This is a genomic window from Fibrella arboris (assembly GCF_041321095.1).
Classification (GTDB): domain Bacteria; phylum Bacteroidota; class Bacteroidia; order Cytophagales; family Spirosomataceae; genus Fibrella; species Fibrella arboris.
The window spans coordinates 1-56,058 of record NZ_JBGGWE010000006.1 but is presented as its reverse complement, the minus strand read 5'-3'; the positions used below and the strand labels follow the sequence as shown (position 1 = coordinate 56,058).

Annotated in this window: 56 protein-coding genes and 1 tRNA gene (1 of these 57 only partly in view); 29 read left to right on the top strand and 28 right to left on the bottom strand. The window is 50.9% G+C overall.

Features of this window, described 5'->3' with window-relative positions; all coding sequences use genetic code 11:
- A protein-coding gene (locus ACAW75_RS12300) for a DUF2309 domain-containing protein (protein WP_370729027.1) crosses the window boundary here: on the bottom strand, positions 1 to 809 show its beginning. The gene continues 1,456 nt to the left of window position 1, outside the view; only the first 809 of its 2,265 coding nucleotides appear in the window; its start codon is at positions 807 to 809; its stop codon lies beyond the left edge, outside the window.
- Between the two features lie 16 nt (positions 810 to 825).
- Complete coding sequence (locus tag ACAW75_RS12295; protein ID WP_370729026.1) at positions 826 to 2,169, bottom strand: proton-conducting transporter transmembrane domain-containing protein; 1,344 nt, start codon at positions 2,167 to 2,169, stop codon at positions 826 to 828.
- Between the two features lie 103 nt (positions 2,170 to 2,272).
- Between ACAW75_RS12295 and ACAW75_RS12290 the strand changes: the two genes are divergently transcribed.
- Together ACAW75_RS12290 and ACAW75_RS12285 are read left to right on the top strand one after the other, a co-directional pair.
- Complete coding sequence (locus ACAW75_RS12290; protein ID WP_370729025.1) at positions 2,273 to 3,115, top strand: LysR substrate-binding domain-containing protein; 843 nt, start codon at positions 2,273 to 2,275, stop codon at positions 3,113 to 3,115.
- 207 nt (positions 3,116 to 3,322) lie between these two features.
- Positions 3,323 to 4,525: an MFS transporter gene (locus tag ACAW75_RS12285; protein WP_370729024.1), complete on the top strand. Its 1,203-nt coding sequence runs from the start codon at positions 3,323 to 3,325 to the stop codon at positions 4,523 to 4,525.
- Positions 4,526 to 4,628: 103 nt separating this feature from the next.
- Here the strand turns inward: ACAW75_RS12285 and ACAW75_RS12280 are convergent, their stop codons facing one another.
- The 3 genes from ACAW75_RS12280 to ACAW75_RS12270 form a co-directional block, all read right to left on the bottom strand.
- Entirely contained in the window at positions 4,629 to 5,507 is an 879-nt protein-coding gene (locus tag ACAW75_RS12280; RefSeq protein WP_370729023.1) for a bestrophin family protein, read from the bottom strand.
- A 69-nt stretch (positions 5,508 to 5,576) separates the two neighbouring features.
- Positions 5,577 to 6,116, bottom strand: a complete 540-nt coding sequence (locus ACAW75_RS12275) for a GNAT family N-acetyltransferase (RefSeq protein WP_370729022.1) — start codon at positions 6,114 to 6,116, stop codon at positions 5,577 to 5,579.
- Positions 6,117 to 6,187: 71 nt separating this feature from the next.
- A complete protein-coding gene (locus ACAW75_RS12270; RefSeq protein ID WP_370729021.1) occupies positions 6,188 to 6,673 on the bottom strand; it encodes a DUF8785 domain-containing protein in 486 nt (161 codons plus the stop codon).
- A gap of 114 nt (positions 6,674 to 6,787) precedes the next feature.
- Here ACAW75_RS12270 and ACAW75_RS12265 point away from each other — a divergent pair, with 114 nt between their 5' ends.
- From ACAW75_RS12265 to ACAW75_RS12240, 6 genes are all read left to right on the top strand, one after another.
- Positions 6,788 to 7,447, top strand: a complete 660-nt coding sequence (locus ACAW75_RS12265; protein WP_370729020.1) for a deoxyribose-phosphate aldolase — start codon at positions 6,788 to 6,790, stop codon at positions 7,445 to 7,447.
- A 139-nt stretch (positions 7,448 to 7,586) separates the two neighbouring features.
- The gene (locus tag ACAW75_RS12260; protein WP_370729019.1) at positions 7,587 to 8,162 is read left to right on the top strand and encodes an RNA polymerase sigma factor; all 576 of its coding nucleotides are present in this window, start codon (positions 7,587 to 7,589) and stop codon (positions 8,160 to 8,162) included.
- A complete protein-coding gene (locus ACAW75_RS12255) occupies positions 8,143 to 9,732 on the top strand; it encodes a porin family protein (RefSeq protein ID WP_370729018.1) in 1,590 nt (529 codons plus the stop codon). Before ACAW75_RS12260 ends, ACAW75_RS12255 begins: the two co-directional genes overlap by 20 nt.
- Before the next feature lie 45 nt (positions 9,733 to 9,777).
- Positions 9,778 to 10,326, top strand: coding sequence for a Rieske 2Fe-2S domain-containing protein (locus ACAW75_RS12250; RefSeq protein ID WP_370729017.1), 549 nt, complete (start codon positions 9,778 to 9,780; stop codon positions 10,324 to 10,326).
- A 74-nt stretch (positions 10,327 to 10,400) separates the two neighbouring features.
- On the top strand, positions 10,401 to 11,087 hold the full coding sequence (locus tag ACAW75_RS12245; protein ID WP_370729016.1) for a hypothetical protein: 687 nt from the start codon (positions 10,401 to 10,403) through the stop codon (positions 11,085 to 11,087).
- 83 nt (positions 11,088 to 11,170) lie between these two features.
- Positions 11,171 to 11,719, top strand: a complete 549-nt coding sequence (locus tag ACAW75_RS12240; protein ID WP_370729015.1) for a YceI family protein — start codon at positions 11,171 to 11,173, stop codon at positions 11,717 to 11,719.
- A gap of 6 nt (positions 11,720 to 11,725) precedes the next feature.
- On the opposite strand, the gene ACAW75_RS12235 is transcribed toward ACAW75_RS12240, so the two are convergent.
- The 7 genes from ACAW75_RS12235 to ACAW75_RS12205 form a co-directional block, all read right to left on the bottom strand.
- Positions 11,726 to 12,682, bottom strand: coding sequence for a D-2-hydroxyacid dehydrogenase (locus tag ACAW75_RS12235; protein ID WP_370729014.1), 957 nt, complete (start codon positions 12,680 to 12,682; stop codon positions 11,726 to 11,728).
- Between the two features lie 107 nt (positions 12,683 to 12,789).
- Positions 12,790 to 13,266, bottom strand: a complete 477-nt coding sequence (locus tag ACAW75_RS12230; protein ID WP_370729013.1) for an NADH-quinone oxidoreductase subunit B — start codon at positions 13,264 to 13,266, stop codon at positions 12,790 to 12,792.
- Between the two features lie 12 nt (positions 13,267 to 13,278).
- Positions 13,279 to 13,746: an NADH-quinone oxidoreductase subunit A gene (locus ACAW75_RS12225; RefSeq protein ID WP_370729012.1), complete on the bottom strand. Its 468-nt coding sequence runs from the start codon at positions 13,744 to 13,746 to the stop codon at positions 13,279 to 13,281.
- Positions 13,747 to 13,823: 77 nt separating this feature from the next.
- The gene (locus ACAW75_RS12220; protein WP_370729011.1) at positions 13,824 to 14,537 is read right to left on the bottom strand and encodes a porin family protein; all 714 of its coding nucleotides are present in this window, start codon (positions 14,535 to 14,537) and stop codon (positions 13,824 to 13,826) included.
- A gap of 291 nt (positions 14,538 to 14,828) precedes the next feature.
- Entirely contained in the window at positions 14,829 to 15,386 is a 558-nt protein-coding gene (locus ACAW75_RS12215) for a YqgE/AlgH family protein (RefSeq protein ID WP_370729010.1), read from the bottom strand.
- A 293-nt stretch (positions 15,387 to 15,679) separates the two neighbouring features.
- Positions 15,680 to 16,264, bottom strand: a complete 585-nt coding sequence (locus tag ACAW75_RS12210; protein WP_370729009.1) for a DUF4230 domain-containing protein — start codon at positions 16,262 to 16,264, stop codon at positions 15,680 to 15,682.
- Between the two features lie 90 nt (positions 16,265 to 16,354).
- Positions 16,355 to 17,062 carry a hypothetical protein gene (locus ACAW75_RS12205; RefSeq protein WP_370729008.1) on the bottom strand — a complete coding sequence of 236 codons (708 nt, stop codon included), beginning with the start codon at positions 17,060 to 17,062 and terminating at the stop codon, positions 16,355 to 16,357.
- A 199-nt stretch (positions 17,063 to 17,261) separates the two neighbouring features.
- Between ACAW75_RS12205 and ACAW75_RS12200 the strand changes: the two genes are divergently transcribed.
- From ACAW75_RS12200 to ACAW75_RS12180, 5 genes are all read left to right on the top strand, one after another.
- Positions 17,262 to 17,813: an RNA polymerase sigma factor gene (locus tag ACAW75_RS12200; RefSeq protein ID WP_370729007.1), complete on the top strand. Its 552-nt coding sequence runs from the start codon at positions 17,262 to 17,264 to the stop codon at positions 17,811 to 17,813.
- On the top strand, positions 17,800 to 19,659 hold the full coding sequence (locus ACAW75_RS12195; protein WP_370729006.1) for a hypothetical protein: 1,860 nt from the start codon (positions 17,800 to 17,802) through the stop codon (positions 19,657 to 19,659). The genes ACAW75_RS12200 and ACAW75_RS12195 overlap by 14 nt, the downstream gene beginning before the upstream one ends.
- Before the next feature lie 8 nt (positions 19,660 to 19,667).
- Complete coding sequence (locus ACAW75_RS12190; protein WP_370729005.1) at positions 19,668 to 20,156, top strand: META domain-containing protein; 489 nt, start codon at positions 19,668 to 19,670, stop codon at positions 20,154 to 20,156.
- A 144-nt stretch (positions 20,157 to 20,300) separates the two neighbouring features.
- Complete coding sequence (locus tag ACAW75_RS12185) at positions 20,301 to 21,605, top strand: LVIVD repeat-containing protein (protein ID WP_370729004.1); 1,305 nt, start codon at positions 20,301 to 20,303, stop codon at positions 21,603 to 21,605.
- Between the two features lie 37 nt (positions 21,606 to 21,642).
- Entirely contained in the window at positions 21,643 to 22,269 is a 627-nt protein-coding gene (locus ACAW75_RS12180; RefSeq protein WP_370729003.1) for a hypothetical protein, read from the top strand.
- Between the two features lie 128 nt (positions 22,270 to 22,397).
- On the opposite strand, the gene typA is transcribed toward ACAW75_RS12180, so the two are convergent.
- From typA to ACAW75_RS12155, 5 genes are all read right to left on the bottom strand, one after another.
- Positions 22,398 to 24,212, bottom strand: coding sequence for a translational GTPase TypA (typA, locus tag ACAW75_RS12175; RefSeq protein ID WP_370729002.1), 1,815 nt, complete (start codon positions 24,210 to 24,212; stop codon positions 22,398 to 22,400).
- Positions 24,213 to 24,527: 315 nt separating this feature from the next.
- The gene (locus tag ACAW75_RS12170) at positions 24,528 to 24,962 is read right to left on the bottom strand and encodes a hypothetical protein (RefSeq protein WP_370729001.1); all 435 of its coding nucleotides are present in this window, start codon (positions 24,960 to 24,962) and stop codon (positions 24,528 to 24,530) included.
- Positions 24,963 to 25,074: 112 nt separating this feature from the next.
- Positions 25,075 to 27,579: a TonB-dependent receptor gene (locus ACAW75_RS12165; RefSeq protein ID WP_370729000.1), complete on the bottom strand. Its 2,505-nt coding sequence runs from the start codon at positions 27,577 to 27,579 to the stop codon at positions 25,075 to 25,077.
- Between the two features lie 56 nt (positions 27,580 to 27,635).
- Complete coding sequence (locus ACAW75_RS12160; protein ID WP_370728999.1) at positions 27,636 to 28,325, bottom strand: hypothetical protein; 690 nt, start codon at positions 28,323 to 28,325, stop codon at positions 27,636 to 27,638.
- A 266-nt stretch (positions 28,326 to 28,591) separates the two neighbouring features.
- On the bottom strand, positions 28,592 to 29,227 hold the full coding sequence (locus ACAW75_RS12155; protein WP_370728998.1) for a phosphatase PAP2 family protein: 636 nt from the start codon (positions 29,225 to 29,227) through the stop codon (positions 28,592 to 28,594).
- Between the two features lie 179 nt (positions 29,228 to 29,406).
- Between ACAW75_RS12155 and ACAW75_RS12150 the strand changes: the two genes are divergently transcribed.
- Together ACAW75_RS12150 and ACAW75_RS12145 are read left to right on the top strand one after the other, a co-directional pair.
- Complete coding sequence (locus tag ACAW75_RS12150) at positions 29,407 to 30,129, top strand: MotA/TolQ/ExbB proton channel family protein (protein WP_370728997.1); 723 nt, start codon at positions 29,407 to 29,409, stop codon at positions 30,127 to 30,129.
- Between the two features lie 110 nt (positions 30,130 to 30,239).
- Positions 30,240 to 30,632 (top strand): ExbD/TolR family protein, encoded by a 393-nt coding sequence (locus ACAW75_RS12145; RefSeq protein WP_370728996.1) that lies wholly within the window; start codon positions 30,240 to 30,242, stop codon positions 30,630 to 30,632.
- A gap of 80 nt (positions 30,633 to 30,712) precedes the next feature.
- Here the strand turns inward: ACAW75_RS12145 and ACAW75_RS12140 are convergent, their stop codons facing one another.
- The 5 genes from ACAW75_RS12140 to ACAW75_RS12120 all read right to left on the bottom strand — a co-directional run bounded on the left by ACAW75_RS12140 (position 30,713) and on the right by ACAW75_RS12120 (position 34,764).
- Positions 30,713 to 31,483 (bottom strand): SDR family oxidoreductase, encoded by a 771-nt coding sequence (locus tag ACAW75_RS12140; protein WP_370728995.1) that lies wholly within the window; start codon positions 31,481 to 31,483, stop codon positions 30,713 to 30,715.
- Entirely contained in the window at positions 31,480 to 31,881 is a 402-nt protein-coding gene (locus ACAW75_RS12135; RefSeq protein WP_370728994.1) for a hypothetical protein, read from the bottom strand. The genes ACAW75_RS12140 and ACAW75_RS12135 overlap by 4 nt, the downstream gene beginning before the upstream one ends.
- 7 nt (positions 31,882 to 31,888) lie before the next feature.
- A complete protein-coding gene (locus ACAW75_RS12130) occupies positions 31,889 to 32,386 on the bottom strand; it encodes a hypothetical protein (RefSeq protein ID WP_370728993.1) in 498 nt (165 codons plus the stop codon).
- 83 nt (positions 32,387 to 32,469) lie between these two features.
- Positions 32,470 to 33,237, bottom strand: coding sequence for a (Fe-S)-binding protein (locus tag ACAW75_RS12125; RefSeq protein WP_370729291.1), 768 nt, complete (start codon positions 33,235 to 33,237; stop codon positions 32,470 to 32,472).
- A gap of 138 nt (positions 33,238 to 33,375) precedes the next feature.
- Entirely contained in the window at positions 33,376 to 34,764 is a 1,389-nt protein-coding gene (locus tag ACAW75_RS12120; RefSeq protein WP_370728992.1) for a 4Fe-4S dicluster domain-containing protein, read from the bottom strand.
- 139 nt (positions 34,765 to 34,903) lie between these two features.
- Between ACAW75_RS12120 and ACAW75_RS12115 the strand changes: the two genes are divergently transcribed.
- Positions 34,904 to 34,976 (top strand) — tRNA-Phe (locus ACAW75_RS12115).
- Positions 34,977 to 35,272: 296 nt separating this feature from the next.
- Here the strand turns inward: ACAW75_RS12115 and ACAW75_RS12110 are convergent.
- Together ACAW75_RS12110 and ACAW75_RS12105 are read right to left on the bottom strand one after the other, a co-directional pair.
- The gene (locus tag ACAW75_RS12110) at positions 35,273 to 36,691 is read right to left on the bottom strand and encodes a relaxase/mobilization nuclease domain-containing protein (RefSeq protein WP_370728991.1); all 1,419 of its coding nucleotides are present in this window, start codon (positions 36,689 to 36,691) and stop codon (positions 35,273 to 35,275) included.
- A complete protein-coding gene (locus ACAW75_RS12105) occupies positions 36,681 to 37,052 on the bottom strand; it encodes a plasmid mobilization protein (RefSeq protein WP_370728990.1) in 372 nt (123 codons plus the stop codon). The genes ACAW75_RS12110 and ACAW75_RS12105 overlap by 11 nt, the downstream gene beginning before the upstream one ends.
- A 325-nt stretch (positions 37,053 to 37,377) precedes the next feature.
- On the opposite strand from ACAW75_RS12105, the gene ACAW75_RS12100 reads away from it, so the two are divergent.
- The 11 genes from ACAW75_RS12100 to ACAW75_RS12050 all read left to right on the top strand — a co-directional run bounded on the left by ACAW75_RS12100 (position 37,378) and on the right by ACAW75_RS12050 (position 50,115).
- Entirely contained in the window at positions 37,378 to 39,183 is a 1,806-nt protein-coding gene (locus ACAW75_RS12100; RefSeq protein ID WP_370728989.1) for a type IV secretory system conjugative DNA transfer family protein, read from the top strand.
- A 40-nt stretch (positions 39,184 to 39,223) separates the two neighbouring features.
- Complete coding sequence (locus tag ACAW75_RS12095; protein ID WP_370728988.1) at positions 39,224 to 40,243, top strand: hypothetical protein; 1,020 nt, start codon at positions 39,224 to 39,226, stop codon at positions 40,241 to 40,243.
- Positions 40,236 to 41,042, top strand: coding sequence for an alpha/beta hydrolase (locus ACAW75_RS12090; RefSeq protein WP_370728987.1), 807 nt, complete (start codon positions 40,236 to 40,238; stop codon positions 41,040 to 41,042). Before ACAW75_RS12095 ends, ACAW75_RS12090 begins: the two co-directional genes overlap by 8 nt.
- Positions 41,043 to 41,045: 3 nt before the next feature.
- A complete protein-coding gene (locus ACAW75_RS12085; protein ID WP_370728986.1) occupies positions 41,046 to 41,675 on the top strand; it encodes a DapH/DapD/GlmU-related protein in 630 nt (209 codons plus the stop codon).
- Between the two features lie 2 nt (positions 41,676 to 41,677).
- Positions 41,678 to 42,808 carry a hypothetical protein gene (locus tag ACAW75_RS12080; protein ID WP_370728985.1) on the top strand — a complete coding sequence of 377 codons (1,131 nt, stop codon included), beginning with the start codon at positions 41,678 to 41,680 and terminating at the stop codon, positions 42,806 to 42,808.
- Positions 42,809 to 43,014: 206 nt separating this feature from the next.
- Positions 43,015 to 45,765, top strand: coding sequence for a MobF family relaxase (gene mobF / locus ACAW75_RS12075; RefSeq protein ID WP_370728984.1), 2,751 nt, complete (start codon positions 43,015 to 43,017; stop codon positions 45,763 to 45,765).
- Positions 45,743 to 46,147, top strand: a complete 405-nt coding sequence (locus tag ACAW75_RS12070) for a hypothetical protein (RefSeq protein ID WP_370728983.1) — start codon at positions 45,743 to 45,745, stop codon at positions 46,145 to 46,147. Before mobF ends, ACAW75_RS12070 begins: the two co-directional genes overlap by 23 nt.
- 200 nt (positions 46,148 to 46,347) lie before the next feature.
- On the top strand, positions 46,348 to 47,406 hold the full coding sequence (locus ACAW75_RS12065) for a helix-turn-helix domain-containing protein (RefSeq protein ID WP_370728982.1): 1,059 nt from the start codon (positions 46,348 to 46,350) through the stop codon (positions 47,404 to 47,406).
- A gap of 1 nt (position 47,407) precedes the next feature.
- Complete coding sequence (locus ACAW75_RS12060; RefSeq protein WP_370728981.1) at positions 47,408 to 47,872, top strand: hypothetical protein; 465 nt, start codon at positions 47,408 to 47,410, stop codon at positions 47,870 to 47,872.
- Between the two features lie 298 nt (positions 47,873 to 48,170).
- Entirely contained in the window at positions 48,171 to 48,533 is a 363-nt protein-coding gene (locus tag ACAW75_RS12055; RefSeq protein ID WP_370728980.1) for a YegP family protein, read from the top strand.
- 61 nt (positions 48,534 to 48,594) lie between these two features.
- Positions 48,595 to 50,115, top strand: a complete 1,521-nt coding sequence (locus tag ACAW75_RS12050) for a peroxidase family protein (RefSeq protein WP_370728979.1) — start codon at positions 48,595 to 48,597, stop codon at positions 50,113 to 50,115.
- Positions 50,116 to 50,182: 67 nt separating this feature from the next.
- On the opposite strand, the gene ACAW75_RS12045 is transcribed toward ACAW75_RS12050, so the two are convergent.
- The 4 genes from ACAW75_RS12045 to ACAW75_RS12030 all read right to left on the bottom strand — a co-directional run bounded on the left by ACAW75_RS12045 (position 50,183) and on the right by ACAW75_RS12030 (position 53,017).
- Positions 50,183 to 51,133 carry an ArdC family protein gene (locus ACAW75_RS12045; RefSeq protein WP_370728978.1) on the bottom strand — a complete coding sequence of 317 codons (951 nt, stop codon included), beginning with the start codon at positions 51,131 to 51,133 and terminating at the stop codon, positions 50,183 to 50,185.
- A gap of 226 nt (positions 51,134 to 51,359) precedes the next feature.
- Positions 51,360 to 51,833, bottom strand: a complete 474-nt coding sequence (locus tag ACAW75_RS12040) for a JAB domain-containing protein (protein ID WP_370728977.1) — start codon at positions 51,831 to 51,833, stop codon at positions 51,360 to 51,362.
- Between the two features lie 9 nt (positions 51,834 to 51,842).
- Complete coding sequence (locus ACAW75_RS12035) at positions 51,843 to 52,754, bottom strand: DUF8464 domain-containing protein (protein ID WP_370728976.1); 912 nt, start codon at positions 52,752 to 52,754, stop codon at positions 51,843 to 51,845.
- Between the two features lie 68 nt (positions 52,755 to 52,822).
- A complete protein-coding gene (locus tag ACAW75_RS12030; RefSeq protein WP_370728975.1) occupies positions 52,823 to 53,017 on the bottom strand; it encodes a helix-turn-helix domain-containing protein in 195 nt (64 codons plus the stop codon).
- Positions 53,018 to 53,452: 435 nt separating this feature from the next.
- Between ACAW75_RS12030 and ACAW75_RS12025 the strand changes: the two genes are divergently transcribed.
- The gene (locus tag ACAW75_RS12025) at positions 53,453 to 53,959 is read left to right on the top strand and encodes a DUF6252 domain-containing protein (RefSeq protein ID WP_370728974.1); all 507 of its coding nucleotides are present in this window, start codon (positions 53,453 to 53,455) and stop codon (positions 53,957 to 53,959) included.
- Positions 53,960 to 54,568: 609 nt separating this feature from the next.
- A complete protein-coding gene (locus tag ACAW75_RS12020; protein ID WP_370728973.1) occupies positions 54,569 to 55,741 on the top strand; it encodes a tyrosine-type recombinase/integrase in 1,173 nt (390 codons plus the stop codon).
- Positions 55,742 to 56,058 lie beyond the last annotated feature (317 nt).

Below are 56,058 nucleotides of genomic sequence, written 5' to 3'. Positions count from 1 at the left end.
GTCAGGGGCTGGGCGGCCAGTTGCTCAAGCAGCGGCAGGCGGTAGGTGTTTTCGGTCTGCTGGATGTTCGCCAGTACATCTGGTTTTGACCGAGCCTGTTCCAGTGCCGCCTGATGCCAGCTCAATAACGCTTTCGCGTCCGGCCAGTGCAACTGGGTGATAATGAGCCGCATGGCCAGGTACTCGAGCTGGGTCACCGGATGGGGGTGGCTGGCATCGAGCCCCGCCCAGTCGGTGCGGTACCGGATGTAGGCGGCCCAGCCTGGCAGCGTGGTGAGTAGCAGCGTCAGAAATTGCCCTTGTTTGGCGGGGGCAATGTCGGCATGCAGCAGGTACATCTGTATGGCCTGCACTGGATTTTCGGGCAGGGTAGTCAACGCTTCCTGCTTTTGCTTATCGTTCCCATGTAAGTCGGTATCATACCGGGCAAGCTGTCGCCAGGCAGCATATAACCCGTTCTGACGCAGGGGCATAGACAAGGTGGCCTGCCCATCGTCAAAATAGGCCTGCAACCATTTGATGGTTTGCCGATTGATGGCTTCCATCGGTTCGGGTAAAGAAGCCTGCTGGAAATAGGCCCTGCCCAGGGGCAGCGCCTCCTCAAAAGGTAAATCCTCGAACCCCTGGAGCGGATTGACCGCAATCAGGTTTTTCAGGGGCCAGAACGGCGCTATGGTTTTGAAACTTTGCGCCACCAGGTCGGCTACCCGGACAGTACCCAGGTTGGCGGCTGGCGATAGATGTTGATCGTTTGCTTCGATTGAAACGGCTGTATCCACGACGGCTGTATCCACGACGGTTATATTCATGATTGGAAAGGTGGGTTTAATGAAACTGATACTGGTTCCGGTGGGTAGTTACGGTGTCTGGATGTGGCTGGCTCGCATTGAGTGCCGTTACGTAGCTTTTCAGTAGCCAGTTGGGCCACGCGGCTGCCGGCTCGGCTAGTGGCAGGAACAGCCGGGATAGCCAGGCTAGTGTCAGGGCTAGCAGGCCTGCCAGGTGAACCCCATTCAGGGGCTGTGGTTGCAGTAAACCCATCGGGGCCATAAACCAGGTGATCAACTGGACACTGCCGCCATAGACCAGCCCAAAAAGTCCCGTACCAACCAGGGCCAGGGGTAGTCTTCGCAGCGGCTTCGACTGAAGGATCGGCAGGGCAAATTGACTGGCGGTCAGAAAAGCCACACCCATCAATACGAGTGTTGTGTCACTAGCCAGCCAGGTTTTCCCGCTGGAAACGGCGAAACAGAAACTGCCGGTTAACCCGCACACAAGGGCAGCGCCAAAGGCAGGCGGACTGGGTGGATAGCCCTGGTCTAGCCGTTTTTCCTGAGCCGCACTGCCGCTGGAGAGGAACAGATACGCCTTGAAGAGACCATGCCAGACCAGGTGGGCAACCGCAGCCGGGAATAGACCCAGTCCGCACTGCATAACCATAAAACCCATCTGCCCCATGGTTGAACAGGCCAGCATCCGTTTTACATCCGGTTGCATGAGCTTCCACAAGGTGCCCAGCAGGGCGGTGCCAAATCCAAGGACGACCAGCACCGTCAGCAGCACTGGACGTTGCAGATACAGGGGCGCAAAGCGAGCGAGTAAAAACCCACCGCCGTTGATTAGCCCGGCGTGCATGATGGCCGAAACCGGCGTGGGCGAATTGAGCGAGCTAAGCAGCCAGCGGTGGAAAGGCCAAATGGCCGACTGGGTCATGGCACCCAGCAGCAGGAGGCTCAAAGCCAGCCAGGTAGTGGAAGAACCCGTAGGCTGGTGAATCAGGGCCTGGATGCTGGTTTCTCCGGTTGTTTTATAAAATAGTATGAAAGCACTGGCTACCCCTACGGCTCCCCAGACGAAGTTTTTTGTGGCCAGCCATCCGGCGGCTTTGGCCGCTTGCCAGCTGGTTTTATGAATCATTAATCGGACTAGCAACCCGTTACTCAGGCACCAGCTCACCAGCAGCAGCAGCAGATGATCCGCACTGACCATAAGCATGACCGAGCCGATCAGTGCCGCCAGTCGACTGAAAAAGAGTCGGTACTGCGTATCGCCTTGCAGATACCGATACGCAAAGCTGGCAACGCATACCCCAATGAAGACAACCAGTGCCATCAGGGTTATAGCCAGCCGGTCAAGATGGAACAGATTATCGGGTAAAAATCGGGTCATTATACGTTTGTTTATAAGTTATACTTGTTTCAACGCTCAAATGTATTAGCTTTCCTGATATTAGAATAACTCGAAATTTTAATACTTCACATTAGAAAATCTTATGAATATCGATACCATTGCCTTGCAGTGTTTCATTGCCGTTGCCGAAACGGGAAGTTTCACCAAAGCGGCCGAACGGGTAAGCCGCACCCAATCAGCAATTAGTCAGCAGATAACCAAGCTGGAGCACTTATTAGGGAAGGTGTTGCTGATACGGGGTAAAGCCTTCACGCTGACACCCGAGGGCGAAATTTTTCTGGGGTATGCACGTCGGATTTTTGCGCTTCACCGGGAAGCGCTTGACCGGTTTAAAGAGCCGGAATTAGAGGGGGAAGTGCGCTTTGGCCTTCCCGAGAATTTCGCCAGTGTTTATTTATCTGACGTGTTGGCCGATTTCTCCCGAATTCATCCCAGAATTCTGCTTAACATCGAATGTGATTTGACACTCAATCTATTCGATCGTTTCAGGAAGAAAGAGTTTGATCTGGTACTGGTGAAGATGAACCAGCCAGAAGATTTCCCCAACGGTCTGGATGTGTGGTCGGAGCCGCTCAGATGGGTGGGCGATGCAAGCCTGATAGACCTGAAAAAGCCCGTCCCGCTGGTGCTGGCTCCCCAGCCCTGCGTTTATCGGGCTTCGGCCATTCAATCCTTACAGGAGGCTGGCCGTGCCTGGCGGCTGGTTTTTTCCAGCCCCAGTTATGCCGGGGCGGTTGCGGCCGTACGGGCGGGAATGGGCATATCAGTCATGCCCCAAACCATGATCCCCGATGATTTGCAGGCCCTGGATACGGTCTGGCTACCTCATCTGGCCGATACGCATGTATCCTTGATTAAACATACGGCAAACAACCCGGCCATTAATACGCTGGAAAAATTTGTCCTTCACAAATTGAAGCATTGAACGGTATGGATAGGTAGCCCTGTTTGGTGTCTTGTCCTTGATCTGCTCTTGACTGTTGGTCGAAAAACTGATGTCAAACGTAGACTATCCACAAACCACCAATCGTATCCATTGATCCGCGTACCCATCCAATCTGCATACTTATCCCTTTAAATCCCAAAATCCGCGTGCCATAGGCCCATTCGTGTGCTATTTAGTTGTAGCTACATGTTCAAAGACCGGCGGCTGGCCATTATCTTCCTGATTGTCTTGCTCGATGTGGTAGTTGGCTCAGCGACCGGACCCGTCCGACCCGAATTCGTCAAAGATCTCTCAAATCCAGAGTGGTGGCTGTCGGTTGGTACGGCGCTGTTTTTGGGCGTACAACTGATTTCGGCGCCGTTACTGGGGAAACTGTCCGATTCGCTGGGCCGCAAACCGCTGGTGATCGTATCGGCGGTAGGTACGTTGGCGGCCAATCTCCTGCTGATTCCCATCAAAGCCGGTTTTTTCTTCGCTAACCGCATCAGCGACGGCCTTACCAACGGGATGTACGCCCTGATGCGCTCGTCGGTAACCGACCTGTCGCCCGACGAAGAGCTGGCTAAAAACAGTGGCTACATCAGTACGCTGGTGTCGCTGGGGCACGTTTTTGGACCGATGGTGGCGGGGCTGGCGCTTTTCTTCGTCAACGATAAATCGAGTCAGGCGAAGCTGGTCGTGTGGGTGCTGATTGCCCTCAGCGTGGTGAACGTTGGCGTGGTACTGCTGATGAGCGAAACCACAAAGCAGCGCAGTAAGCTCGACTGGCAAGCCGTTTGGCAGGAGGTAGGAGCCAACCTGAACGTGGCAAAGCTCTGGAAACGCCTGTCTGACAAAGACAAAGAACACCCTGGGTTCCGGTTCCTGACCATCCTGATGCTGCTGGCAACGCTGCAACTGGGGTATCAAACGTACTTTATTACGTACCTGGCGCTGAGTCCGCTGAAGTTCGATGCGCAGAAGATCTCGTTCTTCTTCGTTTATTTCGGTGGCCTGAGCGCAGTGAGCAATCTGCTGTATTTCAAATATCTAGTCGATAAACTCAACAAGCGTACCGTGCTGATCGTCATTACGTTCGTAGGTGTAGGCATGCAGTTGATCTATGCCAATGTAGGTACGTCGACGGTGCTGTTGTACACTGCCGTGGCGGTCGATGCGCTGCTGGTGTCGCTCATCAACGGGCTACTGAGTGGTTTCCTGGCCAAGCTTACCTCCGATGAGGACCGGGGCGAATTGTTCGGTCTCAATCAGGCGCTGACCGGTATGGCCAGCCTGGCTACCACACTCGTCTACGGCGGATTGGCAACCATCCAGCTTAGCCTGCCTTTCTATTGGTTTGCCGTCAGCCTGCTGGCGCTGGGTATCCTGTGCTGGCGACTGCCGAAATGATGTTGAGTCATCTGTCTTCTGTTTACTGTTGCGCTGCTGTATCACCATGCTTGCTGAGTAGCAGTGCAACAGTAAACAGTAAACAGCAGACAGATGACGTAATTCATAACAATTCGCCTACCGCCTTCCGAATATTTTCTGCCATACGCTCGGTGGGCAGGTCGTTGGCGTCGGTGCCGAAGGGGTCTTCAATTTCTTCGGCAATCAGTTCAAGACTGGCCAGCACATAGAACACGATGACCACCACCGGAATAACCCAATAGTGGAGCGACAGCACGTACCCAAGCGGCAGGGTAAGGCAGTAGACCGCCACGAATTTTTTCAGGAATGACGAGTACGAGTACGGAATGGGCGTCGTATGAATGCGCTCGCAAATACCGCAGATTTCGGTGAACGAACTGAACTCACCGTTCAGGATCAGCAGATGCTCGGGCCGTAACGTACCCGCCTGATACAGTTCATCCATTTTGCTGAACAGATACATAGCTACCTGATTGGGTACGTGTTCAGCAGGCTTCAAACTGGCGGGGTCGAAGCCGGGGCAGGCCGTGAGGTCACTGGCCTGAAAATCACCACGCAGATGATTTTTCAGGGCGAAGGCGTAATTCGGGATCATAGCCCGGAAAAAAGCCCGACTATCCACATCGGTTGGCCCCAGCATGTGAACAAGTTTTAGCGCCAGGTTCCGCGAGTTGTTGGTCAGGCTCCCCCAGGCTTTGCGCCCTTCCCACCAGCGGTCGTAAGCGGTATTGGTGCGAAAAACCAGCAGGGTCGAAATCACAAACCCCAGCAACGAGTGCATGATGGCAATGTTTTTCAGGTCTGAATCGGGGCCGGGGTGAACGTATTCAATCACTACATAGGCTACTGCGCCACAATAGGCAGTCATAGCCAGCAGTACCGGGCCCAGTTTCCGGGCGGTATCGCCTTTATGCAGGGAGAAGATGTACCGAAGCCACTCTTTGGAATCATAATCAACCATAGGGCGAACGAGTGAATGGCGAAAGAGCGAAGAAATGGTGTTGACTTGACTGTTATTGAGCAACGGCGCTCACTCTTTCGCTCGTTCACTCCTTATCTCTTTTTCCATTTCAATAAAGGAAAGCGGCACTTTGGGCTGGCCAAAGCGGTCGGGGTCGTCTGGAAAAGGGTGAACGACTCCGGTTGGCTGAAAACCGCGCCGTTCGTACCAGGCAATCAGTTCGTGGCGTTGCGAAATTACGGTCATCGTTACGGCCCGGCATTGGCTGTCGCGCGCATATTGCTCGGCGGCTTCGAGCAGCTGCCGGCCTATACCGCCTGCCTGCACATCTGGCGCAACCGTGAGCATACCCAGATACAGGTCGCCGCTTTTCTGTTCCAGGTACACGCAACCCAGTAGCTGATTGTCTTTAACGTACCTGAGAATGGTAGCGTTGGGGTTGGCAAACTGCTCGGCTAAGGTTGCTTCGGTTGTGCGAATGCCGCCCAGCAGGTCGGCTTCGGTGGTCCAGCCCTGGCGTGAGCTGTCGCCCCGGTATGCACTGTTAACCAACTGATTCAGCGCCGGGATATCATCAGTTGTGGCGGGGCTGATAAACGGATTCGTCATGGAAGAAAACAGGTCAGGCCCGTACCGTTAGTCTGTCGGTGCGGGCCTGATGCTTACTGATTTACAAAGAATTATAACGTGTCGGTGGCGGCTGGGGCTACCGGTGGTGGCGGCGATGCCTGCTGCATTTGCTGTTGCGGCTGCCCCTGCGGTGCCTGGTACTGCTGGCCTGGAACGCCATACTGACCCGGTGCCGGACCAACCGTTTCGACGGCTGTAATGTAGTATTTCGTATCGCCATTCCAGGGTAACCGGAGGATCTTCTCCTCATAATGCAGCGTCACGCGCTGGCCCGATTTCACCGCGTCGGTAATTTGTTTGGCAATGGCATCGTCTTTCACCGAGAAATCGAAAAACTGGGGTGTCAGTGAGCCGGTTTCGCCCGAGAAACCGCCTACGTTCAATACGCCTTCATAGGTTTTGAAGAGATAACCCCGGCGGCTGAACTTCGAAATGGTGCCGGCCCGTTCGCCATCCGAAAAGCTCCAGCCTGTCAGGAGGTATAAAACGCCGAAAACCAGCAGGATAAAAACAAGCAGGTACGTGAAAAAGCGCATATGCGGTAGTGGTTAGATGTTGCCCACAAAACAACAACAATTTCAGACATAGTGGTACAACCCTAACAAGAACCCTAACTTAAGGGTTTGAAATCCACCTAAACTGGTTAGCCTGTGAATCACCTCTTCCCCTATATCGAGCGGACGCTGCTGCACCCAGACGTTACGATCACGGAGCAATACGACGCCCTCGATGAGGTCAATCAACTGGGTTTGGCCGGTTTAGTGGTTGCTCCGTTCTGGGTAAAAAAGCACCGTCGCGAACTGGGCGACAACCATCCGGCAACGCTCACGGCCGTTATTGGCTACCCATACGGCTACCAGCGCACCGAAATAAAACAGCAGGAGCTGGAACTGGCCATGGCCGACGGGGCCAACGCCGTGGAGGTCGTGCTGAATACGTCGGCCCTGTTTTCGCCGACATCGGTCTGGCTCAAGATCGAACTGGTTAAGCTGGTGGCAGCCGCCCATGCCCGTGAGTTGCCGTTGACGGTAGTGGTGGAATCGGCCCTGCTGGATGAGGATCAACTGCTGAAAATGATCAAAACAGCCACCGATGCCGGAGCCGATGGCTTGAAGAATGCAACCGGCGCACTGCCAGGTACGTTGTCGGTGCCGTTTTCGTTGACAAAAGCACTGGCGTTTCGGGCCAGCGTACCCGGCTCGGTTACGGTCAGTATCGTAGCTGACGGGGCTACCGAGTCGGAATTAGAGGCGCTCGTGGCCGCAGGGGTAGGCCGGTTATCTATGAAAAATTTATCATTTGATACATAAACTTTCAGTTGCCCACGCAACCCGGCAAGTGACCTGTTCCGTACTACATAACGAACCGGTTCAACTGTTCAACGCAGTAAGTAAGGAGTACCGTTGTGGCCGAAAGTAATTGCTTTCGCCAAACAGATAAACGACCCTCATGGCTCAAACGCCTCAGCTATTGCCCCTTTCCGACCTGCTGGCAGGTTGTCTGCGCCAGCACCGGCGCAGTCAGGAAGTGCTGTACCGGCAATTTTATGGGTACGCCATGGGGGTTTGTTTACGCTACACACAAACCCGTGAAGAAGCCGTCGAAGTGTTGAACGATGGGTTCCTGAAGGTTTTTACGAAGTTGAATCAATACGATCCGATGCAGCCATTCAAACCCTGGCTGCGGCGAATTCTGATCAACACGGCCACCGATTATTACCGGCAGGCCGTTCCGCACTATTATCAGAAAGACCTCCAGGCGGCCGAACAGGAAAAAAGCAAGGAGGCCGATGTGCTGAGCAACATGGACTATGAGTACCTGCTAACACTGGTGAAACAACTCACGCCCGCCTACCGGATTGTGTTCAATCTGTATGCTATTGATGGGTACAGTCATGATGAAATAGCGACGCAGCTGGGCATCTCGGTGGGTACGTCGAAATCAAATCTGGCAAGGGCGCGGGAAAATCTTCGGCAGATGTTGCAAAAAAAAACAAACGATGAGTATGGAAGAGTGGCCCGATGACCATCTGGACGAACTCTTCAGAAAATCGGCTGAAGAGTTCGACGCCCAATTCAATGCCGATGATTGGGCTGACATGAGCCGTCGTTTAGACGAGAATGATCGGCAGATGGTGTTTGATCGGATAAGTCGGTGGGGGGGAATTAGCGCCCTGGTGCTGCTGTTGCTGAGCGGACTTGGCTGGATGATGTACGATAAAAAACCGGCCGATGCGCATCGACAACCAGTAATTACGTTATTGACACCGGCCAGTAAACCGGCTGGTCGCTCTGCCGAAAGCGGCCAGCCTGGTAACTTCAATGCTGTACCTGAACGGCAGGTGACCAAGACGCCACAGCCGAATGACGTTGACAAGCGGCCTGCACATACAGAAGGTAAACAGGAGGACCTGGCAGCAAAAAAAAGTGTAAGTGCCCCCGCCGACCGGCAACCAGCAAACACTACTGATGACCGGACAACGACGACGGGAAAGCAGAAAGCTGCCCCGGCCATTGAGGCGTTTTCTATACGGGACGCGGGTCGGGCGATTCATGAAAAGCCGCTTACCGTCGCGGCAGAGCCGTTGGCTACCCGATCAGTGAAAAGGCGCGGCCCCCGGCAACCGGTAACCGGGTCCGGTACGCCCCCGGTCGGAACGCCTGTTGAGGGGCCCCGTGCTGCGGCCACTGATCAGTTGGATAAAACGGTTCAGGTACGAAAATGGAGCCCGGTTGCTTCGCCCAATCCAGATAGCGGTTCGCCCGATGCGGGCGAACGGATCGAAACGCAACCTGATCTGGTAACAAAATCACCTATTGCCGCGGAGCCCGCCAGTAGGCAGGCCCCGGACAATGGTCCCTGGTTGCCTGTGTTGACAAAGGCAACCAGCCAGAGCAGCCTGGTGCAACAGGTACGTTCGGCTACGGAACCAGCGCTGCCGGCGGCAACACCTGGTTCGCGGAGCGTTCTCAAGCTATCGCGGTTGAGTGTACTGCTGTTTGCTTCGCCCGATCTGTCGGGCGTTGGGCTGACTAACTTCGAACGGCCCGGCACAAACGCGGGGCTTGCCATTCAATATCAGCTTACCGACCGATTGAGCGTTAACACAGGGGCGATGTACAGCACCAAACGGTACCAGAGTTATTCAGACAATTATGTCTGGCCCAGCTACATGAATATGGAGGTCTGGCCTGACGATATCTCCGGGGTCTGCAAAATGATTGATATTCCCCTGAACATCCGGTACGACTGGCTGCTTCGGCGGCGTGGCGACGGGCGGGCACCGGCGCGTTGGTTCACCAATGCCGGCCTAACCAGTTATTTTATTCGTCACGAAGTATATAGTTACGAGTACGCCAACCCTGCTGACCCTAAAATCAAGTCGTGGGGATGGGATAACCAGAAAGCGGGCCGGCCGGGTGGTTCGTTCGGGTTTAGTAATCTCAATCTATCGATAGGCTATGAACGCCCGATCACCAATCGGTTATCGTGGCAGGTTGAGCCTTTCATGAAGATTCCGCTGAAGCAGGTGGGCTATTTCAAGGTCAGATTATTAAGCACTGGTGCGTTTGTAGGCCTTCGGTACCGTCTTTGAAATTGCTAATTCATTCTTATCTGTACGTCTTTTCAACCCAACAACATGGCTGATTCAGCAACAAACTCAATTAACGCCACGCCCCAGGCAAAGGCAGAAACAACCGTTTCTCGCGGCGAATTCATTCGTAGCCTGGGCATGAGCAGCGCGGCCCTGATGGCCTTTTACTGCATGGGTACGTTGTCGTCCTGCAAAGGCAGCAGCGACCCGTCGCCCGCTGTCATCACGCCGGGTACCGGCGGCTCAGGTGTCACGGGCAACGCCAGCACAAGCGGTGGAGCGATCAATTTTACCATTGATCTGTCGAACTCAAATTTCACCGGGCTAAAAACAGCCGGGGGCTATGTGAGTGTGGGCGACATCATTGTTTTCAACGCGTCCGGCTCTTACAAGGCCTTGAGCCGGATCTGTACACACCAGGGCGGAAACTTGATTTATTCGGCTTCGAGCAATGATCTGATATGCGATTTACACTCAAGCCACTTCACGATCGACGGCGCACCGAAAAGCCAACCTGTTGGCGGTGGCACCATCACCGCGGTGAAAGCCTACTCTACCTCCCTGTCGGGTAATTCGCTGACGGTAAAAGCGTAGCTTGCACATCGGCAGCTCCTGATCCGTCGGGAGCTGGCACCAACACCTTTCTGACTTCTGACGTACTGGCAGTTATGATTCGATTCCTATCCGTCGGCCTCATTTGTTGGCTGACCGTTACCGTCACGCAGGCACAGGATACCACGCGGGTTGCCCCCGTAGCTGCCGATACAACAAAGCCAGCCACTCAATCAGCTGAGGAGTTGCTCGGCAGCCTGACCGATTCCATTCCGGAGGCTCCCCTACTGCCCGATCATATGCTGATCACGCAGCGGCTTTTCTGGGGAAAGAAAGGGCTCATGCGCCTGACCAACGCGTCGCCACTGACAACAGAAGGGCGGAGCAATGAATTGAAGGTGCGGCGTACCATGCTGAAACTGCACCAGATCGGCGGTTTTGTTACGCTGGCGGGGTTTATCGCGCAGGGAATCATCGGCTCACAACTTTATAAAGCCGATGCCAGTGACTACCGCCGGTTGAAGGACCTGCACGAAGGGATGGCTACGGCGATCAATATTTCGTATGCCACAACGGCGTTGCTCTCACTGACGTCGCCACCACCCGCCGTAGGGGCACGGCGGGGCTTGAGCACGATCAAGCTGCATAAGTATCTGGCCATTGTGCATATGGCTGGTATGGTTGCCACGAATATCCTGGCCAGTCAGATTGGTAAGAACTCCGAACTAAAACCCTATCACCGGGCGGCCGCCTACACCACGTTTGGGGCGTTTGCTGCGGCCATCGTTGTGCTGAAATTCTGATTTAAGTAGCGCCGAAGCTCCAGCTTCGGTAGTATGAAGTAGGTATTTAACACCCGAAGCTGGAGCTTCGGCGCTACGCTCCTATGAACCGTCTGTCAATTCTCCTGCTGCTCGCCCTGTCGAGCTTCATCCCGCGTGCTCTGGCTCCGAAAAAATTGATGGTCGACAAGAGCAAATCGACGGTGACCTATTCGATGGTACACCCCATGCATAAATGGGAGGGAGTCAGCCACGATGTCAATGCGGCTATGGTATATGATGATGCGTCGAAGCAGATTCAGAACGTAGCCGTGGCTATCCGCGTCGCTTCGTTCGATAGCCAGAACCAGAACCGGGATTCGCACATGGTCGAGGTCCTCGACGGTATCAAATACCCGACTGTGACGTTTACCAGCCAGGATATTAAAACCAACGCCGATGGGACCCTTACGGTCAATGGCAAGCTGACTTTTCACAACGTGACCAAACCAGTTACCGTGCAGGTAACGCGTCGTGAGTCGGGCAACCAACTGCTGATGAACGGTAAGTTCGATCTGAAATTGACAGACTACGCCATTGAACGGCCATCACTATTGGGCATTGCCACTGACGATCAGTTCGGCCTGGCTTTTGTGCTGGTATTCAACCAATGAGCCGACCTAGGGTTGTTGCCCGTTCCACTCACGGATGTTGTCGGCCACTCGGTTCATCAGGATTTTACGCGCTTCCACGCTGCTCCAGGCAATGTGTGGGGCCAGGATAATGCGTTCCGGGTACGTCATTGTCAGGTAGGGATGGGTCGCGGGCATTGGTTCCTGCTCAAACACATCGACACCGGCGCCAGCCAGTTTCCGCTCGTCGAGGGCGCGTGCCAGATCGGCCTCGTTCACCATACCGCCCCGGCTAAGCAGAAGCAGAAAAGCAGTTGGTTTCATCTGGACTAATTCGCTGTACGTTAACAAATTAATGGTCTTGTCGGTCAGCGGCGCATGGACCGAAACGACATCCGATGTGCTTAGCAATTCGGCTAGTGATACCGCCCGATAAGGCACATCGTAGGTACGTCCCGAGGCCGAAAAATAAACAACGGTAGCACCAAAGGCCGTAGCGATCTGCGCCACCTGCCGACCAATAGCCCCCAACCCGATAATGCCGAACTGCATGCCGCTCAATTCACGGAACGGGCGGCCCAAGTGCGTAAAGATTGTTTCACGACTGTACTCCCCCGCTTTCACATAGCGATCGTAGTAGGCCGGCGAATTCATCAGCGACAGGAGCATGGTGAAGCTTACCTGTGCTACACTGTGTGTAGAATACCCGCTGACGTTCTTCACGGGAATACCCCGTTCGGCCGCCGCCTTCGTGTCAATGTTGTTGGTGCCCGTGGCGGCTACACAAATCAGGTTAAGGTCGGGGCAGGCAGCGAGCACTTCACGTGTGATCCGCACTTTGTTGGTAATGACCACATCGGCACCCTGTAGCCGCTCGGCTGTCTGGTCGGGCGCCGTATCCGGGTAGGTGATGAACGTACCTCCGGTAGCTGCGGCTAACTGATCAAACGGGGTCAGGTCAGGTTCGGTGCCAACGGTGCGGGCATCCAGAAAAACGATGGTCATGGGGGAGGGGAATGGCAAGTGTCAGGTTCCAGGTTTCAAGTGCTTTGCTCATCTGTCAGTTGGCTAATGAGCGAAGCACTTGAAACCTGACACTTGACATCTGAAACTCATTTGTTAAGTAGTGGATGTTCGGTTTTGATCTTTTCCTGGAGCTTCAGGAAACCGTCGATCAGGGCTTCGGGGCGGGGTGGGCAGCCAGGTACGTATACATCGACGGGAATGATCCGGTCTACGCCTTTTACCACGTGGTAGCCATGTTGCCAGTAGGGGCCACCGCAGTTGGCACACGAACCCATCGAGATCACGTAGCGGGGTTCGGCCATCTGTTCATACAGGCGGCGAATCCGGTCGGCCATCTTGTAGGTAACCGTTCCCGATACGATCATAATATCGGCCTGACGGGGCGAGGGGCGCGGAAAGATGCCGAACCGTTCCAGGTCATAGCTCGATGTCATGGCGCCCATCATCTCAATGGCACAACAGGCAAGTCCGAATGTTAGTGGCCAGAGCGACGAAGACCGCGACCAGTTGAGGAGTTCTTCGGTCGTGAGAAACATCACGCCGGGATCGGCAGCTTTATCCATATCTGAGAAACCTCAACGGCCATACCGTTCGTTCACCTGCTGATAGAGTTCGGGCGGAACCGATGAGTCGACGGTAGGGAGTTGTGGCCTTGGCTTCTCCCAGTCAAGGTACCCTTTGGCCCAGGCGTAGGCCAGACCCAGGGCCAGCACGAAAACGAAAACAAACGCTTCGGTCAACGCAAACCAGCCCCAAAGCCCGTCGGTTTCGGCAATGAGCGTCGCCTGCCCAAACACCGTTGCCCAGGGGAACAGGAAAACAAGCTCCACGTCGAACAGCACGAAAACCAGGGCGATGACGTAGAACCGGGGATTGAACTGGATGTTGGCGTTCCCTACCGCCTCTTCACCCGACTCATACGTGGTCAGCTTCTCTTCGCCAGGCCGGTCGGGACGCAGCAATTTTCCGACCAGTAAAATGCCGATAATGAACGCAAAAGCGGTCAAAATAAAGAGCAGCATGATACCGAAGTCGGATAGCATAGGTCAGGGAGTGTAGCTAAGGTCACCTCGCGTAGGTAGACTATGGGGCAGCACAACGCTTACTGCCCACTGCTCAGCTACTTTCTATAAAAGTTATAGATAAGTGATACCTGGAAAGCGCGGTTTTGCAGGGTGCTGTTTACCGTCTCCGGGATTTTGGTGGTGCCGTAAACGTACCTGAGATTCAGGCTAAGCTTGTCGACCATGTCCAGAAAGTCGTAATGTATACCGAAGGCGATCCCTAAATCGCGGTTCGATTGTGGCCCATTGGGTGTGCTGACAGCCCAGCTAAACTCGGGACCGGCCTGAAGCGTAAGGCCTTCCACGGGAATATAGCCGAGCATGATTGGCAGGCTCACATAGTTGAAATTGTTTTCGGTCGTGGTCCGGTTGGTTGAAGCGATCTGAAGCTGTTGGTAGGTGCCGCCCTTAATCTGATACAGTAACTCAGGCTGAATCACAAATTTGGTGAACCGGTAGCGGTACATAATACCCAGATGAAAATCCAGCTTCTGCTTCGGAATGGTGGGCGATACTCCCTGGATAGGTGCGCTGGTAAGCGATGGGCCAATTTTAAAACCAAAATGGCCGTAGTTCAATAACGCACTGGGGCCGTATCCACCGGGCGCATAGATTGGCCGTTTAGACGCAACGGAAGTGGTTGAAGTAGACACTGAATCGGGCGACGGGGTAACCGGGGCGGCCGACAACGAGTCGGAGACGGTCTGGGCCAGACTACCTAAAGGCAACAGGACAACCACGACGCAGGTAAAAAGCTGATGGAGACGCATTGTAACGAGAAAAATGATAGGACCTACGAGAAGCAGACCCTCCCAGAACGCCAGACGTTGGTATTTGGTACCACAAAGTTGGCGTAAAAAAGGTTAATAACCGTTGCCTGTGCCAGATTGACGTATGAGCTGGCAGGTTTAATGGTACGCAGATTGAAGGGATTCGACCGATTTGCACGGCTTTTGGATTGAAGCCCATTGGTTCGGCCGAAACAGAGCAAGTGTAGTTTAAGTTTAAATCTAGGAACCTGCGTAGATCTGTTTAATCGCTTTAATCAGCGTTCCTATAAACTAATTGAGGCGGGGATCGACTGGGTAATTCGACAGCACTTTATACTGCCCACCCATCCGCTTCAGAATATCGCGCCACAGTTTGTCGGCGGGCGTGTCGAACAGGAAATCCGCATCGGTTTGCGAGATGATCCAGGTTTTCTCGCCTAGTTCTTTGGTCAACTGGCCCGATTCCCAACCAGAGTAACCGATAAAGAAGCGTGCGTCGGCTTCGGTAAGGGTACCAATGTTCAGCGCCTGTTTCACCTGATCGAAATTGCCGCTCCAGTAAATGCCCTCGCCCAGCGGAATAGAGCCTTCGATAAGGTCGGGGCGGCGGTGAATATAATGTAAGGTATCGGGCTGAACAGGGCCGCCCACAAACAGGGGAATGTCGGCGTAAATATCGTCGATCACGTCGCTGACATGCAGTGTAGTGCTTTGGTTCAGAATGAGGCCGAACGTCCCGTCGTCGTCGGTATGTTCACAAACGACCACTACGCTCCGTTCGAAGTTGGCATCCCCCAGAAAAGGTTCGGCAATCAACAGGCTGTTGCGGGTAATGGTCTTCGTCTTCATGAGCGTTGTGTTCTGATAATCACAAGAATACGGTAAAGAATGGTACGCAGTTACGCTGTGTTGAAAAAATTAGCAACAGGGTAGCACTTAGTGAGCAAAAGGTTAGTGGCCCACGGAAAGAAAGCCCGAACTGCGGGCAAACGCATTGTGTGTCAAAATGTTAAAACGCCAGGTACGTTGCTTGCCAGTAATGAAAAGGGTATATAGTCAACGTAAAAGAATGGCGTATTCATGCCTGTAACGACACAGATTTAGGGGCCGATGCCGCCAGCCTGACGCAGGGAGCCGTTGGCCTACAGGCTGACTCGAACGCCCACTGGCCTGCCGGTCAACTGCGTGAGCATGGGCTGCAACAAGGTAATGGCATGCCGGCGGGTTTGGTCCAGGATACCGCTTTGCATGGCCGAGGCACGTACCTGGCGCTCGGCCTGCCGGTAGGCATCGCTTACCAGTTGAGCTTCGTTCAGGAAAGTGTAGTTGGTGTCGTAGACGCGCGACCGGTCGTGGTTTATTTTCCAGGTGCAGAGCTCAGGAGCAGGTAACTGAACAAGCACCGAATCGCCCTTGGTCTGAATGTCGGCCAGCTTGAGCCTGGTCAGGTCAATGCAACCCACGGCTTCGCCTTCGATAATCAGTACTGCCTGCGAGTTGGGCAGCAACCTGTTTACCTGTTCGTGCTCAACAATGTCTTTAAACGTATAGCACACCAGTTCAAGCTTGCCCAGCGCCGTTACCCGTTCAAGCACAATGCTATGGCTGGTCTGGTCGGGTTGCCGGGTAAAACGGGCCAGCCAGGGCGCCGTGCGTACCTGCTCCCAAACGGCGAGCAATCCTACTGCCAGTAACCCTACTAAAACCAGGCGAATAAGTCGATTCATCGAGTTGGTTTATGATGGTGAAGTCGGGCTTGTCGCCTACCGGCCCGCCCGTGCGAACCTGGGCGATAGTGCCATTTCCCCTGCCCGTAGCTAGTTCAATGAAGCCAGGGCTTTTGCTACATCGGCTTCATTCGACGGGTCAATGGCATTTGTTTTGAGAAACTGCTCAAAAGCGGCTCCTTTATCTTTCAACGCCTTTACCAACGATTTTTTTGTCAGCTTCACCCGGTCAACGCTGTGATCGGGATTGACCAGATAATAAACCGATTCGTCGCGGAATTCATTGCTGACCTCGCCCAGGCCACCGTACGTTTGCTTGGTTGGTGCTTTGATGAACTGTTTAACGGGTAATTCAACCAGGCTGTAAGCGCCCAGGTAAATGATGCGGAGCAGGTCTGTTTTTAAGGCTGCTTCGTCGGTGATCAGGCCAGGTACGTGTTCGTAGCGTAGCGGGGCAGCACCGTTCGGTTTCAAAATCAGTTGCTTCACTGAGGCAATGGCATAGACGACAGAATCGCGGGGCGAGCGCTTCACGGTGACCAGTTTGCTGTACACGTCGTAATTGAACAGCCCCGCCGTCATCGGTTTGCTGCCCTCAAGAGTCAGTTCACCCGGTGCCCAGTCTGACAGGGCAAGTGGTGTGCCTTTCAGACCAACCGTGCTGAGGTTAAAGGCCCGGAGCGTTGTGCTGTTTGGATTGCCGGCGTTGTTCTGCACCTGTATTTCCTGCGCTGAAGTAGTTTGTGCAGCTACCCGGTAAGGCCCGGTTGCAACCAACAGGCCAATGAGACAGCTCATTAACCAATGCCTGGGGGCAGGCATACCGAGAAGTGGCCGTATAATGATCATGGCTATGTGTGCTTGTTTTTAGGTTTGTGACGTTGGAAATATACGCGATTCCAACAGCCATTCCCCTTCCAAACCATGAAAGGCAACTTTTTTTGTGCGCGTTACAACCCTTCGTCGGTAAGGTGAGTCTTTGGTGTATCAACGTATTATGCGGGACGAACGAACCCTTGTAGATGGCTGTCGGCAACAGGACCGACTTTCGCAGCGACTGCTTTATGAGCGGTTTGCGGGGAAACTGTTTGCTGTGTGTAAGCGGTACATAAAAGACGCCGACGAAGCCGCTGATGTCTTGCAGGATTCGTTTGTGAAAATATTCAGGCACATCGATCAGTTTCGGTTCGAGTGTCCGCTGGAAGCCTGGTTGAAACGGGTTGCCATTAACACGGCGCTTAAACACCTTCGCAAGAATAAGCCCTTCGAACACATGACCGACGTTGACGAACTGGCGAATCTGTTGCCACAAGCCGACGAAAGCTTACCCAGTTTGAACTACAAATATTTACTCAACCTCGTACAGGAATTGCCCACCGGCTGCCGGACGGTATTCAACCTGTACGCGATAGAAGGATATACGCACCCCGAAATTGCCGAATTGCTCGGTATTTCGGAGGGGACATCGAAATCACAGTTTTTCCGGGCCAGAGGCCTGTTACAACAAAAATTAACGGACGACCAGTCTATTCGCAATGAATCGTTCTGACGATCTTTTTCCGCAACCAGGCGGCACGCCCGACCCGTACTGGCAGCGGGCTTTTGACGATGCCTTCGACACGCCCCCTCCCCGTGTTTGGGAAGGTGTGGAGCGGCAGCTCGACCTCGACGAATCGGACGGTATTCTTCCGCTCTGGCAACACCGGCAGGGGCGGCAATCGATGCTGTTTGGGCGGTGGGCCGCCGGTATCGCCGCGTCGTTGCTATTGACAGCGCTGGGCTGGTGGGCCTGGCACCGGGAAGATGCCATCCGGCCCGATGCCGTCGTGGCGCACACAGCAACCAAATCAAAATCAGACCGGTCTGCCTTAGCTCGGGCCGAAGCGGCTGCACCGATGGCAGAGGCAACAAAGGTGCATAGCCAGCCAGTCCCTCGCCTGGCCGATGCGCCCATCCTGGCGCAACAGATGGAACGTACCCAGGACGCCCGCTACAGAGCTACAGCTCACGGACGTACCCGGTATGGATTTGCCGGACCTACCGCAAAACCAGCTATGGCCATGCATATGGCCAGCACACGGGCAACCTCGGCCTTGGCACCAGGTACGTTGCCTGCCGCAGCTCGATCAGCCGACCAATCCGGCTTGTCACAAGCGGCAGCTAACCAACTGGTTGACCCGAACCTTGGCCAGACCGAAACGATAAACGGGACGCTGGTTTTCTCTGAAACGACGCTCTCGTCTACCGTACGGCTGAAACAAGATCAGACTTTCCGGGCAAAAATGGGCGACGGTCAACCAGCCATTATGTCACGCTCTGTTGTCACACACTCTATGACGATGCAATCGTTCAGCGGTAGTGGCCAATCATTGAATACGCCAGCTTCATCTTCGTTTAGCGAGATGCCAACTGGTGGTTCGACCCCTGGATCACGCGCTTCTTCACTGGGGCAGGATCGGTCGGTTACGTCGATGAGCGAAGAGCTTCCCAAGCAGGTGGCCATGACCGGTGCGCCACTAGCCAGCCAGTCGCTGGCAGCACGTACCCAGCCAGCCAGTACAAACAAACCGACGGCTGAACCGATGACGCCTGCTTCGAACAAACGGACACAACGCCCCTGGCTGTCGGCAGGCGTGACGGCATTAAGTTTCAACCCAGCGGTTGCTGTGCGGTCGGCGTTCAGTCCGGTGGCCAGTGCGTCGCAGCGTTTTGCCAGTCTTGCCGGCTCGGTTGCATCAACACCAGTGCTACAGAGTCAGGTTGGTCACGCCGTTGCTTTTCAGGCTGGGGTTGGGGTTCCGCTGGGCGAACACTGGTCGATCGAGTCGGGAGTGGGGTATTTGCGGGGGCAGAATGACATTCAGAGCCCGGTGCGTATTGCTTCGGTAACGTCGAATCTCAAAGCAGCGAATACCGATAACCTCTACGCAGATCTGGTAACCCGGCTATCGAACCAGTCGTTAGCCACGGCGAATTATGCGGCCGACAAGCAGTACGATTACGTAGCCAACCAGTCGAGTAACTACACCGCCAGTCAGCAACAGGTAGTCAGCAACACCTATCAGTTTGTGCAGGTGCCGGTGCAGGTGGGGTATGAGCTACGGCCTCGCCGCAAGTTTGGCCTGGCTCTGCTGACCGGGATGGTATCGAACTGGTTCGTGAAAAATACGGTGGCCGAAACCATCACGATCAAACCCGGCGACGGCGTCTATCGGCCCGTGACGCTGGCGGGTACGGCGGGTATGCGGCTACGCTATCGCCCCGACAATCTGTGGTCGGCTTCGGTAGCTGGTATGTACCAGCAAAGCCTGCAATCGCTGACCACTAATGACGTTAGTGTACAGGCCCAACCACAACAGGTTGGTCTGAGCTTCAGCGTGGACCGGCATTTCTAATGACGTGTATGAACAGCAAGACAAACCAGTGGATCGCGTGCATAGTGCTGTCGCTATTCGCATTCGTATCGGGTTGTTCGCCCAACGAAACGGCGGTTACGCCTGTTCCGGCGGGTAGTGCAGAGGCGATCACGGGCGACTGGATACTGGCCGAACCCGCCTCTGCTTATACCGTTACGTTGCGTATCAGCGACGCTGGCCCTGCCTTCATTGAGCATTATGCTGTTCAATTTACGGGCCAGGCACCGGTGAATACGTATTTTGGCCAAGCCGCCTTCAGTCAGCGACCCTCTATCGAATCGGGGCCAACCGGTACCGGCTCGGTGAGTGGCCTTGGCTCAACCAAAGTAGCTGGGCCAGCCGCCGCCATGCAGTTCGAAACCGATTACCTGACCCATCTGGCAGCCGTGACTAAGGCTGACGTAGTTGGAGCCAGGCAATTAGAGTTGAGCTACGGCGGCACAGCACCCGGCAAACTGGTGTATAAACGACAATAGTTTTTCAGAAGTAGCCATTCAGATATTTTGTGTAGGACTCGATCGCCCGGTGGTTTTGCTGCCGGGCGATTTTTTTTGTGCTGCTTGCAACCCTATGAAAATGAGAGGGGTCTAGCTGTTAACATTCCTTAACACATTGACTTTATGAAAAGACTACTTTACTTCCTGCTGCTGGCCCCCTTCATCTGGATCGATTCGGCCTGCACCGATCAATGCACCGAGACGCGTGTGTTCAGGCAATTTACACCGGTCATGCTCACCCCAAACCAGGTACGTCTGGGTGTCGGGGTCGATAGAGCGCGAGGGCTGGTAAACCCTGGTAAGATCTACACGAAAGATGGTTACCTGTTCATCAATGAATTGAAACAGGGCATTCATGTCATCGACAACCGCAACCCGTCTGATCCGAAATCACTGTTGTTCATTAGTATCCCCGGCAACGGCGATATAGCCATTCGGGATAACTTCCTGTACGCTGATAGCTACATGGACCTGGTGACATTCGATATCAGTAACCTGACCGATATTCATGAAGTAGCCCGCACCCAGAACGTTTTCTCACAGGGGCAATTTGATGGCGGCTGGTGGTATTACTATCCGGCCAACGGGAATGATGTTATTCAGGATCAGCGCGTCGACTACGTAAAGCAAACCGTTAAAACGAACTGCGAAGCCACCCCTTCGGCTACACCCATCTGGATGAGCTTTTCCTCGTTCGCCAGCGCCGATACAAAATCGGCTTCACCCAGCACAGGCACCAGTGGTACGGGTGGGTCAATGGCCCGGTTCACGTTGTACGATAAATACCTCTACGCGGTGTCATCGTCAGACATGAAGTTGTTCAACGTGCAGCAACCATCGAAACCGTCGTTGAGCAACACGGTGAATATGGGCTGGGGCATCGAAACCATTTTTCCGTATAAAGACAAACTCTTTATCGGTTCGCAGTCGGGTATGCTTATTTATGACAACGTGGACCCTGCCAAGCCGAAGCAGCTGTCTGTTTTCCAACATGCCCGCGTGTGCGACCCCGTTGTGGTGACTGATAACACGGCCTACGTGACGCTGCGCTCCGGCAATACCTGCGGTGGCTTCACCAACCAGCTGGACGTGATCGATATCACCAACCTGACCAGTCCCAAGCTGTTGAAAAGTTACCCGATGCGCAATCCGCACGGCCTTGGCGTTGATTTTCCTAACCTGTTCATCTGCGAAGGAGCCTACGGCCTGAAATCGTTCAACGTGAGCGATCCCCTGCAGGTCGACAAAAATCTGCAGCAGTATATGGAAGACCTGCAAGCCTACGATGTTATTCCGATGGGTGGCGTATCGGGTCAAAAAACGCTGTTACTGATTGGGAAAGACGGATTCTATCAGTTCGATTACACCAATCCGAGCCGCCTGCGTTTGCTTAGCAAGATTCCCGTTAGCCGCCCAGACCTGACGTAGGTTGTGCTAGTACACTGCTTCGCGCTGAGACTTTACTATGAAACCATACTATATACTTTGCTGGCTGCTCCTGCTGCTGATGAGCTACAGCCAACGTACCCACGCGCAGTTATCGGGCGCAGAGCTGCCGCTGACAAAACGCGTTTATCCCTTTGTGAACTACACTGAAGTGGGTGGCCTTTTTGGCCGGGTGACCTATCCGACACAGGTTGGATCGGGGGCCGAAACGGTAGAAAATAAACTTAGCCTGACGCTCCAGACGTTCAATGGTGTGCAGCTACGTCCCCGGCTGGCGGTTGGGGGAGTCGTTGGCATAGACTGGTACACGAATGCCCTGCTGCTGCCCGTGGGGGCGGGGATACGGTACGATCTGGCACAACCCAATGACAAAAACGTGAATGTGTTTGCCTCTTTCGATGCGGGATATGGCCTCACCTGGCTCAACAAATCGAGCACGGGTTATGACCTTACGCGGGGCGGGCTAATGCTGAATCCTGGTATTGGGCTCCGGTTGGGCAAACCAGATAAAGGCGCATTTGTGCTATCGGTCAGCTATAAACGCCAACCTGTTGACTCAACAAAGCCGTTGCAATGGAATGATATTCGCCGCGACGAAAGCCGGGTGTATAACCGGCTGGCGGTGCGGCTGGGAGTGAGCTTTTAGATAAGGGAGGAAAGGGAGTAAAGGAGGAAGGGGAGAAAGGAGGAAAGGGTTGCTTTCGCACGAGCAGTTACGCTTGCGAAACTTCCTTTCCTCCTTTCTCCCCTTCCTCCTTTACTCCCTTCAAAGGCTTACGCCATGGCGAACTTGTTGGCGTTGCGTTTCCGCTCGTTTTCGTCGAGGAAAATCTTGCGGATACGCATCGACTTGGGCGTTACTTCCAGGTATTCATCTTTCTGGATGTATTCCATCGATTCTTCCAGCGAGAAGGTGATCTTCGGCACAATCCGAACGTTGTTGTCCGAACCGGATGCCCGCATGTTGGTCAGCTGTTTGGCTGTCTGAACGTTCACGACGATGTCGTTCTGGCGGTTGTGCTCACCAATTACCTGACCGGCATAAATTTCCTCACCTGGATCGATAAAGAACACGCCGCGATCCTGAAGCTTATCAATCGAGTAGGCCGTTGATACACCTGAGGTCATCGAGATCAGTGAACCATTGATCCGCTCCTGGATAGGGCCTTTGAATGGCTGATATTCTTTGAACCGGTGGGCCATTACGGCTTCACCGTACGTAGCGGTCAGTACGTTCGAGCGCAGGCCGATCAAGCCACGCGATGGAATATCGAACTCAAGGTGCTGCAGGTCGCCTTTCGGTTCCATGATCAGCAACTCGCCTTTCCGCTGCGTAGCCAGCTCAATTACTTTACCGGCCGTCTCTTCAGGTACGTCGACAACGAGGGTTTCGATCGGCTCCAGTTTCTGGCCATTCTCGTCTTCTTTATACAACACCTGTGGCTGACCAACCTGCAGTTCGTACCCTTCGCGACGCATGGTTTCAATCAGTACCGACAAGTGAAGAATACCCCGGCCGAACACCAGGAAGCGGTCTTCGCTGTCGGTTGCTTCTACACGCAACGCCAGGTTTTTCTCGATCTCTTTGTAGAGCCGATCGCGCAGGTGACGCGACGTAACGAACTTGCCTTCTTTACCGAAGAAAGGCGAGTTGTTGATCGTGAACAACATATTCATCGTTGGCTCGTCGACCGAGATACGTGACAAGGCCTCTGGGTTTTCGGCATCAGTGATGGTATCACCGATTTCAAAGTCTTCCAGCCCCGTGATGGCGCAGATATCGCCACACTGCACTTCAGTTACCTTCTGTTTGCCAAGACCTTCGAACGTCTGGAGTTCTTTGATCTTTACTTTTTTCACCGTTCCGTCTGACTTCACCAGCGCCATATTGGCCCCTTCTTTCAGCGTACCGCGGTGTACCCGGCCAATGGCGATCCGACCTACGAACGCTGAATAGTCGAGCGACGTGATCTGCATTTGTGGGGCGCCTTCGTTGATTGGTGATTCCGGAATGGTGGCAACGATCGTGTCGAGCAGGTACGTGATATCCTGAGTTGGCGTTTTCCAGTCCGGCCCCATCCAGCCTTGTTTCGACGACCCATAAACGGTCGGGAAGTCAAGCTGATCTTCGGTAGCGCCGAGGTTGAACATCAGGTCGAACACCTGTTCGTGCACTTCGTCGGGGCGGCAGTTCTCTTTGTCGACCTTGTTAACGATCACGATTGGCTTCAGACCAAGCGATAGGGCTTTGCTAAGAACAAAGCGTGTTTGCGGCATGGCCCCTTCAAAAGCATCGACGAGCAGACAAACGCCATCGGCCATTTTCAGGACGCGCTCCACTTCACCGCCGAAGTCGCTGTGACCAGGGGTATCGATGATGTTAATTTTAACGTCTTTGTAGCGGACCGATACGTTTTTCGATACAATGGTGATGCCACGCTCACGTTCCAGGTCGTTGCTGTCTAGAATCAGGTCCTGGAATTCCTGGTTCTCGCGGAAGAGTTTCGACGCGTGAATAATCTTGTCGACCAGCGTAGTTTTGCCGTGGTCAACGTGGGCGATAATCGCAATATTGCGGATGGATTGCATACAAAGTTTGAAACGTGTTTTTTCCGGCAAGAATTCAGAGAGCGAGCGTTGTTTTTGATCTTGCCGGGTTTACGACTAAAATCCTGTTCGCCTTAGCATGCTGTCGAAAATGACACAGGCAATTTTCCCGCAAAGGTACGAAAATTTATGCTGTAAAACAGATATTTACAATATAATAATGCGCCTGCGAGCATTCAGAGCTATTGGCTCCTTTTATTGTACAATTCCGCTAGTTTTATAGAGTATACCTGTATAGAAACCAAAAACGCAGTAGCCAGCGCCACTGCGTTTTTGGGTTACCACGCTGTAGAGCGATTATTTCTTGGGCGCCGCCATCATCTCTTTGATCAGCGAATCGGAGATTTTGGCCCCCCGCAGGGCGATCATTCCTTCTACCGACGTGTTGAAGTTGTTCTTACCCCGCCGGATCTTCTCGGTAATGATCGATTTCGAGACTTTCGCATTGTTCAATGTGATTACGTCTTCATTGGTCATCACATCGGTCATCGTAGTTTTAGCCATCATCGCCTTCACGATACCGTCTGAAATTTTGCCGTTTTCAAGTTCGATCAGGCCTTTTGGCGACAGGTCGAAATTGGCTTTGCTGCCACTGATCTTAGCCTGAATGAGCGACGTACCTACTTTGGCAATGTTCATCGAAATAATGTCCTGATTGGTCAGCACGTCCTGGCTTTTGGCACCGACTACAACGGCCAGCAATAAGCTGAATGTTAATAAAATTTGTCTCATAGTGTGTCTATCACGCGGAGTTGGTTGAGGCCGCAAATAATAGAAAACTGGCTACCGATAGCGCGCTAATTGATTAAGCGTATGTTTTGCTTAACGAGAAGCAGTTTACGGCCTACAAGAAGTTGAGGTACAGTTCAACGCCCAGATAGCGTGGGCGGCTCCAGGCTACCTGATTGCCCCAGTCATATTCCCAGCCGTGCTGGATGAACAGTTGATTTGTCAGGTTCTTGCCCCAGAGCGCAATACTCCATTTCCCATGTCGGGGCGCCAGTGACACCCGGCCATTGACAATCGTGGCCGCCTGCCGGGCAATGAGTTCGGAGTTGGCGATGTCGTTGAAGGCTTTACCTGTGTGGGTAAGGGTTGTACCCAGGAACAGCCGTAGCTGGTCGGTGAGCGAGAAGGTGTATTCGGGGGCAACAGAGAGGGTAAAGTTGGGTGCTTTCAGCAGTTGGTTGCCAGCATAATTAACCGGATTGCCGAGGTCATCGGTACCGAAAGGGAAGTCGATATACCGCAGGTGCAGGTAGCCCATCGACACGTCGGCCCGGAAATTCTTGAGGATGCCCGAGAATTCCGTTTCTGCGCCCCAGCCCTGCGTTTTGGGCGCATTGGCTACCCGCACCCGTGTTCCCTGATCCAGCAGTTCCTGTTTATTCAGGTAATCGGTATAGAACATGGCCGCGTTGAAGCGGGTACGTTCGCTGGGTTTCAACTTAAGGCCCAGTTCATAGCTGTTCACGTATTCGGGTTTGAAAACCAAACCGGTTCCGTTGGGGTCAGTGGTGACAGAGGTGTTGAACCCGGCCCCTTTAAATCCCCGCACGTAGCTGGCGTAACCCATCATGTAGGGCGTGAAGCGGTAGTCGAGTCCAATGTTGTAGGTCAGTACATTGTTGTCGGCGTTGCGGTCGACGGGCGCGGCTTTCTCGCCTACATTCACGGCGTAAATATCGATCAGGCCGAAAGGAAGGCCATTATAGAACTGATTGGTCAGGTGCTGCCAGTACGTTAGGCTGCGTTGTTCGGCAGTGAAACGCAGGCCGCCATTGAGGCGCAGCTTTTTGTTGAGCTCATAACTGGCAGAGGCAAAAGCAGCCAGGCTACGCGCATGGATTGTGCTGTTGGTGGTGTACCCCTCGCTGGTGAAAAGAGCCCTGTTGGGAACGGGTTTCTCCAGAATAGCTTCTGCGACGGGCAAGAAATCCTTTTGTAGCGAGAACGTATCCGTGGCGCTGATCTGCTCGCTCAAAAAATAAAGTCCGCCGATGTACGAAAACGGTTCGTCGCGCGGCGAATGCAGGCGCACTTCCTGACTGATATTCTGGAGCTTCTGGGTACGTCCCCACAGCGAGACATTGGCCGAAGACACATCATTATCGCCAAAATACGTATCTGCCGATTTGTTGAAGGTCGTAATGGAGGTCAGCGTATGGCGGCCCAGTTTGACCTCTCCTTTGGCCACGGTGCCATATTGCTGTCTGGTAAAGGTGTTGGGTACGTTCTGCCGGGTAGTCAGGCCTTCATCGGCGGCCACACCAACGGGATCGTCATCGGGTTTGCTGGCGTAGACGAATGTATTTTCGGCATTATCGTCCTGGCCGTAGTAACCACGTAGCGTGATAGTTGTCGAGGGGTTTGGGGTATACAAAGCGGAGGCGCGAAAACCATAAAAATCGGTTTTGTTAACGGCCTCAATACCCGGTAGTTTATCGGTAATGTAGCCATCACGTCGGGTATAGGCCCCCGTTAACCGCACGGCCAGTTTATTTTTGATCAGTTCACGATTGACTTTAGCCCGCGCCTGGAAGAAGTTGTAGTTCCCATAACTAAGCTCCACTTGCCCGTTGTTGGCGAATTCCGGTTTTTCGGAGACCACATGAATAACCCCGCCCACCGTGTTTTTGCCAAACAGCGTCCCCTGAGGGCCTCGCAACACATCGATGCGTTCAATGTCCATAAGGGTTGAGTTGAAGGCAAAGCTGCGCGAAAAGTAGGCGTCGTCGATATAGAGCGCTACGGTCGATTCAAAACCCACGTTGTCGAAGACGGTCGACAGGCCCCGGATCGAAAACGAGACCTGCGAATTGAGCCACGAATCGGTGATCAGGTTGGGTACGTTGTTCAGGGCTTCGAGCGTATTGTAGGTGCTGCGCCGCTCCAGGTCACGGTGCGAAATAACCGACGCGGCCACGGGTACTTTCTGTAAATATTCATCGACCCGGTTGGCGCTGACAATGGCGTCGCGGAGCTGCATATCGTTACTCACAAGCCGAAAATCAACCGTGACCGATCGGCTGTCTTTAGGGAATGCCAGCTGAATTACATCCTGAAAGCCAATAAATCGGCCAATCAACTCCACGGGTCGGTTGATACTGATTTGGTACCGGCCAAATTGATCGGTAATCGTTCCTCGGGTGGTTCCTTTAATAAGTACCGATGCGCCAACGAGTGGTTCGCCGTTCGAGGCCCGGGTGACACGGCCCGTAACAAGCGTAGGTTGTTGCGCGTGAGCCGTTCCACTCATGAGAATAAGCAAAAGAAGGAAGCTCCACCTGCGGCGCAAACACAGGAATAGGGGGCCAGCAATGGCTGGATACGTGGGCTGTTTTTTCATGAACTATGGGTGGGAGATTACTGACAACGTAGCCCAATCACAACGCGGGCAAACGATTACTTATCGGAGGTACCACTCAGCTTCCCTTCCAGTAGCCGGATGGTCTTTTCACTGTAGAGGGCAATCTTCTCCCGGTCGCGCTGCTCATCGAACGGTTTGTTGCTGTAACGGGTCTTCTGAAGCACCCGCGCTGTACCGTAAACAAGCGCTCTCTGCGGATCGTAGCGGTGTGGCTTGATACGAACGATCAGCTCCAGTACGGTATCGAGCGTCTTGTCAAATACCCACCAGGCTTCGGCCTGGTCATCAAAGTTGCGCGTAATCTTGATCTCGTCGTTGATCAGCCCATCATCGTACTGAAAACCTGATTCGGGTGCCGACAAACTTTGGATAAACTGCTTCCGAACATCGTCGGCCGAGAAATTGTAGATCCTGACGATTTGCTTGTCGACCAGGTTTTTCTTGTCGTATTCCAGCTGGGCAATCTGTATGTTGGCCGCTTTCAGGGCAGCCGTTTGTTCGGCCAGACTCGCCTGCGATGCCTGGTAATTCGCTGTCAACTGGGTGATCTGGCTGGTCAGTGTACCAATGACTGCCTGCTGTTTGGCTATGCTGTCGGTCCGCATCAACAGGGTGCGCTGCAACCCCGTCAGTACGGTGAGCTGGCGTTGGTTATCGGTGGCGAGCAGACGTACCTGATTTCGTAGAAAAGCGGTCTGCTGGGTAAGCACTTTAATTTTTCGCACGAAGGCCCCTACAGAGTCATACTTTACTGACGGTAAGGGAGTTTGGGCTGTGGTAAGTCTACAATCGATTATCAGAAGTAAGCCAATGAGTAAAAATCTATAGCACATAGGATGGGTTAGTTAGGTACGCATTTATACCGAGAGCCATATTAGTTAAAAATGCTGTCGTATAAACCTGTATACCCATAATCTGCTAAAATCTTCACCCTCTCCTCAACCTATGTCTATGAATCATTCAACGTCGACCCGTAAGTAGCCGGCATGCATCAACCTATCTCTGGCAGCGGGCCAAATCGTCGCTGGTAATAATACACCAGACCGACTGTGGTCAACGTACCCAGCAAGGCACCTGCAAAGGCATCTTCTACAAAGTGCTGAAACAAATAGACCCGCGAATAGCCCGCAATGGCAGCCAGTAACGTACCCAGCCAGCCCCAGCCTTTGCGTCGCCACAGAAAGACAAGCATACTGAACAGGGCAAAGGCTGACGTGGTATGTCCCGATGGGAAACTGTTGTACTCGTTAATGTGCAGGTCTTTTATCAGGTGATACGCCCAGTTCGAATGCTCGAAATACCGAACGGGTCGCAGCCGTTCGGGAAAAACGACCAGCTTTAAAAACAGGCTGATCAGGCCAGAGACGGCGAAACTTGCCAAGACCAGCCACCCCGCGTGGCGATGTACTACCAGGACCAACACGCCAATGACGATCACAAAGCCCCCATCGCCCAGGTACGTTAGGTAGGGAAACAGCTGGTCGCCCAAGGGGGTATTCTGCTCGTTAACGAACCGGATAAGCTGTTCTTTCGTGTAAAGCAACATCAAGGTGCCAACCGTCACTATCAGCAGCAGGTAGGTTATGAAAAAAACTCGATTGGTCCGAAAAAGGGCGGAGAGCGTCATACCTGCAAAGGTAGGCGGCGGTCGTTGATCGTCATATCGGCGTACCTATCGGTTCTATTATCTACCGGAACCGGCAATCCGTAGCGGGCTTTGTTATCTTTGGCATACGATTCGCACGGCCTTGCACGTTGTGAATGCTGAACGTTGCGACGATCAACTTTTTTCGTTATATCCTGTCTATGACCATTCTGCTTCAGGTTCCTTCCGCATCGGCTGTGGCCGATACCACCGCCAATGCACTCAACGGGGCGGCCGCCAATACACAAACGCTCGGCCTGTTCGACCTCGTGGCCAAAGGCGGGTGGGTGATGGTACCCATTGCCTTTCTTCTGTTTGCCTCGCTCTACCTGATTGTTGAACGGTGGTTGCTTATTGCCAAACAAGGAAAAGTGGATCCCGGCTTTGTCGACAACGTAAAAGATATGCTGCTCCAGGGCAACGTAAAGTCGGCAGAATCATTCTGCAAGAACCAGCGGACGGCCATTGGGCGCGTGTTCGAGAAAGCAGTAGGCCGCGTGGGGGTAGCCTCAAACAAAGAAATTGAAGGCACCATTGAAACCGTTGGGCAGATCGAACTGTCGCGGATGGAGCGGAACCTGGGTTACCTGGGTGTCATTGCCGGTATTGCGCCTATGCTTGGTTTCATCGGAACCATCTCCGGGATCATCCGTATCTTCTATGACATCTCGCTATCCGATAATATCAGCGTGGGGATCATCGCTGGCGGTCTGTACGAGAAAATGATCACGTCGGGTTCGGGGCTGATCGTTGGGGTGATTGCCTACACGGGTTATCACCTGCTCAACATGGCCATTGAACGCTTCACGCTCAAACTGGAGATGAACGCCTTTGAATTCATGGAAGTGCTCCAGAAACCTACCGAAACCGCCCGAGTACGATAAAAAGTTTTCAGTTTACTGTCTTCTGTTTTCTGTTGCGCTGCTAAGCCACAGTTAGGCAAGCTAGCGAAGCAACAGACGACAGTAAACTGAAAACAGTAAACGTCTTCCCCATGAAGCTTCGCCGAAAACGAAAATTTGCCGCAGAAGTAGCTACGTCGTCGTTGAACGACATTATGTTCTTCCTGTTGCTATTCTTCCTGATTATCTCAACAGTAGCCAACCCGAATGTGATCAAGCTGCTGTTGCCCAAAGCCGCTGCCTCGCAGCAGTTGAGCAAGAAGCAGGTGACCCTGTCTGTCGACGCTGAAAAGCAATATTTTATTGACAAACAACCTGTTGCAACAGCCGATCTGGAAGAAGAATTGAAAACGATCATGGCGGGTATCGACGAACCCACCATCGTGGTTCGTTTCGATAAGACGCTGAGCGTTCAGGATTTGGTCGATGTACTCCAGACCGGCGCCAAGCTGAACATCAAAATGGTGATGGCCACGTCGAAATAGAAGGAGTTTACAGTTCACTGTTGCTCCGCTACTGTACATAACTTTGGTTTAGCGGAGCAACAGTAAACTGTACACTCTTTTCAGTATCCATTGGCCAGCAGGCCGCCATCGATAGCGAGCACCTGCCCAGTAATGTAGCTGGCGGCTGGCATACTCAGAAACGATACGGCCGAGGCTACTTCTTCTGGTTCGCCAACACGGTTCATAGGGGTACGGGTTACGATTGCCTGTAGTTTTTCGGGATTTTCGAGAACGGGGGCGGCCAGTGGCGTACGGATATACCAGGGTGCCACTGCATTGACCCGAATGCCATCCTGCGCCCATTCAACAGCCAGGTTGCGCGTCAACTGATTCATTGCGGCCTTCGACATGCCGTATAACGACCCACTGCTGGTGTGGGTCAACCCCGAAACCGACGAGACAAAAACGATACTGCTCTGGCCAGTTGCTTTCAGGAGAGGGTACACCGCCTGAGTAAGTTCATAGGCCGAACGTATGTTCGTATTCAGGACGTGATCATACTCGTCGGCGGCGTAGTCGGCGGTAGGTTTACGAACATTCGTGCCTACGTTATTGACTAAGATGCCGACGCTACCCCACGTTTCTTTTACGGCATCGGCCAGCGTTTTGGCTGAATCAGGCTGGCTTAGGTCAACGGCTAGTCCCTCGACGATATACCCTTGTTGCCGGTAATCTGTGAGTTGTTGCTGAAGCAGGTCATTGTCACGGGCCACCACAAACACTGCGGCTCCAAGTTGCAGAAACTGCTTCACAATGGCTTCGCCAATGCCTTTGGTGGCGCCGGTAACGAGGGCACGCTGCCCTTGGAGGGAAAAAAGAGGCGTGTTCATGATCGTTGAGAAATTCGGTCATACAAGGCCTGCCCAACCACCAGCACGAGTAATCCTGGAAGCAGAACAGCCCCAGCCCGAAAGCCCGCGCCTGTCAGCTTATAAACACCAGTATTGAACTGAATGGCGCTGGTAAAGAGCCAGTAGCCGCCAGCCGCCAGCAATATGGCCAGTAACACAACCGAAACAACTTTACCAATTCGACGGACCAGACTTGTTAGTAACAGGACAAGGCCGACCACGGCCGCCACAGTCCCCAACGCGCGCGGGAAGGTTTTCAGGTAATTGTAATCGTAAAAGAAAACACCGGCCCGACCAATAAGGTTTGGGTGTGCCATCAGCCAGCCGTCGAGCAGAACGAGCACCGCCAGCAGGATGTAGAAAAATGGGTTTTTCATGCGGTAATTACGCCGTCACTGGTTTGATATATCGTTTCAGCCACGTGTGGGCGGCTGGTACGTGCCAGTTGGCCAGATACTCGGCTTTTGTTTTGGCCAGGGTGTTGAAAACGATTGTTTCAGGTGTGAGTGTACCGTCAATAAAAGCAGCTTTCAAACTGCCCAACGGCAGACTTTGTACGGCATGGTCAGCATCCAGGTACGTTACCGACCGATCCATGAAATCAATAGCGAACGACTGGCCAATTTCCTGAACAGTATGCACCGATGAGTCGATGGAACAACCGCTGGGAAGCCCTACGCCTTCATCAACCGCCAGGAGCAGGAACCGGCCATCGACCACCCGTGCCGAAGCCAGTAGCGGTTGCCCATGCGCTGCCCAGTTAGTTAATGCAGGTTGTAGCGCTGTTTCAATGGCTGTGGCTTCACTGGCAGTGAGCGCCCGGTTGGCCTGATACACCCAAAGGCGGGCGTCCGGCGTCAGTTGGTCAAAAGAGATATACATAAGAAAAAGGCCATTTGCTCTGCGTCGTTGCACTTCGCTGTCATTGATTGTCGTTAGTTGTTCCAATGAATGGCTACTGGTTTCTACAACCCCTGCCCCTGCGCGATCAGTTCCGAGATATCATAGACCTTAACGGTGTCTTCGCGGTTCTGGTTTTTCACGCCGTCGCTCATCATGGTCATGCAGAACGGACAGGCTACTGCGATGGTATCGGCGCCGGTGGCCAGGGCTTCCTGGGCACGTTCAACGTTTACGTCTTTCTTGCCGGGTTCGGGCTCTTTAAAATATTGAGCACCACCCGCGCCACAACAGAGGCCATTGGCTTTTACCCGTTTCATTTCCACCAAATCAGCGTCGAGTGACGCTAGTACCTCGCGGGGCGCTTCGTAGATCTTATTGGCCCGCCCCAGGTAGCATGAATCGTGAAAGGTGATTTTACGGCCTTTGAACGCCTGACCGTCGGCCACTTTCACGCGGCCTTCGTTGATGAGCTGCTGCAAAAACTGCGAGTGGTGAATGACTTCGTAGTTACCACCGAGGTCAGGGTACTCATTCTTGAGCGTGTTGAAACAGTGCGGGCAAGCCGTTACAATCTTTTTCACGTTATAGCCGTTCAGCACCTGAATATTGCTGACGGCCTGCATTTGAAACAGGAATTCGTTGCCCGCCCGCCGTGCCGGATCGCCCGTGCAGGATTCTTCAGGCCCCAAAACGGCGAATTTGATACCAACGTGGTTCAGAATTCGGACAAAAGCGAGGGTGACGCGCTTATACCGATCATCGAATGAACCGGCGCAACCCACCCAGAACAGGATTTCGGGTTCGTCGCCAGCGGCCATCATATCGGCCATGGTGGGTACGGTGACTGTTTTTTCGGACATAGTTTTTTGAGTTTACTGTTTGCTGTTTGCCGTCTTCTGTTGCGTTGCTACATCACTATACTGGCCGATATGCAGCGCAACAGAAGACTGTAGACGGTAAACAGAAGACTATTTTGTGTTGATTTCGTCGGCCCAGTTGAAACGGTCGCTTGGTGAGAATTTCCAGGGGGCCTGGTTGTTTTCCACGTTACTGAACATAGCGTTCCAGGAGGCCGGGGCCTGTGCATCTTCCATTACTTTGTAGCGCCGCATTTGCAGGATGATATTGAGCGGGTTGATATTGACGGGGCACGCATTAACGCAGGCCTGACAGGTGGTGCAGGCGTTGATCTCTTCCACCGTTGTGTAATCGCCCAGGAGTGCTTTTTCGTCGGTATAGTCGGCCCCATTTTTCTGCTTGCCAGTCATGATCTCTTCGGCCCGCCAGCGGGTATCCATCATGATCTTGCGGGGCGACAATTTTTTGCCCGTTATGTTGGCGGGACAGGCGGCGGTACAACGGCCACACTGGGTGCAGGAGAACGCGCCCATAATATCGACCCACGATAGGTCAGGTACGTCCTTCGCCCCGAATTTGCCCAGGTCAGACGGCTGTTCACCATTTTCATTCGCCTGCGCCGCATGACCAGCCGCATCGTCCACCACGGTTGGTTCGATACCAAGCGCCAGTTGCACCTCTTTGGTGATCGTTGGCATGTTCTTCATCTCGCCTTTGGGTTGCAGATCCGAGAAGTAGACATTCGGGAAAGCCAGGCCAATGTGCAGGTGTTTCGAGTAGGTGACGTAGGCGGCGAAGAACAATATACCGAGGATGTGGAACCACCACGAAAACCGTTCGTAGGCAACCAATGTACCGTCGCTCATGCCTGAGAAGAGCGGCTTCAGGTACTGACTGATCAAAAAATCGGGAACAATGCCCTTCAGTTCGCCGTAGTGACCTACACCCCGATCACGGAGTACGCTATCGGAGGCGTTCCAGGTCAGGAAGGCAATCATAAGAACGATTTCGAAGACCAGAATGAGCGTGGCATCGAGGCGGGGCCAGCGAGGGCGCATTTCTTCGTGATTTTCTGGTTGCAGGCGGCTTACTTTCGTGAGGTAACGACGGCATAGAAAGATTATGCAGACGGTTAGCACCCCAAAAGCCAGCACCTCGAATACGCCGATCAGCACCGGATAAACAGGAGCGATATAAGGCGCGAACACCCGGTGTGTGCCCAGCAACCCGTCGATGATAATCTCCAGGATTTCGAGGTTAATGATGACGAAACCAACATAAATGACCAGGTGCATGAGGGCCACCGTTACGTTGGTAAACATCTTTTTCTGCCCAAACGCGATGAGCAACATCAGGTTCAGGCGTTCGCCGGGGTTATCGCTGCGGTCTTCGGGTCGGCCCAGATTAATGGCTCCGGTAATGTAGTTGATTCGGCGGGCGATGACCACAGCGGCCACAACAAGCGCCGCAGCGAATAAAACTTGTTGAATTATGTTCATATTTTTTAGCAGGTTAATCGGCTAATAGTCAACACAGAGGCCGCTATGATGTTCAGGGAAAAACTTTTTTTCGGGTCAATGGCTTGCACAGCAAGCCTCTATCGCCTACTTTTGCACCCACGTTTAACACAGACGTCGCGGTGATGTAGCTCAGTTGGTAGAGCAAAGGACTGAAAATCCTTGTGTCGGCGGTTCGATTCCGTCCATCACCACCTCATTATCAGGGAGTTACGATCAAAAATCGTAACTCCCTTTTTTGTTGGTACAACAATGGTACAACATTTTGAAATTGGGGTTTCGGCAGCGTGAATTGGTTCATGTCGATTAATGTTGGTTCATTCCCAGCCTGTTATGGCTAATCACTCAATCCTGTAAAACTTCACGCAAGCAAAGCCATCGCGGATGAGCCGGATTATGGTGGTCACTGCTGTAGACAATGACCGTTGTAATCGCCTGCGAAAATAACAGGTTTTTCGATAGTATGCATGCATACTATTTTGTGAATTGTTTAGCGGGTTCGCTTCCGGCTGCGTTGGCGGGTCCGTTCGCGCACCTCTTTCTGTTCAGCTATCAATCGCTGTAGATGGCTATCCGCTTCTTTAGGTGCAGATGCATATGCCTCTTGATTGTCGAGGAATTGCTTTGCCTTCTCGCGTTGCCGCTGGATATTGATTTTGTCAGGATCAGTTGGAGATAGGAGATCGTCTCTCTCGTTTAAGAAATCAGTCAGCGTTTGCCGATAGTGATTGATAGCCTCTGTGTCTAGCAATGTCTCCCGCTCATCATCTGTCACCTCTTCATCGCGTTCCGTCTCATCCTGCCCCGAATGCGCTTCGATTGATGGCATTGTGTTGTCTCTTGAGTTCGTGTCGTGGGTGGTCGGCAGTTTAGCCGTTTCCTTCGCTACTGTGGCGTTGTGCTGGCTGGTCAATTCGTCGCTCATTGCGAGAAACGCGCTGGCCACCGTTTTTTTCTTTTCAAGGCTATCGTTTTGAACCTGTTCAGTGGTTTGCTCATGGCCCATTTGGATAAAGTCCGCCATCAGTTTATGACGACGATCCATTGGCTCACGCGGCGGCTGATTGGCTGGCGTGTCGTCTGCATCTATCACACGCTCCTTTTTACGGTCACTCGTTGGATCGGCTTTTTGCTGTGGTGTGTTCGCTGCATCACTACTGCTCTCCTGCCGTTCCCGCATCATCTCGATAGCTCGTTTCTCCGGTATCAGCGTGGCATCGCGTAACCGCTGCCGGACCTCTTTGATCCGCACCCCGTTCAATTGCCGCACCAGATCAAAAGAGCGGCCCTGCTCGTCCACCACCATGAACGGATGACGGGGTACGCCTTCCGCCAGTAAGTACCCCTGCCCGTGAACCGCTTGAATAAAATCAGGGGCGGTTGTGGTGTCCTGCCACAGCTTGGTCAATGTCTCTTTAAGCTCGGGGCGGTGTTGGTTGCGGTGCGGGGTTGGAGCCTGTTCAAACACGCGTTCCATTTCTTTGCGGGCGCGGTCTTGTGCCAGGCGGCTAAAGCTGTTGGAGATGACCTTCCCGGTCTGGTGATTGTAGCGTTCAAACACGACATGGGCGTGGGTGCGGTTTTTCTTGGTGTGGAGAACCAAAACACGGCGTTGCCCGTCAAGCCTCAACTGTTCGCCTAAAATGTCGGCGGCTGTCAGCCAGTCCTCGGTGGTCATCTTACGGTCTTCGCTGTAGGCCGGATTGATCTGTGCGTGATACAGGCCTTTGGGGCTTTTGGTCAGCTCCGCTGTCATCGACATCGTCTGCAAGGTTTGCTGCAAGTACGACGCTTTCGCGTTCATCCGGCCATTGACCTCCAGGATCTGAACGCGGTCGTTCTGTTCGTGACCGAGCAGATAAGCCGCCAATTGCCCACCATTGCCCCGTGTGTTGCCCCTAATGACCATGTGTGAGGAGAGCCAGTAGTTGAGCGGTCAACGCATCGACGCTCTCCATCGCCTGCGTCACGCTGTCTGGATTAATCCCGCTGGATGGCCCCTGCCCGTCCCGATTGAGGACGTGGGCAATCTGGTTGACGTTGCTGCCGATTTTACCCAGCTCGGCCATGAGGTGTAACAACACCTCCCGCTCCGGTGTCGGCACCCGGCGCGATGGCTGACCGGCGATAGTCTTGAGCCGCATAAAATCGCTCGGCGTGTGACCACTCTCCTGAGCGCGTTGCCAGATCAGCTTTTTTTCGGCCAACGTCACCCGTATGCGAATGGTCAGTTCGCGTTTATCGTCACTGTCTTTGTGCGGTCGTGCCATACGCTAGGGGGAAGCTAGTGGGGGAATTAAGGCAAACGCAATGGGGCAATGAAAAGAGGGTTAAGGGAGAAAATAGTCTCCCTTACAAGCAGGGTTTGGACGCGCAGAAACGGAGTTTTTGTAGCTACAAACCACGTCTTGCAGGGCTTCGCTTATCTGGCCGTGGACCCGTTGGTCGAAGTTAGGAAATTGGGCGGTATGTGCGACATGATGTGCTGATTTTGTGTAGGTTACCGCTTAGTAAAGATGCGGATACATGTGAGCGTGTTCATGGATCGATTTTTTACTTTTAGGGACTATCCACCACGACATAATTTTCATTCACATGCAGCCGATTGAACAGGCGGATGCGTCCCCTCAATCCGTCATCGGAAAATGGTTTGGCGTCACATCCAGTGAGATTGATGAACTGTTTCGCAGCGAGCCAAACCCTAGTGCGTTTAATAAAGCGGTGTTGGTGGCTGTTGGGTTGTTCTTGACCCCTATCACTTTGGCTGGGGCGTTGCTCGGCTTTACCCGCGCCTATAACCGCTTCACGCGTCGCCTGAGTATCGCACCGACCTTTGCCAGCCTGACCCCAATTACCAAGTTCGCGATGGTGGTGGGAGCCCTGCTGATTTGGGTTGCTGTGTTTAGTCTTTTTATCGCTCTGCTCCAGTTTGCCAAGATTTTAGGCATGAGCGGGCAGTTCTTTCTCATCTTTTTCGGCTTCAATCTGTTCTTCTCGCTCGTCGTGTTCGGAGCCTATCGGAGGTGGCGGATTGGCATCAATAACGCGCTGATCGAAGGCAACAAGTTTGGTTCGGCGCGGTTTGCACGGCCAGAAGAATTGAACGCTTATAGAACTGGACCAGGCCTGTATATCGGTGGCGGGTTTGTCTTCAAAGACAAAGGCCACATGCTAACCGTGGCTGGAACACGGGGCGGTAAAGGCACCAACCTCATCATCCCGAATTTGCTGGGACTTGGCGGCTATCAAGGCTCGTGGGTGGTAATCGATCCCAAAGGCGAGAACGCGGCCATCACGGCGCGGTATCAGCGCGAGAGCAGCCAAAACGTTGTCATCCTCAATCCGTGGGCATTGCTGGAAGAAAACGTTGGTGAGGCTACAAGCTATAACCCACTCGACATCCTAGCCGATACAAGCAGCATCCATCTGGTCGATGATGCGCACATGATCGCGGAAATGCTCGTCCCCGTTGAGCGCGGTGACAAGAACAAGTTCTTTACCGATACGGCACGGTCGATTGTAACCGGGCTGATCATGCAGATCGTCACCACACAAGAAGCCGATGATCGCACCCTCACCACCTTGTGGCGGTGGGCAAGATTAGCGGGTGACGACTGGGATGAGCTGATTGCGCGGATGCGGCTCAATGACGATCCGGTCAACGGCGAGATCGTGCGTAATGCTGGCAACGAGATTATCAAACTGATGCAAGCGGGTGAAGAGACGTTTGGCAGCATTCTCTCCTCGGTGTTGCAGGCAACTGACTTTCTGAAAAGCCCAGCACTACAACAATCACTTCGCTCTGGTTATGACCCAACTAGCCTCTCCGATGGCGATACGTCTCTCTACATCATCATACCCGCCGACAAATTACAGAGCCATGCACGATGGCTGCGGCTCATTGTAACAACGACACTTCGAGCGGTCGTACGCAAGCCGAATAAGCGTGTTACATTTTTGCTTGATGAGTTTGCAGCTTTGGGATATTTGCCTGAAATTGAGACAGCTTTGAGTACCTATGCGGGGTTTGAAGTGACGGTTTGGCCGATCCTACAGTCGCTCATTCAGTTGAAAGGATTGTATGGGGATAATTGGGAGACGTTCACCGCGAATACAGCTATCCGTCAGTTTTTTACGATCAACGACAATTTCACGGCAAACTATGTGAGTGCTTCAATTGGGCAATCGTCGCATGTGATCACAACAAAGGGTCTATTCGGTGGGGTACAGGATGCTAGCAGTAATCAACGGCCACTGGTCACACCGGATGAGGTACGGCGTGGCTCAGCGGACAACATTTTCGCGTTTCTTGGTGGTAACCCGCCGACAGTGTTTCTGAAAAAGCCTTACTACCAAGTAGCAGAACTGAGTGATAGGATAAGCAGAAATCCATATTTCTAATAGATTTTTCACTTAGGTCAACGTTATAAAATACCTCAAAATGAAAAGAGAATTATTTAATGATGCAGTTATAAATGATTCTATCTCGTTCAAAATAGATTTTTCCGAAGTACAGCTTGATGCCCAGAATGAGCATCAATTTGATGCTATTTATATACCTTCATTAGGTTTGAGAGAAAATCTGTTAAAGGTTGTTGAAAAAGTATCTAAATATGCGAATGAGATTGTAATTATTTTTTCTGGCTTTGTGCCTGATTGGATTATTAATTTTAGTCCAAACAATGTTAGGATTGTATCCAATGTTGAGAGTGTAATTTCATTTGAAAGGCTGAAATCTATTAAATCTTCAAAAAACCCTTCTCTGGCTTTTATGGATGATTATGATTTACCTTTGAAAAGAAATTATGCGTTATTGGATTCAAGAGTAAAAGGCTATGAGGTGATAGGCCTTATTGATGATGATATGGTTTTTACGGAGCTTGATATAATTAAAGCAATGAAATGTTTGAGTTCTTATGCTGATATGGTTGGTTATTACGTACTAGATTACCCAGACGTATCTACAATCGATCATATAGAGAGATTTATCAATCAACATCCTTCTAAAGTTTCCATTGGAGGCAATTTCTTGTTTTTTAAAATGGATAAAATTACAGGATTTTTCCCCTATCTATATAATGAAGACTGGTGCTTTATATTTTCAAATTTAATCTCTAATATAAATATATATGTTTGCGGTTTTGTGAATCAACTTGTACATGAACCTTGGAAAAATTACAACAGAATAGCTTTTGAGCAGTTTGGTGATGTGGTTATAACCGGTTTTAAACAGCTATTAGCCAACAGATGCGATATCTTCAATGAAGAAATATTTTTTTGGCATAACATATATGAAAATTATAAGGATAGGTTAGAGAATCTGCTAGCTAAAACGAAAGATTTAGAGTTTATTTCTGTTCTTCAGCATGCTATTATATGTACATCAACTTTCTCACCTGATGACATTTTACAATTCGTTAAACATTACAAATCTGAAATAAGTCAAAACTGCTATGTATAAAGAAGAAATTGTCTCCCTACATGCACACGATGGAATGCCAATTCCGGCAATATATTCGTTCAATGATGAATATGATACTCCGGGGAGAGCCATATTACTTCTTCACGGATTGTCATCGAATAAGATAGGCTATCTGAACTTTTATTCTCGCTTGGCAGAAAGCTTTTGTGAAAAAAATATTGCTACTTTGAGGATAGATTTAAGAGGGCATGGTGAAAGCCAAGCTTCGCCAAGAGAATTCACTATTTCTTCGCAAATAACAGACTCTATTGTTGCGTTAAAATGGTTAGTGAAAAAAGGTATTAGTAGGGTCGATCTTTTTGGTTCTAGCTTTGGAGCATTTCCATGTATAAAGTTAGCCAGTTTGTGCGATGGATTAATTGACAAAATTTTTCTTTTAGCTCCGGTATTAGATTATCAAAAGACTTTTATTGATCATACAACTCCGTGGGGAAAAGAAGTCTTTTATAATATCCTCGAGCGTACTCTAATTAATGGAGAAACTATAAAGATTTCTGAAACATTTTATATCCATTCGGGAATAGTGGCAGAGATGACAATAATCAATATTGAAAGCCACTTACTTAAGTTGTCAAATGAAATTCATATTATGCACGGCGATAATGATGGAATGGTTAGCTATGACATCGCGAAAGAAATTTCCGAAAAGAGTAAAAATCTAGAATTCCATTCTTTCCACAATATGGAACACGGGTTTACTGACAAAGGAGATGATGATGGTATTTCTCCTCGCACTCAAGAAAACTTTCATAGAATTGTACAAATTGTAACTTCTTAATATATGATTAAGAGCAGCAACGGCCGTTTTTTTATTGACCCAAGTGCAAAAATTGGCGTTCCTTTAAGATTTTTACAAGGATGTGTAGTGTCAAAACATACTCTTGACAATACAATGGTCAGATTACCAAAAAGTTTATACATCGGTCCTTATGCGATAATAGGAGAGAATGTTACATTAGGCGAAAACACTGTGATAGATGCATTCTGTAAAGTGTCTAGCAGCGTATCTATTGGAAAAAATACTCTGCTGATTTATAGAGCTATGGTTGGAGGTGAAGCTATAATTGGTGAAGACTGTGTTATCGGTGGAGTAATTCCAGAACGAGGAATCATTGGAAATAGGTGCAAGGTTTTTGGGAATTTAGTACACACTCATAATGATAGTACAATGTCTTGGGATCATCATGAAGTTCCTGAACCTTCTGTTACCATTAATGATGATTGCTTTATTGGATTTGGTGCGCAAGTCATAGGAGGGTTTGAGGTTGGTCCAAAATCATATATTTGCTCTGGAGCTATCATAACTAAATGTGTTCCTCCATATCATATAGCTAGCGGAGTTAATAAAATAGTACATTATAGTAAATGGAAAGGCGATTTGAGAAATAATCCTATCTTTCTTCAAGAATAATCATGGAATTTTATCTGTCTACTTTCGGGTTGCACAACCCATTCATAAATTCTAAGCTGCCAGACCATGCTATATTTCCAATAGCAAGCGAGTTAAGCAACGGGCTTGACTTAGACTACACATCTTTATTAATAGGTGAAAAGTATTACATTGACGAAGCGGCATTCAATTATGTTCTATCGAAAGAAAAGAAGTTTTTGTTGCCAATGGCAAAAACCCTGGTTCTTCTACAAGAAGAAGGTCTAATTGAAACTGTTAATGTAAAAAGTCTGGTTGCTCAGAATGAGAAGCAATTATTAAAAAAAGTCGATCATTTAGTTGATAATTACATGCCATGGCTTTTGATAATGCGAGAACAATGGAAACAAATAAAAAACTCATATCAAGATTTTCATAATAACTTTGGCTCGCAGGAAAATACTTTCTTAAATACTAGTTATTTTCCCATAGTAAATTATTTAAATCAAATTGGGGAAAGTGATAATTTTGTCAAATATGCGGAACTTCTAAAATTAATAGAGTCTAATAAAAAAGTTTTTTCTATTAAAGAAATACAGTACATCAAAGACATAGCCAAACCGTTATTAGCTCAATTGTTGATAAATGATTTGTTGAGGAGTAAAAAAAATAGTCCTATACTAAACTGGGATGACTCCAAAGCTTATTACGAGCAGCTTTATTCTTATCAATGGCAGCAAACAGGTGAAGATAATACTAGCTTAATTAAAGGAGTTAGAACGCTATTCGACGTGGTTGTTCCATCATTGAAACCGAAGAATATAGAACAAGTTGTTCGCTTTATTAAAAACGATAAAGCAGTAAACTCTCTTAGAGGTGAATTGTTGCTTTGTATTAATAACAATGTCGAAATATCTGAAAAGTGGTTACTTGAATACCTGAATAAAGTCTTTTTGCATGACTTGGAAGTGAAATCTAAGATGAAAAAATTCAAGTGGCTTGGAGTGGCAATTAGTTCATTCCTACCAGGTGGAGGCGCATTATTACAGGATTTGGCTATGGAGGTGGGACAGACACTTATAGAGGACCAAATTAGTGATAAGGTTGAAGATAAAATGCATGAAAGGTTTAATTGGTACTACGCACTTCAGAAAGATTTATTGGATCATAAATAAGTACACAGATAATTTATAATATCGATTAGTACATCTTTTTTGTTTTTCACACATACTAAGCTTCGGGAAGATGTCTGACAGGTATTATTAGTAGTCTGACTATTAGTAAGTTACGTTTTTTGGCACCAGCTTAGTCTTCCCTAACCATGCTTAACAAACTGAACCGCTGACCACCTAGTGCTGATTCCTACTGTATAAAATCATGCATGATACGCATGGTTCAAAGCAGTTCGCCAAAGCAGGCTAGGGAGTATTTCAACTCCTCGTTGCGACGCGCCGATTACTACTTGAATGGCCAGGAACGTCCGGGCTGTTTCAGTGGTCGTATGGCCGCTCGCCTTGGTATCAACGGACCCGCTACCAAAAATACGTTTCATGCTCTCTGTGAGCATATTAATCCAGTAAGCGGTGAACCCCTCACCCAGCGTAAAACGGCTAACCGTACTGTCGGCTACGACATCAATTTTCACTGTCCTAAATCCGTCTCGATCCTCCATGCGCTTTCGGCTGATGATCATCTGTTGAACGCGTTTGAAGACAGTGTGCAAGAGACTATGCGCGACCTTGAGGCTGATGCCCAAACACGGGTGCGCAAAAACGGCCAGGATGACGACCGGATCACGGGTGAATTACTGTGGGCCGACTTTATTCATCAGACTGCCCGGCCGGTAGGTGGTATCGTGCCCGATCCGCATTTGCATGCCCATTGCTTTGTATTCAACGTCACATTTGATGCAGTTGAGAACAAATTTAAGGCCGGGCAGTTCCGCGACATCAAACGCGATATGCCGTATTACCAGGCCCGGTTCCACAAAATTCTGTCGGACAAGCTGATTGGTTTAGGTTATCGCATCCGGCGCACCGCTACTGCCTTTGAAATCGAAGGGGTGCCGCCGCATATCGTGGCGTTATTCTCCAAGCGCACCAACGAAATCGGTCAAATCGCTAAAGACCTTGGTATCACCGACCCTGCCACACTCGATCAATTGGGTGCCCGAACCCGTGCTAAAAAGCAAAAAGGGTTGACCATGACCGAACTGAAAGCTGAGTGGCGCAAGCAGATCACAAGCCTGGGCCTGACGGATAAGGGTGAAGGCGATCAACTTATTCGCTATGCACCAGCGCAGCACATACCATTTCTCACGCCCGACCAATGCGTTGACCATGCCCTTGCGGTGCGGTTTGAACGGGCCTCTGTGATGCAAGACCGGCGTATTCTCGAAACCGCCTACCGGCACAGTCTGGGCCAACCAAACGTGACGGTCGGTCAAATCACCGACAGTTTTGAGCGCGATACTCGCATTCTTAAATTAATGGACGGTGCCAAAATGCTCTGCACCACCAAAGCGGTGTTGGCCGAAGAACAGCAGATGGTCAAGCTTGCCAGTCAAGGAAAAGGTACGTTCCCGCCACTTTACGCTACTATGCCACCAATGGCTCTCGATGGTGAGCAAGGTGACGCTATCGCACACGTCCTGACCACGCCTAATTGTGTGTCGATTATACGGGGGAAAGCGGGTACAGGGAAAACCACTTTGATGCGGGAGGCCGTGCGGTTGATCGAAGCCACCGGGCGGCGGGTGACGGTGGTGGCTCCAACCGCACAAGCAGCACGGGGCGTGTTGCGCGACGAAGGGTTTAGCGAGGCTGAGACCGTGGCATACCTGCTAGCGTCTCCTGCCCTGCAAGCAGCGTTAGCGAACGGGGTATTGTGGGTCGATGAAGCCGGGTTGTTGAACAATGCCGATATGACAGCTCTGCTGACATTGGCGATCCGGCAGAATGCTCGGCTTATCCTGAGCGGCGACACGCGGCAGCATCCAACCATCATCCGGGGTGACGCCCTGCGCATTATCAACACCGTAGCCGGGATTAAATCCGCTGAGGTCAGTCGTATTTTCCGGCAACGTGACCCGGCCTACCGGCAGGCCGTGCAAGCCCTGTCAGAGGGGAACGTGCAGCCGGCCTTTACCACACTCAACGCGCTGGGGGCTATCAAGCCGGTCGATCCGGTTAATCCATATATGACGCTTGCCACCGACTATGTGACGGCTCTTAAGCGGGGCAAGACAGCCATCGTGATCGCACCGACCCACCATGAGGGCGACCGGGTCACACACGCTATCCGTCATAAACTGCGCCAGGCTGGCCAGATCGGAAAGAAAGAGACTGCTGCTGCGCAATTGGTCAATCGCTATCTGACCCAAGCCGAAAAAAGCGACGCGCGGAATTACCAGCCCGGCCAGATCATTCAGTTCAATCAGAACGTAACCGGTATCAAGCGGGGTGAGCAATGGTCGGTCACCTCTATTGAACAAAGCCAAGTAATGCTGGCTAACGGTCAAGGACAGATAAACACGTTACCGCTCAAACACATGGCGGCGTTCGAGGTGTATCAGCCACGCGAGATCAACTTAGCCAAGGGCGATAGCATCCGCATTACCCGCAACGGATTGGATGCCACAAAACGGAGATTGAACAACGGCCAATTGTTGGAGGTCGTCGCTGTCGAACCAACTGGAACGATCCGTCTAAAAAACACGATCAGCAAGGTCAGCTACACATTGCCAAACAATTTTGGCCATCTGGCCTATGCGCATTGCATCACCTCTCATGCCGCACAAGGTAAAACCGTCGATGAGGTGTTTATTGCCCAACCGGCCTCGACGTTTGCGGCAACCAACCTGAATCAGTTTTACGTCTCGGTCTCACGTGCGCGGGATCGGGTGCATATCTATACGGATGACGCAGCGGGATTGCTGGGGCGGGCAGCGGAAACAGGTAATAGGCTTTCCGCATTGGAACTCTTGAAACGCAAAAAAGCCACCCGGCGAACAGCGGAACACCTAGTCCGTAACATGCAACCAACGGCTAAACCAGTTAAGGTACCACCTGCCCCGATCAAGCCGCCGATCCAGCGAAAGGGGCAGACCCATGCACCACGTCCAAGACTTTAAAGCCAACTTCGAGGAACCGGTGCAAGACCGGTTGGAATTAGACCGTCCGGTTGATCCCTCAACCAGTGTGATTGAACTTCATTCAGATGAAAGTTCTGTCCGCAACCTCTGTTTCGTCTGGCTGGACGGGCGCAAGGCGTTTTTCAATTACGCGTATCTGGTAGCAGCAGAGTTTAACATGAACACGAAACAGAGTGTGATTAAGCTTGATTTCTCATCATACAGCATCAATCTCTATGGTTACATGTTGGAAACCCTGTTTATGGCCTTTCTTGATCATCTGCCACGGACCGTCATGGCCATTGATCAACGCTATACTCTCATTGCTGAGTTAAACATACCCGTCGTCGTTGATATTCTAATCGAGGGGAAAGCGGATTAAACAGGGATTTAGACCATCTGTTTTGACCGCTCATACAATGAGTCCCACTTAACGTAAGCTGCCCTACTCACAATAAATCCAAGAAATCAGCAACGAGCCTGACCCTATGAAGACGTAATGGACACCGTCAAAAAAATCTTGGTAGAGACTGTTGACTAAAGTTATTTTTGTATATTTGTCAACATGAACCTAACAATAACATGATCACCTCCGTCGGCACTAACCTTACGCGGATCCGCCAAGCTCGTGGATTGACCATGGAAGAACTAGCTCGGATGGTCGGCTGCACGAAGCAGTCAATTAGCTTGTATGAAAGCGGACAACGCCATCCTGACAGCCAAACGTTACTTTCCATCGCGAAGGCTTTGGATACAGACATAGACTCGTTTTATGACAGTTATAATGTCGCGTTTGAGCTAAACAGTGTAAGCTATAGAGAAGGGATGTTACTAAATACAACGCAACGCACATCGGTTGAAGAGCAAACCAGTGCCAAACTCAGCGACTATTTGGAGTTGGAAACGATTGCAAAAGCCTGTATTGAATTTATCAATCCGATTGAAAACATCAAAGTCAACAACTCACAAGATGCAGAGAAAGCGGCCAAAGAACTTCGAAAACAATGGAAGATGGGAGATGGTCCGGTTCACAACATTTCCACTTTTCTGGAACGTAAAGGAGTCCGCATCATTAAAATTGATTTTGGTTTTTCATACAGGCATGAAGGCCTCTCTGGCTGGGCCGAGCAGAAGCGTATTCCAGTGATCGTATTAAATGCAAGGCAACAGGATACAGCACGTGTGCGTTTCACAATGCTTCATGAGTTAGGTCACCTACTACTGATGATTGAAGACAATCTTACTCTTGAGGTTGTCGAGCGGTTGTGTGATGCTTTTGCGGGAGCAGTACTGCTTCCTGCTGATACATTAGCGTCAGAGCTTGGCAGGAATCGAACTCTTATTGTCATGCCTGAACTCCGACGTATTAAAGAACTGTATGGTATCTCAGTTCAAGCCATTATGGTACGGGCACGGGTCATTAGTCTAATCTCCCCCGAGGTTTATCAAGGTTGGCAACAGACTTCTAACTCGAATCAAGATCATGGGCAATACCAAGGCACAGAGGAGCCGCAACGATTTCTTCAGATGCTATATCGCTGCTTGAGTGAAAAGAGAATTGGCTTCGACAAGGCCGCTCAGCTTGCAGGCTGGGACGAAGCCGAATTGAGAGAACAGTACGTACAACAATCAGAATTCTAAGATGAGACCTGTAGTCCTAACCGATGTTCATTTGGCAGCGAGACTGGTCAGGTCTGGTTTGTTGAAGTACTATTCCCCTGAACAGCTTCAATTCCTGATATCGGATATCGGTTTTGACTACAATTACCCCCAAACAGTTTATAACCAGCACGATAAAAGTTTTGCCGAGCGCATGAGAAAACAGGGATTTTTACGTGTGAAGTCTTTCGATGACATACAAATGACGCGCATGTATGCCCTCTTCAGGCAGTTCAAGCCAAAGTTTACGATCAGGATTGTATCGGCATTGTTGTTGGCACAGATGACAAATTCTACGCTGATCAGCGAAGATGAAGTGCTCCGTGATGTAGCCCCGATGTGTATGATTTCAGCGCACAATAAACAATGGTTGGTTAGTCAATTAGTCCACGAGTTGGCGTTTCAGGGGATTACGCTTGATGTCGAACTCGTTAACGAGTTGATATAAAAAAAACCAGGTGGAAACCACCTGGCTTACGGGTACTGAAGAAGGAAACAAAAGCATAGCCAGCTTTTGCTAACTCTAAGCTTGACACCTCAAAGTTACGCCCTCCTTCAATAGACCGCAAGTTGTAGGCTTGGTTTCAACTAAAACCGACTGTATGGTCGGCTGTAGACCTGTATTTCTCACTAAATATTGATTAAAGGCTGAAAGAACCCGCACATCAGGCTGTAAATACAGCCCCAGCCATAGGATTTTCAATGGCTGATCAGTTTTTCTCTCTTTAGTTAATCTGTCTAAGAAAATGTCTACAAACACAAGTTTGAAGTGCAAGTTTGAGGTGTTTAAAAGCACCGTTAATGGTCAGTTTTATTTTCGGTTACGGGCTGAAAATAGCGAACCCATCTTTAGTAGTGAGGGGTACTTACGGAAGTCTGACTGCCTAGATGGTGTAACCGCTGTGCGAAAGTATGCGACACAGGAGCAGTATTACAATCGGTTAGGGCAAGCTTCCAACCTTTACTTCACGGTGGAAGCCTCCAACGGTGAACCACTGGGTCGCAGCGAAATGTATACGGCATCCGCAGCCCGGGAAGTTGGTATTGCATCCGTCAAAGCGAATGCATCAGTGGCTCCAATTGTCGATTTGACCACCGTAGCAGCCTAAGTTCGATCAGCCGCCTTCTGTAAGAGAAGGCGGCTTTCTCACTTCAATCATAATCAATAACATGCAACCTTCCAGTGAAAATAATCTTGATGCTAACTCGCCAAGTCAACAATTGGCGCATGGCTTCAAGCGAACATTGTTTGGCTTCTCGCCCTCTTTTAAGAAAAACAGTCGTGATGACAATTACGGCTACTTGTATCCTGGCGCGTTGACTACGCCCTTTTCCACGGAAAATCATGATTCGCTGGAGCGTCTTGGTCGCAGCATGATCGACACCAGCAGCGCAGAAAGTCCCTCAGAGTTTAGCACAATTGACTCAGGGTACACTTACTTTGGTCAGTTCGTCGATCATGACCTGACGCTGGACGTAGATTCCAAAATGGAAACGGCACAGGATGCTAGACAACTCACCAATTACCGCACACCTAACTTCGACTTGGATGCTTTATACGGCGACGGTCCGGCGGTTAGCCCTTTTATGTACGACTCTGAGCGTATCAAATTTGTGGTTGGCAACATGAGCAACGAATTTGACGTGCCTAGAACGCCAGTAGGAACCGCCATCATTGGCGATCCGCGCAACAACGAAAACCTATTTGTCTCGCAGTTTCACATGAGTATGCTGCGTTTCCACAATGCTGTTATAGACCAATTACGTACGCAATTACCGGGATTACGGCCGGACGAGTTGTTTCAACGCGCCCAGACAGAAGTGCGTCGCCATTACCAATGGGTTGTCATACATGATTTTCTACGCACCATTGTTGGAGCGGACGTAATCCGTGATGTCTTGGATAAAGGGCTGAAATATTTTAGCCATAAAAAATATCGCCGGTTTTTCATGCCGGTTGAATTTTCGGTAGCTGCGTACCGCTTTGGTCATAGCCAGATTCGTAATCAGTACCGCTTTAATCGGAACTTTACTAACGATGGTTTTTTCAATGCTTTCGATTTCATCAGAGGTAATGTGCCCAATAGCTGGGTTATTGATTGGTCGGGGTTTTTTAGTGAAGTAGGACGTGAAGCGGCCAATAAAGCGCGAAAAATAGATACGCGGGTTGCCTTGAGTATGAGCAACTTGCCTACGGCTCCTGGCACTCCCCCCAGTTCAATGTTTGCGGTCCTCTCAGCACGCAATCTCGTGCGCGGAATGGCACTACAGGTTCCATGCGGTCAAGCCGTTGCTAAACGGATGAGAAAGCAGCCGTTAACCGAAGAGCAATTGATGAGCAGTCCTTTTGCAAACCCCACCCCCGAACAAGGTGTCCAGCATCAGCAGGTTATAGCCGTGCTACAGGCTAACGATAACCTACTGTTGAAGCAGACGCCGCTGTGGTATTACATCCTCAAAGAGGCTGAAGTGTTGCAAGCGGGTAACCAATTAGGGCCAGTTGGCGGGCGGATCGTAGCAGAAGTTTTTGTTCGAATCCTAGTGGACAGTAAAGATTCAATTATGGGGAAAGAGGCCGTTGACACCAATTGGCTGCCACAATTTGGTTTAAATGGAAAAGATCCAGCAGATTATAAAATTGTAGATTTGCTTCGCTTTGCTGGGACGTTTGCAATCCCAAGTGTTAGTTGATAACTACAGATTTTCGCAGAGATGAAGAAAAGCCGCTGTCAAGCGGCTTTTCTTTTAGGGACATACCTCAAGAAAGTTGCAAACTATGAATGTATTCAACGGCTTTTTGCGCATGTGATGCAGCGGTAAAGATCAGCTTCTTGTCATCCTGCAAGGCATGCAACCACGTTTGGATGTAGGCAGCATGCTGTTGTTCGGGCATTGGCTCAAAGCCTAAATCCGCAGCTAGAAAACAGGCTCCCAGTTCAGCCACCAGTTCTTCTTTGGCATAGCCTGCATCACCGTAGGTTTTACGACCGAGATCACGATCCAGACGGGTTGGATGACGGGTCCAGTGCGTCAACTCGTGCGATAAAACGGCGTAGTAATCAGTGACGGTTTGAAAGCTCTCAAACGGCGGCATCTGTACCTTGTCCGTCATGATTGAATAGGATGCTTGGGTGCCGGTATAAATATCGACTTTCGTCTGCGCAAAAAAGGTTTCCAGCTCGGCATTGCGCTCTTTGGTATCAACGATACCTGGGGTGAGTGACGGATAGAAATTCTCTGGCAGGCCGTCAATCTGTGAGGCATTGAAGACCGCATAGCATTTCAGGAACGGGATCTGGCTGGTGGTCTTTTCGCCCTGGGGATTTTCATCTTCACGCGTGATTTTATCGGCATAAACCACCTGTGTCGCTTTCTCCCCTTTGCGCACGTAGGCCTTGAGTTCAACGGCCTGTTTGTAGGTCATCCAGTACGGCGAGACATAGCCCTGCTCAGCAGCCGTACCCCACAGCATCAGCGTGTTGATACCGCTATAGGGAATGCCGTTCCAGCGTAACGGTCGTTGCACCTGTCCGGCTAAGTGTTCAGCGTTCCAAGGCTTGCGCCATGTCAAATTACCCTGTTCGAGATCGCTGATAATTTTGTTGGTAATACGGGCATAGATGTCATTTTGGGATGCGTTGGATTGTGTCAAGGATGCCTCCTGTGGTGCGGTTGTAAAACGGGTGGTTGTGGACGTAGGTGTTGTCATCGCTTAGTCCTTTCGTTGGTCAGGATGATGGGGACGAAAAACCCGGCGTTAAGTCGAATGAACCAGCCAGAATATTGGTGGGGCGGGGAAAGCGTGAAACGCTGGCGAATATTGTGGTTGGTGGAATGAGCGCGTCGGGTACATCGCCAGGATGCATCCTGACGGAACGATCACGGACAGATTTGATGACAAACGCCTGTTCACGAAACGCAGTAATCAGCCACGGTCAGCGGGGCATCAGCCCTTCATCGGACAGCGACAGATAGTTGTGCGGTGTGATGATCAGATGATCGAGAACGGCAATATCCAGCAGCTTGCCACCCTCTACCAGTTTCCGGGTTAAGGTCAGATCGGCGGAACTGGGCTGAAGATTACCGCTGGGATGGTTGTGGGCCAGAATAATGCCGACAGCCTTTGCCTTTAGTGCCGTGGCAAAGATGATCTTGGGATCAGCAATACAGGCTGCCATGCCGCCAGTGGAAATGTCTGAGAGACTGAGACAGTTGTTCTTTTGATCCAGCAGCAGGATTTTAAACTGCTCGACTAGTTCGATCCGGTTCGCGTCAAACGCTTGCCGCAACACCTCATAGGCGGTAGCGGATTGCGTAATCTGAATGCGGTCCTGATACGGGATCTTGTTACGGTAGATAATCTCGATTTCGTTGACTTGGAACAGGTTTTGCAGATGGAGTTGTGTCATGGTTCCACCTCACAAAGTCAGATGAGGTTTGTGTATATGCCACGCATTGACATCTTTGTGCGGCGCATAAATGCGGTTCATCGTCTTGTGAACAAGGTCGGCTTGTGTCGTGAAGAACTCGTGCAACGCGGTGGTAGCCGTGTCTCCGGCCTTATCATTATCGAGCCAAGTATAGGCCGTGCGATAGCCATAGTTCTGAATGTATGGAATGGCGTGCTTTAGACAGGCGAGTGAGTTGAGGACAATCGTATCGTCCTTGAAACCCTTGCCATTTAATTGTGTGATGGCTGAGAGGTAATCCATAAAACCTTCAAACACATGGATGCCATCCGGCTTCGGTTCCGTGCCCCTTATGAAGCTGATGGCTTTAACGCCCAGACAGCCTTTGAAGAAGGGATTACGCAGTTCGTGGCCACCCTCCTCATTGACAAAGCCTAGGGCGAAAAAGCTTTTCTGCGTAGTCTTGTTGCGGACGTGGATTTCTGTGAGATGTTCTTGTGCAATGGCTAGTGGAATGCCACGCTTGTCGAGGTAATGGATCAGACCGAGATGCTGAATGGCTTTTTTGGTTTTGAGTATTAGGACCGGCTCTTTGGATTCCTGTGTCGATCTGACGGGAATGGATGGAAATTGATATGGTCCCAGACCAATGTTACCCAGCCAGCGCAACGCGTCTGACGTGGTGTCGGCTTCACGGGTGAACTTGAGAAACGCGCGGGCAAAATCAATCGGATCGCCGCCGCGTCCATCGCCGTAATCATGCCAGCGATTGGTTTTGAGATAAACGTAAAAACTCGGCGTCTTCTCTTCGCGCACGGGCGACAAATAAAGCTGTTTGTCAGGGCTGGACGTTCGGGGATTTATATTAAGGCGTTCCAGAATTTGGGCAAGCGGTATCGCTTTCGCATCATGAATGTTCATGGGCGTCTCCACAGGCAATTGAATGTAATGGATGGTGTGGCTTACCGGCGACAGAGGCCGGGTCGGACCTACCGGATCAGGCGTTGCTCGATAAAGTGATCGAGGTCCGCTTTGCGGTAGCGGACAGCGCGGCCAATCTTGATGAATTTGAGGTCATAGCGTTTCGTGCAAGCCCAGACAGCGAGTGTGCCAGGGGAAACGCGGAGATAACGGGCAGCAGTTTTGCGGTCAAGCAGCGGTTCATTATTGTTATTCTGGGTCATTAGGTGCCTCCTCTGACGGATACGCCAACCATAGGATGGTATGATAGGAATATATTCAGTATATGCCCATAACACGGCAAATACAATAGGAATCTGATCCTGTTAATGAGGGATAATCCAATAGAGCCTGATTGAATGTTGGCTCAGCCGGAACAGATTGATTTTACGCCCGCATGACCACCGTCATACGTTTGTAAAATCGCGGTGGAACAGTCCAAACGGGCGTTTACGGTGGGTGATGGCCAAGATGCCGGGATAAAACTTCATCAACTAGGCCAGGCTCGTTGATGATCCCAATCACCACTTTTGCCCTCATTTCCCCCGGTTTTGAAGTCAAACCCACCCGCTGTATAGTAGGCCTTATGACCCCCTTTGGCTTGATGTAGCTTTGAGTCATCAATCCAAACAAAAACAAAAAACAACTACATCTCGGTCATGAAAACGGCTAATCTTCTTATCCTCTCCACGGTTTGTGCTACCCTTTGCCTTTGCTCATGCAGCAAAAAGTCTGACGATGTGACGCCCGCTCAAGGCACCCCCCAAACCCCAACTCAGTCAGCTACTCAGATCGCTGCTGGGTTTCGGGTTAAAGTTGAAGGGAATCTCTATACACCTGACTTAAATTATGCCCTCACCACCTCTCCCGGCGATGAGACCTACTTCGGCATCTACGGGCTCGACAGTAAAACGAGTAATTTGGTGGCCCTGCTCTTACCAAAAACGGTGGGTGAAGGCACCTTTCCCATTGACAAGGTCAACATGGGCATCATCACGGTGAACCAATATGATTACTCGACCCGCAATGAGGGCACGGGCACGGTGACCATTCTTAAAAAAACGGCCACCAACGTGATTGGTACGTTTAGTTTTACCGCCTATGATGCCTCGCGCCTGTACAAAGGCACGTTGACCGAAGGCAGTTTCAACGTGGCCTTTAAGTAGCCAACTGGCGTTTAAGGGTCGCTTTTTATACAGATTCCCCCAGCGGAAGGCGGTCGAACGAGTCGGCTCTTTCGCTGGGGGAATCTGCTTATGCGACACAACCACCCCATTAGGGGAATTGTTGAACGGGCTCCATGAGAAGAGCCCCTCCTATATTCTTTCTTTTGCAACTCACGTTCTAGATCTTCAAGCGTTGGCAGAGTGCCTTTCAAGTTATCTGGAATGCTTTCCGTCAGTCGATATTCAGAAATTCTGATTGGCTTGTTTATATCCTTGAGCGTGTATTCGACAATCGCTTTGTCCTTACACGGAGCGTTCAGACCTAAACCAATAACTATAAATTCAACATTAATTTTTGCGGTAGAACTGCGGTAGAACTGGAAATAATTTTGGTGTGGCCTACTAATTAAGTGCTTGAAATATGGTGGGCGTAACAGGGATTGAACCTGTGACCTCTCCCGTGTGAAGATGATTTATGGTTAATTATCGGTCTTTAATGGTCGTATTTAGTCTTTGATATTTATCAAAATAGCTTGCAAACAAGACGAACCGATATATACTGATATTAACCCTGTCGGTAGCACTAGGGTAGCACTGGAGGCCAATCTTATGTCTACTTCTCATTTCCAATTCCGAAAAGATTCTATAGATGCACTCCCGCCACGTGCGTCACGCTATCACGTTGCAGATCATAAAATTCCCGGCCTGCAACTGGCTGTTTATCCGTCTGGCATAAAGACATTCATAGTTTATCGAAAGATTGATCACTCGCCCGAACGGATCAAAATTGGTCGGTATCCTGATCTCACCATTGAGCAGGCCCGGACGGAAGCTAAGCGATTAATGGCCCTGATCGCTTTGGGACAAAACCCGCACAAAGACCGGGTTGCTGCACGACAGGCGATGACGTTCTTAGAATTATACGATCTATATTACACGCATCATGCCCTAAAATTTACGAAACGACCTGACGCCAACAAGAAAATGATGGCCTGTCAAGTCTTTCCGGTATTGGGCCAATTGAAAGCTGACAAGATTACCCCGGAACACATTCGTAATTTTCATACGAAACTAGGGCAACGCTATGCCGGTTCGACTGCCAATAGGCTGATCAACATCATCAGTGCCGTATTTAATTTCGGTGTTCGGGAGAAATACATCCAATCAGCAAACCCGTGTATCGGCCTGCGCAAGTATAAATCCGTTAGCCGTGACCGGTTTCTAAGCTTTGACGAACTGGACGCATTTTATGCAGCTTTAGAGCAGGAAGATAATTTATTCAAGGATTTTTTCCGGCTGCTATTGTATACCGGTGCGCGGAAATCAAACGTCCTCTCGATGGCATGGTCGGATCTGAACCTTGATCTCAGACGTTGGCGTATTGGCGAAACGCAGACTAAAAACAGGGACGTGAATATTGTGCCACTCTCCGAACTAGCCTTAGCCATTTTACGGAGACGGGACGCCACGAATAAAGAAACTGACGCACCCTCTCCGTTTGTGTTTCCTGGCGCAAGCCCCGATGGTTATTTGAAAGACCCTAAACGAGCGTTTGACCGGATCAGGGAGCGCATGCAAGCTCCTGATATTCGGATGCATGATCTGCGCCGCACTTTAGGGAGCTATATGGCCATTGGTGGGGCCAGTCTGCCGATCATCGGCAAAGCGTTGAACCATAAAAGCCAGGTGTCTACCGCTATTTATGCCCGGCTGTCCAATGATCCGGTACTTGAGGCTGTCAATCAGGCTTCCACACTGATGCACAAGCGAATTATTCCCTAAACCTTAGAGTGCCAATCGGATAATTAGCTGTTAGCAATGAGATCATTGTGTAAAGATAGAACCAACTATCGATTTACATACAGGCCCTTCTGTTTAATTACTCCAAAACGTTTCAATCTAATTCACAAATTAATAATCAGAAGGTTGTTATATTACCGCAGCTTTGTTGTGATTTTCATTATCCTCATTTTTATCTTATTGAGATGTGAGTAGGTTCATAAAGATGCTTTCTTTTTTAGGTATGGCAACTTACACACCTGCTGACTACGAACTGCTGCGACGGCGTTGTGCCGCTCTCAAAGAGCAGAACTGGCCCC

What these genes read in the sequence shown, in the direction of transcription:
- ACAW75_RS12295 (WP_370729026.1), bottom strand. Translation starts at nt 2,169, where the DNA reads ATGACCCGATTTTTACCCGATAATCTGTTCCATCTTGACCGGCTGGCT.
- ACAW75_RS12290 (WP_370729025.1), top strand. Translation starts at nt 2,273, where the DNA reads ATGAATATCGATACCATTGCCTTGCAGTGTTTCATTGCCGTTGCCGAA.
- ACAW75_RS12285 (WP_370729024.1), top strand. Translation starts at nt 3,323, where the DNA reads ATGTTCAAAGACCGGCGGCTGGCCATTATCTTCCTGATTGTCTTGCTC.
- ACAW75_RS12280 (WP_370729023.1), bottom strand. Translation starts at nt 5,507, where the DNA reads ATGGTTGATTATGATTCCAAAGAGTGGCTTCGGTACATCTTCTCCCTG.
- ACAW75_RS12275 (WP_370729022.1), bottom strand. Translation starts at nt 6,116, where the DNA reads ATGACGAATCCGTTTATCAGCCCCGCCACAACTGATGATATCCCGGCG.
- ACAW75_RS12270 (WP_370729021.1), bottom strand. Translation starts at nt 6,673, where the DNA reads ATGCGCTTTTTCACGTACCTGCTTGTTTTTATCCTGCTGGTTTTCGGC.
- ACAW75_RS12260 (WP_370729019.1), top strand. Translation starts at nt 7,587, where the DNA reads ATGGCTCAAACGCCTCAGCTATTGCCCCTTTCCGACCTGCTGGCAGGT.
- ACAW75_RS12255 (WP_370729018.1), top strand. Translation starts at nt 8,143, where the DNA reads ATGGAAGAGTGGCCCGATGACCATCTGGACGAACTCTTCAGAAAATCG.
- ACAW75_RS12250 (WP_370729017.1), top strand. Translation starts at nt 9,778, where the DNA reads ATGGCTGATTCAGCAACAAACTCAATTAACGCCACGCCCCAGGCAAAG.
- ACAW75_RS12245 (WP_370729016.1), top strand. Translation starts at nt 10,401, where the DNA reads ATGATTCGATTCCTATCCGTCGGCCTCATTTGTTGGCTGACCGTTACC.
- ACAW75_RS12240 (WP_370729015.1), top strand. Translation starts at nt 11,171, where the DNA reads ATGAACCGTCTGTCAATTCTCCTGCTGCTCGCCCTGTCGAGCTTCATC.
- ACAW75_RS12235 (WP_370729014.1), bottom strand. Translation starts at nt 12,682, where the DNA reads ATGACCATCGTTTTTCTGGATGCCCGCACCGTTGGCACCGAACCTGAC.
- ACAW75_RS12230 (WP_370729013.1), bottom strand. Translation starts at nt 13,266, where the DNA reads ATGGATAAAGCTGCCGATCCCGGCGTGATGTTTCTCACGACCGAAGAA.
- ACAW75_RS12225 (WP_370729012.1), bottom strand. Translation starts at nt 13,746, where the DNA reads ATGCTATCCGACTTCGGTATCATGCTGCTCTTTATTTTGACCGCTTTT.
- ACAW75_RS12220 (WP_370729011.1), bottom strand. Translation starts at nt 14,537, where the DNA reads ATGCGTCTCCATCAGCTTTTTACCTGCGTCGTGGTTGTCCTGTTGCCT.
- ACAW75_RS12215 (WP_370729010.1), bottom strand. Translation starts at nt 15,386, where the DNA reads ATGAAGACGAAGACCATTACCCGCAACAGCCTGTTGATTGCCGAACCT.
- ACAW75_RS12210 (WP_370729009.1), bottom strand. Translation starts at nt 16,264, where the DNA reads ATGAATCGACTTATTCGCCTGGTTTTAGTAGGGTTACTGGCAGTAGGA.
- ACAW75_RS12205 (WP_370729008.1), bottom strand. Translation starts at nt 17,062, where the DNA reads ATGAGCTGTCTCATTGGCCTGTTGGTTGCAACCGGGCCTTACCGGGTA.
- ACAW75_RS12200 (WP_370729007.1), top strand. Translation starts at nt 17,262, where the DNA reads ATGCGGGACGAACGAACCCTTGTAGATGGCTGTCGGCAACAGGACCGA.
- ACAW75_RS12195 (WP_370729006.1), top strand. Translation starts at nt 17,800, where the DNA reads ATGAATCGTTCTGACGATCTTTTTCCGCAACCAGGCGGCACGCCCGAC.
- ACAW75_RS12190 (WP_370729005.1), top strand. Translation starts at nt 19,668, where the DNA reads ATGAACAGCAAGACAAACCAGTGGATCGCGTGCATAGTGCTGTCGCTA.
- ACAW75_RS12185 (WP_370729004.1), top strand. Translation starts at nt 20,301, where the DNA reads ATGAAAAGACTACTTTACTTCCTGCTGCTGGCCCCCTTCATCTGGATC.
- ACAW75_RS12180 (WP_370729003.1), top strand. Translation starts at nt 21,643, where the DNA reads ATGAAACCATACTATATACTTTGCTGGCTGCTCCTGCTGCTGATGAGC.
- typA (WP_370729002.1), bottom strand. Translation starts at nt 24,212, where the DNA reads ATGCAATCCATCCGCAATATTGCGATTATCGCCCACGTTGACCACGGC.
- ACAW75_RS12170 (WP_370729001.1), bottom strand. Translation starts at nt 24,962, where the DNA reads ATGAGACAAATTTTATTAACATTCAGCTTATTGCTGGCCGTTGTAGTC.
- ACAW75_RS12165 (WP_370729000.1), bottom strand. Translation starts at nt 27,579, where the DNA reads ATGAAAAAACAGCCCACGTATCCAGCCATTGCTGGCCCCCTATTCCTG.
- ACAW75_RS12155 (WP_370728998.1), bottom strand. Translation starts at nt 29,227, where the DNA reads ATGACGCTCTCCGCCCTTTTTCGGACCAATCGAGTTTTTTTCATAACC.
- ACAW75_RS12150 (WP_370728997.1), top strand. Translation starts at nt 29,407, where the DNA reads ATGACCATTCTGCTTCAGGTTCCTTCCGCATCGGCTGTGGCCGATACC.
- ACAW75_RS12145 (WP_370728996.1), top strand. Translation starts at nt 30,240, where the DNA reads ATGAAGCTTCGCCGAAAACGAAAATTTGCCGCAGAAGTAGCTACGTCG.
- ACAW75_RS12140 (WP_370728995.1), bottom strand. Translation starts at nt 31,483, where the DNA reads ATGAACACGCCTCTTTTTTCCCTCCAAGGGCAGCGTGCCCTCGTTACC.
- ACAW75_RS12135 (WP_370728994.1), bottom strand. Translation starts at nt 31,881, where the DNA reads ATGAAAAACCCATTTTTCTACATCCTGCTGGCGGTGCTCGTTCTGCTC.
- ACAW75_RS12130 (WP_370728993.1), bottom strand. Translation starts at nt 32,386, where the DNA reads ATGTATATCTCTTTTGACCAACTGACGCCGGACGCCCGCCTTTGGGTG.
- ACAW75_RS12125 (WP_370729291.1), bottom strand. Translation starts at nt 33,237, where the DNA reads ATGGCCGATATGATGGCCGCTGGCGACGAACCCGAAATCCTGTTCTGG.
- ACAW75_RS12120 (WP_370728992.1), bottom strand. Translation starts at nt 34,764, where the DNA reads ATGAACATAATTCAACAAGTTTTATTCGCTGCGGCGCTTGTTGTGGCC.
- ACAW75_RS12110 (WP_370728991.1), bottom strand. Translation starts at nt 36,691, where the DNA reads ATGGTCATTAGGGGCAACACACGGGGCAATGGTGGGCAATTGGCGGCT.
- ACAW75_RS12105 (WP_370728990.1), bottom strand. Translation starts at nt 37,052, where the DNA reads ATGGCACGACCGCACAAAGACAGTGACGATAAACGCGAACTGACCATT.
- ACAW75_RS12100 (WP_370728989.1), top strand. Translation starts at nt 37,378, where the DNA reads ATGCAGCCGATTGAACAGGCGGATGCGTCCCCTCAATCCGTCATCGGA.
- ACAW75_RS12095 (WP_370728988.1), top strand. Translation starts at nt 39,224, where the DNA reads ATGAAAAGAGAATTATTTAATGATGCAGTTATAAATGATTCTATCTCG.
- ACAW75_RS12090 (WP_370728987.1), top strand. Translation starts at nt 40,236, where the DNA reads ATGTATAAAGAAGAAATTGTCTCCCTACATGCACACGATGGAATGCCA.
- ACAW75_RS12085 (WP_370728986.1), top strand. Translation starts at nt 41,046, where the DNA reads ATGATTAAGAGCAGCAACGGCCGTTTTTTTATTGACCCAAGTGCAAAA.
- ACAW75_RS12080 (WP_370728985.1), top strand. Translation starts at nt 41,678, where the DNA reads ATGGAATTTTATCTGTCTACTTTCGGGTTGCACAACCCATTCATAAAT.
- mobF (WP_370728984.1), top strand. Translation starts at nt 43,015, where the DNA reads ATGATACGCATGGTTCAAAGCAGTTCGCCAAAGCAGGCTAGGGAGTAT.
- ACAW75_RS12070 (WP_370728983.1), top strand. Translation starts at nt 45,743, where the DNA reads ATGCACCACGTCCAAGACTTTAAAGCCAACTTCGAGGAACCGGTGCAA.
- ACAW75_RS12065 (WP_370728982.1), top strand. Translation starts at nt 46,348, where the DNA reads ATGATCACCTCCGTCGGCACTAACCTTACGCGGATCCGCCAAGCTCGT.
- ACAW75_RS12060 (WP_370728981.1), top strand. Translation starts at nt 47,408, where the DNA reads ATGAGACCTGTAGTCCTAACCGATGTTCATTTGGCAGCGAGACTGGTC.
- ACAW75_RS12055 (WP_370728980.1), top strand. Translation starts at nt 48,171, where the DNA reads ATGTCTACAAACACAAGTTTGAAGTGCAAGTTTGAGGTGTTTAAAAGC.
- ACAW75_RS12050 (WP_370728979.1), top strand. Translation starts at nt 48,595, where the DNA reads ATGCAACCTTCCAGTGAAAATAATCTTGATGCTAACTCGCCAAGTCAA.
- ACAW75_RS12045 (WP_370728978.1), bottom strand. Translation starts at nt 51,133, where the DNA reads ATGACAACACCTACGTCCACAACCACCCGTTTTACAACCGCACCACAG.
- ACAW75_RS12040 (WP_370728977.1), bottom strand. Translation starts at nt 51,833, where the DNA reads ATGACACAACTCCATCTGCAAAACCTGTTCCAAGTCAACGAAATCGAG.
- ACAW75_RS12035 (WP_370728976.1), bottom strand. Translation starts at nt 52,754, where the DNA reads ATGAACATTCATGATGCGAAAGCGATACCGCTTGCCCAAATTCTGGAA.
- ACAW75_RS12030 (WP_370728975.1), bottom strand. Translation starts at nt 53,017, where the DNA reads ATGACCCAGAATAACAATAATGAACCGCTGCTTGACCGCAAAACTGCT.
- ACAW75_RS12025 (WP_370728974.1), top strand. Translation starts at nt 53,453, where the DNA reads ATGAAAACGGCTAATCTTCTTATCCTCTCCACGGTTTGTGCTACCCTT.
- ACAW75_RS12020 (WP_370728973.1), top strand. Translation starts at nt 54,569, where the DNA reads ATGTCTACTTCTCATTTCCAATTCCGAAAAGATTCTATAGATGCACTC.